Origin of the sequence: Buttiauxella agrestis (assembly GCF_900446255.1) — a bacterium.
GTDB classification, from domain to species: domain Bacteria; phylum Pseudomonadota; class Gammaproteobacteria; order Enterobacterales; family Enterobacteriaceae; genus Buttiauxella; species Buttiauxella agrestis.
Window position 1 is genome coordinate 918,124 of record NZ_UIGI01000001.1, and the last position, 57,671, is coordinate 975,794.

50 protein-coding genes, 3 tRNA genes and 1 pseudogene (2 of these 54 only partly in view) are annotated in these 57,671 nt (G+C 50.0%); 32 read left to right on the forward strand and 22 right to left on the reverse strand.

Features of this window, described 5'->3' with window-relative positions; genetic code table 11:
- The 3 genes and pseudogenes from DY231_RS04420 to DY231_RS04430 form a co-directional block, all read left to right on the forward strand.
- Nucleotides 1-887: the 3' portion of a glycoside hydrolase family 1 protein gene (locus DY231_RS04420; protein ID WP_115627423.1), read on the forward strand. It extends 541 nt beyond the left edge of the window; only the last 887 of its 1,428 coding nucleotides appear in the window; the start codon falls outside the window, past its left edge; its stop codon occupies nucleotides 885-887.
- Nucleotides 888-972: 85 nt separating this feature from the next.
- Nucleotides 973-1,746 carry a GntR family transcriptional regulator gene (locus DY231_RS04425; RefSeq protein WP_115627424.1) on the forward strand — a complete coding sequence of 258 codons (774 nt, stop codon included), beginning with the start codon at nucleotides 973-975 and terminating at the stop codon, nucleotides 1,744-1,746.
- A pseudogene (locus DY231_RS04430) lies at nucleotides 1,743-2,192 on the forward strand (GNAT family N-acetyltransferase). Before DY231_RS04425 ends, DY231_RS04430 begins: the two are co-directional and overlap by 4 nt.
- Nucleotides 2,193-2,210: 18 nt before the next feature.
- Here the strand turns inward: DY231_RS04430 and DY231_RS04435 are convergent.
- The 6 genes from DY231_RS04435 to DY231_RS04460 all read right to left on the reverse strand — a co-directional run bounded on the left by DY231_RS04435 (nucleotide 2,211) and on the right by DY231_RS04460 (nucleotide 6,360).
- Nucleotides 2,211-2,660 (reverse strand): DUF1240 domain-containing protein, encoded by a 450-nt coding sequence (locus DY231_RS04435; protein ID WP_115627425.1) that lies wholly within the window; start codon nucleotides 2,658-2,660, stop codon nucleotides 2,211-2,213.
- Complete coding sequence (locus tag DY231_RS04440; protein WP_115627426.1) at nucleotides 2,657-3,097, reverse strand: DUF1240 domain-containing protein; 441 nt, start codon at nucleotides 3,095-3,097, stop codon at nucleotides 2,657-2,659. The genes DY231_RS04435 and DY231_RS04440 overlap by 4 nt, the downstream gene beginning before the upstream one ends.
- Nucleotides 3,098-3,099: 2 nt before the next feature.
- On the reverse strand, nucleotides 3,100-3,972 hold the full coding sequence (locus tag DY231_RS04445) for a hypothetical protein (protein WP_256682638.1): 873 nt from the start codon (nucleotides 3,970-3,972) through the stop codon (nucleotides 3,100-3,102).
- A gap of 30 nt (nucleotides 3,973-4,002) precedes the next feature.
- The gene (locus DY231_RS04450; RefSeq protein ID WP_115627427.1) at nucleotides 4,003-4,482 is read right to left on the reverse strand and encodes an Hcp family type VI secretion system effector; all 480 of its coding nucleotides are present in this window, start codon (nucleotides 4,480-4,482) and stop codon (nucleotides 4,003-4,005) included.
- Between the two features lie 239 nt (nucleotides 4,483-4,721).
- A complete protein-coding gene (gene galR, locus DY231_RS04455; protein ID WP_034498080.1) occupies nucleotides 4,722-5,729 on the reverse strand; it encodes an HTH-type transcriptional regulator GalR in 1,008 nt (335 codons plus the stop codon).
- A 316-nt stretch (nucleotides 5,730-6,045) separates the two neighbouring features.
- Complete coding sequence (locus tag DY231_RS04460) at nucleotides 6,046-6,360, reverse strand: hypothetical protein (RefSeq protein ID WP_115627428.1); 315 nt, start codon at nucleotides 6,358-6,360, stop codon at nucleotides 6,046-6,048.
- 56 nt (nucleotides 6,361-6,416) lie between these two features.
- On the opposite strand from DY231_RS04460, the gene aas reads away from it, so the two are divergent.
- Nucleotides 6,417-8,576: a bifunctional acyl-ACP--phospholipid O-acyltransferase/long-chain-fatty-acid--ACP ligase gene (gene aas, locus DY231_RS04465; protein ID WP_115627429.1), complete on the forward strand. Its 2,160-nt coding sequence runs from the start codon at nucleotides 6,417-6,419 to the stop codon at nucleotides 8,574-8,576.
- Complete coding sequence (gene lplT / locus DY231_RS04470) at nucleotides 8,569-9,765, forward strand: lysophospholipid transporter LplT (protein WP_115627430.1); 1,197 nt, start codon at nucleotides 8,569-8,571, stop codon at nucleotides 9,763-9,765. Before aas ends, lplT begins: the two co-directional genes overlap by 8 nt.
- A 35-nt stretch (nucleotides 9,766-9,800) precedes the next feature.
- On the opposite strand, the gene DY231_RS04475 is transcribed toward lplT, so the two are convergent.
- The 4 genes from DY231_RS04475 to mutH form a co-directional block, all read right to left on the reverse strand.
- On the reverse strand, nucleotides 9,801-10,841 hold the full coding sequence (locus DY231_RS04475; protein ID WP_034498074.1) for an NADP(H)-dependent aldo-keto reductase: 1,041 nt from the start codon (nucleotides 10,839-10,841) through the stop codon (nucleotides 9,801-9,803).
- A 155-nt stretch (nucleotides 10,842-10,996) separates the two neighbouring features.
- The gene (locus DY231_RS04480; protein ID WP_034498072.1) at nucleotides 10,997-11,215 is read right to left on the reverse strand and encodes a YgdI/YgdR family lipoprotein; all 219 of its coding nucleotides are present in this window, start codon (nucleotides 11,213-11,215) and stop codon (nucleotides 10,997-10,999) included.
- A 126-nt stretch (nucleotides 11,216-11,341) separates the two neighbouring features.
- Nucleotides 11,342-12,055, reverse strand: a complete 714-nt coding sequence (locus DY231_RS04485; protein WP_115627431.1) for a TerC family protein — start codon at nucleotides 12,053-12,055, stop codon at nucleotides 11,342-11,344.
- 75 nt (nucleotides 12,056-12,130) lie between these two features.
- The gene (mutH, locus tag DY231_RS04490) at nucleotides 12,131-12,817 is read right to left on the reverse strand and encodes a DNA mismatch repair endonuclease MutH (protein ID WP_034498068.1); all 687 of its coding nucleotides are present in this window, start codon (nucleotides 12,815-12,817) and stop codon (nucleotides 12,131-12,133) included.
- Between the two features lie 686 nt (nucleotides 12,818-13,503).
- Here mutH and rppH point away from each other — a divergent pair.
- The 12 genes from rppH to recD all read left to right on the forward strand — a co-directional run bounded on the left by rppH (nucleotide 13,504) and on the right by recD (nucleotide 31,924).
- A complete protein-coding gene (gene rppH / locus DY231_RS04505; RefSeq protein ID WP_034498067.1) occupies nucleotides 13,504-14,034 on the forward strand; it encodes an RNA pyrophosphohydrolase in 531 nt (176 codons plus the stop codon).
- Nucleotides 14,035-14,046: 12 nt separating this feature from the next.
- Nucleotides 14,047-16,293, forward strand: coding sequence for a phosphoenolpyruvate--protein phosphotransferase (gene ptsP / locus DY231_RS04510; protein ID WP_115627433.1), 2,247 nt, complete (start codon nucleotides 14,047-14,049; stop codon nucleotides 16,291-16,293).
- A 161-nt stretch (nucleotides 16,294-16,454) separates the two neighbouring features.
- Nucleotides 16,455-17,330 carry a prolipoprotein diacylglyceryl transferase gene (lgt, locus tag DY231_RS04515; protein WP_034498063.1) on the forward strand — a complete coding sequence of 292 codons (876 nt, stop codon included), beginning with the start codon at nucleotides 16,455-16,457 and terminating at the stop codon, nucleotides 17,328-17,330.
- A gap of 6 nt (nucleotides 17,331-17,336) precedes the next feature.
- Nucleotides 17,337-18,131: a thymidylate synthase gene (gene thyA, locus DY231_RS04520; protein WP_115627434.1), complete on the forward strand. Its 795-nt coding sequence runs from the start codon at nucleotides 17,337-17,339 to the stop codon at nucleotides 18,129-18,131.
- A gap of 184 nt (nucleotides 18,132-18,315) precedes the next feature.
- Nucleotides 18,316-18,789: a prepilin peptidase-dependent protein gene (locus tag DY231_RS04525; protein WP_115627435.1), complete on the forward strand. Its 474-nt coding sequence runs from the start codon at nucleotides 18,316-18,318 to the stop codon at nucleotides 18,787-18,789.
- On the forward strand, nucleotides 18,780-19,340 hold the full coding sequence (locus DY231_RS04530; RefSeq protein ID WP_115627436.1) for a prepilin peptidase-dependent protein: 561 nt from the start codon (nucleotides 18,780-18,782) through the stop codon (nucleotides 19,338-19,340). Before DY231_RS04525 ends, DY231_RS04530 begins: the two co-directional genes overlap by 10 nt.
- 68 nt (nucleotides 19,341-19,408) lie before the next feature.
- Entirely contained in the window at nucleotides 19,409-19,768 is a 360-nt protein-coding gene (locus DY231_RS04535) for a DUF2509 family protein (RefSeq protein WP_147295627.1), read from the forward strand.
- Nucleotides 19,753-20,094 (forward strand): prepilin-type N-terminal cleavage/methylation domain-containing protein, encoded by a 342-nt coding sequence (locus DY231_RS04540; RefSeq protein WP_115627438.1) that lies wholly within the window; start codon nucleotides 19,753-19,755, stop codon nucleotides 20,092-20,094. Before DY231_RS04535 ends, DY231_RS04540 begins: the two co-directional genes overlap by 16 nt.
- A 7-nt stretch (nucleotides 20,095-20,101) precedes the next feature.
- Entirely contained in the window at nucleotides 20,102-23,476 is a 3,375-nt protein-coding gene (gene recC, locus DY231_RS04545) for an exodeoxyribonuclease V subunit gamma (RefSeq protein WP_115627439.1), read from the forward strand.
- Nucleotides 23,477-23,620: 144 nt separating this feature from the next.
- Nucleotides 23,621-26,506, forward strand: coding sequence for a pitrilysin (ptrA, locus tag DY231_RS04550; RefSeq protein ID WP_115627440.1), 2,886 nt, complete (start codon nucleotides 23,621-23,623; stop codon nucleotides 26,504-26,506).
- Between the two features lie 43 nt (nucleotides 26,507-26,549).
- The gene (gene recB / locus DY231_RS04555; protein WP_115627441.1) at nucleotides 26,550-30,092 is read left to right on the forward strand and encodes an exodeoxyribonuclease V subunit beta; all 3,543 of its coding nucleotides are present in this window, start codon (nucleotides 26,550-26,552) and stop codon (nucleotides 30,090-30,092) included.
- Nucleotides 30,089-31,924 carry an exodeoxyribonuclease V subunit alpha gene (gene recD / locus DY231_RS04560; protein ID WP_115627442.1) on the forward strand — a complete coding sequence of 612 codons (1,836 nt, stop codon included), beginning with the start codon at nucleotides 30,089-30,091 and terminating at the stop codon, nucleotides 31,922-31,924. The genes recB and recD overlap by 4 nt, the downstream gene beginning before the upstream one ends.
- Before the next feature lie 22 nt (nucleotides 31,925-31,946).
- On the opposite strand, the gene argA is transcribed toward recD, so the two are convergent.
- The gene (gene argA / locus DY231_RS04565) at nucleotides 31,947-33,278 is read right to left on the reverse strand and encodes an amino-acid N-acetyltransferase (protein WP_115627443.1); all 1,332 of its coding nucleotides are present in this window, start codon (nucleotides 33,276-33,278) and stop codon (nucleotides 31,947-31,949) included.
- Nucleotides 33,279-33,512: 234 nt separating this feature from the next.
- Here argA and amiC point away from each other — a divergent pair, with 234 nt between their 5' ends.
- Nucleotides 33,513-34,769 (forward strand): N-acetylmuramoyl-L-alanine amidase AmiC, encoded by a 1,257-nt coding sequence (gene amiC / locus DY231_RS04570; RefSeq protein WP_034498045.1) that lies wholly within the window; start codon nucleotides 33,513-33,515, stop codon nucleotides 34,767-34,769.
- 133 nt (nucleotides 34,770-34,902) lie between these two features.
- On the opposite strand, the gene DY231_RS04575 is transcribed toward amiC, so the two are convergent.
- The 3 genes from DY231_RS04575 to DY231_RS04585 all read right to left on the reverse strand — a co-directional run bounded on the left by DY231_RS04575 (nucleotide 34,903) and on the right by DY231_RS04585 (nucleotide 35,264).
- Nucleotides 34,903-34,979, reverse strand: a tRNA-Met gene (locus tag DY231_RS04575).
- Nucleotides 34,980-35,041: 62 nt separating this feature from the next.
- A tRNA-Met gene (locus DY231_RS04580) sits at nucleotides 35,042-35,118 on the reverse strand.
- A 69-nt stretch (nucleotides 35,119-35,187) separates the two neighbouring features.
- Nucleotides 35,188-35,264 (reverse strand) — tRNA-Met (locus DY231_RS04585).
- Between the two features lie 207 nt (nucleotides 35,265-35,471).
- Between DY231_RS04585 and mltA the strand changes: the two genes are divergently transcribed.
- Nucleotides 35,472-36,572 carry a murein transglycosylase A gene (gene mltA / locus DY231_RS04590; protein WP_115627444.1) on the forward strand — a complete coding sequence of 367 codons (1,101 nt, stop codon included), beginning with the start codon at nucleotides 35,472-35,474 and terminating at the stop codon, nucleotides 36,570-36,572.
- Nucleotides 36,573-36,653: 81 nt separating this feature from the next.
- Nucleotides 36,654-37,466, forward strand: coding sequence for a tRNA cyclic N6-threonylcarbamoyladenosine(37) synthase TcdA (gene tcdA / locus DY231_RS04595; RefSeq protein WP_115627445.1), 813 nt, complete (start codon nucleotides 36,654-36,656; stop codon nucleotides 37,464-37,466).
- Here tcdA and csdE read toward each other — a convergent pair.
- Complete coding sequence (csdE, locus tag DY231_RS04600) at nucleotides 37,454-37,897, reverse strand: cysteine desulfurase sulfur acceptor subunit CsdE (RefSeq protein ID WP_115627446.1); 444 nt, start codon at nucleotides 37,895-37,897, stop codon at nucleotides 37,454-37,456. The genes tcdA and csdE overlap by 13 nt on opposite strands.
- Nucleotides 37,898-39,103 carry a cysteine desulfurase CsdA gene (gene csdA, locus DY231_RS04605; RefSeq protein WP_115627447.1) on the reverse strand — a complete coding sequence of 402 codons (1,206 nt, stop codon included), beginning with the start codon at nucleotides 39,101-39,103 and terminating at the stop codon, nucleotides 37,898-37,900.
- Nucleotides 39,104-39,297: 194 nt separating this feature from the next.
- On the opposite strand from csdA, the gene DY231_RS04610 reads away from it, so the two are divergent.
- The 4 genes from DY231_RS04610 (at nucleotide 39,298) to rlmM (ending at nucleotide 42,324) form a co-directional block, all read left to right on the forward strand.
- Entirely contained in the window at nucleotides 39,298-39,525 is a 228-nt protein-coding gene (locus DY231_RS04610) for a YgdI/YgdR family lipoprotein (protein WP_115627448.1), read from the forward strand.
- Nucleotides 39,526-39,868: 343 nt separating this feature from the next.
- Complete coding sequence (gene gcvA, locus DY231_RS04615) at nucleotides 39,869-40,786, forward strand: glycine cleavage system transcriptional regulator GcvA (RefSeq protein ID WP_034498034.1); 918 nt, start codon at nucleotides 39,869-39,871, stop codon at nucleotides 40,784-40,786.
- Nucleotides 40,787-40,835: 49 nt separating this feature from the next.
- On the forward strand, nucleotides 40,836-41,231 hold the full coding sequence (locus tag DY231_RS04620; RefSeq protein WP_034498032.1) for a DUF423 domain-containing protein: 396 nt from the start codon (nucleotides 40,836-40,838) through the stop codon (nucleotides 41,229-41,231).
- The gene (gene rlmM / locus DY231_RS04625) at nucleotides 41,224-42,324 is read left to right on the forward strand and encodes a 23S rRNA (cytidine(2498)-2'-O)-methyltransferase RlmM (protein WP_034498030.1); all 1,101 of its coding nucleotides are present in this window, start codon (nucleotides 41,224-41,226) and stop codon (nucleotides 42,322-42,324) included. Before DY231_RS04620 ends, rlmM begins: the two co-directional genes overlap by 8 nt.
- Before the next feature lie 38 nt (nucleotides 42,325-42,362).
- Here rlmM and xni read toward each other — a convergent pair whose 3' ends face one another.
- Nucleotides 42,363-43,118 (reverse strand): flap endonuclease Xni, encoded by a 756-nt coding sequence (gene xni / locus DY231_RS04630; protein WP_115627449.1) that lies wholly within the window; start codon nucleotides 43,116-43,118, stop codon nucleotides 42,363-42,365.
- Nucleotides 43,119-43,293: 175 nt separating this feature from the next.
- Here xni and DY231_RS04635 point away from each other — a divergent pair, with 175 nt between their 5' ends.
- Nucleotides 43,294-44,478 (forward strand): aminotransferase-like domain-containing protein, encoded by a 1,185-nt coding sequence (locus tag DY231_RS04635; RefSeq protein ID WP_115627450.1) that lies wholly within the window; start codon nucleotides 43,294-43,296, stop codon nucleotides 44,476-44,478.
- Between the two features lie 51 nt (nucleotides 44,479-44,529).
- Here DY231_RS04635 and kdgT read toward each other — a convergent pair whose 3' ends face one another.
- Nucleotides 44,530-45,525, reverse strand: a complete 996-nt coding sequence (gene kdgT / locus DY231_RS04640) for a 2-keto-3-deoxygluconate transporter (RefSeq protein ID WP_115627451.1) — start codon at nucleotides 45,523-45,525, stop codon at nucleotides 44,530-44,532.
- A gap of 413 nt (nucleotides 45,526-45,938) precedes the next feature.
- Here kdgT and kduI point away from each other — a divergent pair, with 413 nt between their 5' ends.
- Nucleotides 45,939-46,775, forward strand: coding sequence for a 5-dehydro-4-deoxy-D-glucuronate isomerase (gene kduI / locus DY231_RS04645; protein ID WP_115627452.1), 837 nt, complete (start codon nucleotides 45,939-45,941; stop codon nucleotides 46,773-46,775).
- 43 nt (nucleotides 46,776-46,818) lie between these two features.
- Here kduI and DY231_RS04650 read toward each other — a convergent pair whose 3' ends face one another.
- The 4 genes from DY231_RS04650 to queF form a co-directional block, all read right to left on the reverse strand.
- Complete coding sequence (locus tag DY231_RS04650) at nucleotides 46,819-48,183, reverse strand: L-serine ammonia-lyase (RefSeq protein ID WP_115627453.1); 1,365 nt, start codon at nucleotides 48,181-48,183, stop codon at nucleotides 46,819-46,821.
- A 68-nt stretch (nucleotides 48,184-48,251) separates the two neighbouring features.
- Nucleotides 48,252-49,556: an HAAAP family serine/threonine permease gene (locus DY231_RS04655; protein WP_115627454.1), complete on the reverse strand. Its 1,305-nt coding sequence runs from the start codon at nucleotides 49,554-49,556 to the stop codon at nucleotides 48,252-48,254.
- 478 nt (nucleotides 49,557-50,034) lie between these two features.
- Nucleotides 50,035-51,399 carry a nucleotide 5'-monophosphate nucleosidase PpnN gene (ppnN, locus tag DY231_RS04660; protein ID WP_115627455.1) on the reverse strand — a complete coding sequence of 455 codons (1,365 nt, stop codon included), beginning with the start codon at nucleotides 51,397-51,399 and terminating at the stop codon, nucleotides 50,035-50,037.
- A 115-nt stretch (nucleotides 51,400-51,514) separates the two neighbouring features.
- Nucleotides 51,515-52,357, reverse strand: coding sequence for an NADPH-dependent 7-cyano-7-deazaguanine reductase QueF (gene queF, locus DY231_RS04665; RefSeq protein ID WP_115627456.1), 843 nt, complete (start codon nucleotides 52,355-52,357; stop codon nucleotides 51,515-51,517).
- Nucleotides 52,358-52,425: 68 nt separating this feature from the next.
- Between queF and syd the strand changes: the two genes are divergently transcribed.
- The 6 genes from syd to DY231_RS04695 form a co-directional block, all read left to right on the forward strand.
- Complete coding sequence (gene syd / locus DY231_RS04670; RefSeq protein ID WP_115631765.1) at nucleotides 52,426-52,974, forward strand: SecY-interacting protein; 549 nt, start codon at nucleotides 52,426-52,428, stop codon at nucleotides 52,972-52,974.
- 655 nt (nucleotides 52,975-53,629) lie between these two features.
- Nucleotides 53,630-53,959, forward strand: a complete 330-nt coding sequence (locus DY231_RS04675; RefSeq protein ID WP_115631766.1) for a YqcC family protein — start codon at nucleotides 53,630-53,632, stop codon at nucleotides 53,957-53,959.
- Nucleotides 53,959-54,729, forward strand: coding sequence for a tRNA pseudouridine(65) synthase TruC (truC, locus tag DY231_RS04680; RefSeq protein ID WP_034498013.1), 771 nt, complete (start codon nucleotides 53,959-53,961; stop codon nucleotides 54,727-54,729). Before DY231_RS04675 ends, truC begins: the two co-directional genes overlap by 1 nt.
- Nucleotides 54,730-54,756: 27 nt before the next feature.
- Nucleotides 54,757-55,206: a flavodoxin gene (locus DY231_RS04685; RefSeq protein WP_115627457.1), complete on the forward strand. Its 450-nt coding sequence runs from the start codon at nucleotides 54,757-54,759 to the stop codon at nucleotides 55,204-55,206.
- A 393-nt stretch (nucleotides 55,207-55,599) separates the two neighbouring features.
- Nucleotides 55,600-57,279 (forward strand): ShlB/FhaC/HecB family hemolysin secretion/activation protein, encoded by a 1,680-nt coding sequence (locus DY231_RS04690; protein WP_370511278.1) that lies wholly within the window; start codon nucleotides 55,600-55,602, stop codon nucleotides 57,277-57,279.
- Between the two features lie 9 nt (nucleotides 57,280-57,288).
- Nucleotides 57,289-57,671, forward strand: the 5' portion of a protein-coding gene (locus tag DY231_RS04695; protein WP_115627459.1) for a toxin-activating lysine-acyltransferase. The gene runs 163 nt beyond the window's last position; 383 of the gene's 546 nt are visible here — the first part of the coding sequence; its start codon is at nucleotides 57,289-57,291; its stop codon lies beyond the right edge, outside the window.

Sequence of the window (57,671 nt, forward strand, 5' to 3'; positions counted from 1 at the left end):
TTGACGCGTTGCGCTGGCCGTATGAGCAAAATACTCATAAGTGGATGCAGTGGAATCACCACAAAAACCTCGCCACGGCGAAAGTCGTGAAACTTTTCCGCGAAAAAGGCTACAGCGGAACCGTTGGCTGCATTCTTAATCCAGAAGTGACTTATGCGCGCTCCAGCGCTGCCCATGACCAGCAAGCGGCACAGATATACGATCTGTTTTACAACCGCGTGTTTTTAGACCCGCTGGTGCACGGTGAGTATCCGCAGCAGCTTATCGAACTACTGGAAAAACATGATATTAAATGGGATTACACCGAACAAGAGCTGGCGATTATCCGGGAAAATACCGTCGATGAACTGGGTATCAACTTATATTATCCACATCGCGTAAAAGCGCCGTCACGCGCCTGGAACCCGGAAACGCCATTCCATCCTGCATATTATTACGAGCCGTTTGAATTGCCAGGGCGGCGTATGAATAAGTCGCGTGGCTGGGAAATCTATCCACGTATCGTTTATGACATGGCGATGCGGATAAAAACGGAATATCGCAATATTGCGTGGTTTGTCGCAGAAAGCGGGATGGGAACAGAAAACGAAGCGCAATTCCGCAATGCTGACGGCGTGATTGAAGATAACTATCGTATCGCGTTTATCAGCGAGCATTTGTACCAGACGCTGCGCGCTCGCGAAGATGGCGCTAACTGCCAGGGTTATATGCTGTGGGCGTTTACCGACAATGTCTCGCCGATGAACGCCTTCAAAAATCGCTACGGTTTGATTGAAATTAACCTGCAAAACAATCGCCAGCGGCGGGCGAAAAAATCTGCGCATTGGTATCGGACGCTGGGTGAAACTCGCACGTTGCAGCTCAACGTTGATGATGAATGGAAATAATTGGGTACGGAATTTGATAAGCTAGCGGGCATAAATCAGCGCCAGAACATAATGGCGCTGAGAATCAACAAATGCGGGTGATATCGTGGACAAGGTAGTGCTTTCGCCAGAAAAAAAACAATACCAGGAAATTGGTGAGGATCTGCGCGCGCAAATAATGCAGGGACTGTATCCAGTCGGTTCACGTTTGCCGCCTGAACGTAATATTGCTGAAACCTATGGCGTCAGCCGCACGATTGTTCGTGAAGCGTTGCTGATGCTCGAACTGCAAGGCACAGTCGATATTCGCCAGGGGTCCGGTGTGTATGTGATGCGCGTTCCGGCAGAAAATGAAGCGGAAGAAGAAGCCTTTTTCAGTAGCGATATTGGGCCGTTTGAAATGCTTCAGGCGCGTCAGTTGCTGGAAAGTAATATTGCGGCATTCGCCGCAAAAATGGCGACCAAAGCGGATATCGACAACCTCAAGCGAATTCTCGAGCAAGAGCAGCGTGCTATCGCGATAAACGATCTGAGCCAGGATAACTGCAAGATGTTCCACCTGGTTCTGGCGGGCGCTTCGCAAAACCAGATGCTGCTGGCGACGGTGGAAAGTATCTGGCGCCATTTAGACAGCAGCCCAATGTGGCAGCAATTACGGGCGCATATTGATACACGCAGCTATCGCCTGAAGTGGCTTGGCGACCTGCAAACTATTCTGGCAGCGCTGCGCCGCCGCGATGTCATGGGGTCATGGCAGGCGATGTGGCAGCATTTAGAAAACGTCAAAAACAGCCTGCTCGAGCAATCAGATTCCGATGCGCCCGATTTCGACGGCTATCTTTTCGAGTCCGTTCCCATCTTCCAGGGGAAGCTGATGTGAAAATTCTTCCGCTTTTTCAGAAGCCGCAATATGCCGAGCAGGTTACAGACTGGATATGGCAGGCGTTTGGCACTCCTGACAGCCGGGACTTTTTCGCTTCAATTGTGGCAACCAGCCAGCGGGAAGGGGAGTTGCCTTTAACTTTTGTGGCGGTTGAGGGTAATAAGCTGGTCGGAACGGTTGGGTTATGGCGCTGCGATTTAATTAGCCGCCAGGATTTTTATCCGTGGTTAGCGGCGTTATATATCGATGAAAACCAGCGCGGACGTGGGCTTGGGGCAATGTTACAACAGCACGTTATTGAACACGCTCGCACGCTGGGCTATCCGCAGCTGTATCTCTATTCAGCGTGCAAAGATTATTACGAGCGCTTTGGCTGAGAATATATCGGCGACGGGCTGGATTACCCGGATAAAGTGGTTCATCTTTATAAATACGTGCTTTAAACATTTACCACACACTAATTAAGGTTTAGAAACAATAGTTTTGCAGATTTCTGGCTTACTGGCGTAATACAGTCCAGGAACGTCCCCTTCCTCGTCACATAACGTGTAACCTAACGCCATTAATCCCAGCGGGATTATCCATGATATGACCATGAAAAACACGAAGCATGCAAGACTAAATAATCCCCAGATATTACCAATGAGCGTTCCTTTTTTTAGGCGCTCAACGCCTTTTTGCAGAATTGTACGGAATGCGAAAAAAAACAGATAAATATAGGTTGGTGTCGCTCCAATAGCGATGATGATTTTTCCATCATAGATAATAACATTACCTAAAGTAACCAGAGAGTATAGTCGATATTTCTCAATAAAAAACGTGGAATAATATATCATAATCAAAGATACGGCCATCAAAAAAATACCAGAAAATTTAAAGCCTATCCATTGTAATTTGGTATATGGTCTCATTTATTTTCTATCATCATACAAAGTTGCGGATCAGTAACATAGTACACTCTGAGTTTATCCTCATGGCATGAAGTGTAATGTAATATCAATAACACAATAGGGATTAGATAGGATGCGACTAGCCCTAAGGCAAAAGAGAGTATGCTAAATACCCCCCAAATCTGTCCAATTACCGTTCCTTTTTTTAGAGGTGCAATTCCTTTATTTAAAACTGTACGGAGTGCAAAAAAGAACATGTAGATAACCATAGGTATGCCGCCAAGGCAGATAATAACTCTTCCATTGTATGTTATGATATCACCGAGTGTAATTAATGAATTGATGGCATAGAACTTATAGAAATAAGCCACTAGATAAATGAGGGCCATACTGGCCATCATAAGAAATACCCCCGAAAATTTAAATATCAACCAGCGTAAGGTAGTGTATTCTTTCATACTTAATACCCTCTACCTGGTAGTGGAGTTATATATGGAGATAAATGTTGGTAGTCCCAGGAACTCATTTTTTGTTGCTCATTTAATGCCTGTTGTATTTTATTTTTGAGTTCTGCAGAAAACCCCAACTCATTATCCAGAATGTTAAGCCCTATATTCAGTGCAATGCCTATAAATATTATAAGAATGGCCGTGCCAACTATTGGTGCACTAATCACTGTAAATATGCCACCCGCAATCCCAATCACAACACTTGAAACAATTATTTTTGCTACGTCCATTGTAATATCAACCAGGAAATCTTTTAGGTGATAATCAGATTTAAATATAAATTCAATCACGCGAAAGGCTAAAGAGGCATAAATACAAAACTTCATCCCTTTTACTATCGAGTTGGCGACTCCGCGCATCCCAATAGCCATTTCAAGTATTTGTGGGTTTCTTGCTCCGTAACGGGTACCAGTAAGTATGCGGCGCACGCCAGCATAACCAGTGATTTTTATATATGCCTTGCCATTAATTACGTATTCAATAGCTTTTATTTTTAGACAATTAAAGTTGAAGACTAATTTTCCCGCAGGGCTGTAGTAAGTGGTTAATTTGCTGAGGGTGCGAAATCCATCCAGGCCATCTTTAATATTCCCAGGGCCTAATCGATAGGAGAAGAAATAATCTAAATTACCAAGCAATTCATCTGATACCCCTTGCGCTTCCTCAATAGTTAGCAACATGATGTATCGACTCTCTGTAATAAAGCTTTCATTAATTGCAGCCATATCACGCAACACTGGATTCATACTTGGATAGGTTTGAAATTGATGCTCGTCGCGCAAGTAATCATGTGGCTTCTTCTTTGAATCTCTTAATTCAGACATGACAACCTCCTTATTTATCAAAACTGATATTTAAAAAACGCGATCATTCCACAGACTATACGCACTGGTACCTGCATCACAATGTTCCCAGGTTATCGTTTCATAGCTGAAGGTGATTTTTTCCTGGGGTTCGGCTCCATTATCCAGAAGATTGTGAGGTACAATGAATTCATTATGCGAAATTCGAGCTCCGGTAAGTTTGACTTTATAATAAAGGTTATTCATACCAACCCGGTTGGTACGGTATAAATCCAGATCGCAGACCAGCATTTCATTATCATTTATCGCTTTGGCTAATAAAGGTGAAGATTTATCAATCGGCTTAATGATCACCATTTCATGATGATTGACGTTTTGTGCACGGGACATAGAATGAGTGACGGCATAAACCATAATCTGGTCGATGTGAGCGATTTGTGCTTTGTTACCAATAGAATCTAATGATGAGCATCCGGCAGAGATCAGTCCCTGTGTTTGACCATTAACGGTTAAATAGGCTAAGTTTGACATATTATTCCCTTAATATTATTGATGTAATTTATATGATAAAGATTTGCAAGTTTATTCACCCGCAATCCTGGTATCAATATAAATAAAATGCAATCATAATATCTTGAAAGGTTTTGCTACTTTATTTTTATTTGTTATATGTTTTATTAATTAATAATTAATCTGGTATTTAAAATGCGAATGGATAAGGTTGCTTATTATTTCCAGCCAGATGTTTTATCTGGCTGGTTTTATTTTCTTTACTCGCCCGAATACGCAATCACCGAATGCCGACGCACAAGCGTTGGGCTAAACATATGCGTGATTTCGGGTAATTCACGTTTTTCAGCAAGTGCCAAAGCCAGTTCCGCGGCCTGTTCTGCCATGGTAATGATCGGGTAACGCACTGTTGTCAGACGTGGGCGAACGTAGCGTGAAATCAACACGTCATCAAAGCCAATCAGTGAAATTTCTTTCGGGACATCAATGCCGTTATCATTGAGAACGCCCATTGCACCTGCGGCCATGGAATCGTTGTAACAGGCGATCGCGCTGAAGTTCTTTCCGCGCCCCAGCAGTTCCGTCATTGCCTGCTCACCACCGCTTTCATCCGGTTCACCATAAGTCACTAAGCGATCATTAATCGGTAAACCATGCTCCGTTAGCGCGTCGTAATAACCTTGCAAACGATCCTCGGCATCGGAAATTTGATGGTTGGAACACAAGTAGCCAATTTTAGTATGGCCTTGTTGAATCAGATGGCGGGTTGCAAGCCATGCGCCGTAGCGGTCATCCAGCGCCACACAACGCTGCTCAAAACCCGGCAAAATTCGGTTGATCACCACCATGCCTGGCATTTGTTTCATTAAAGAAATGAGTTCTTCGTCAGGTATTTTTTTCGCATGAACGACCAGGGCTGCGCAGCGGTGGCGAATAAGTTGTTCAATCGCCTGGCGCTCTTTTTGTTCGTTGTGATAACCGTTACCGATCAGCAAAAAATTGCCGGTGCGATAGGCGACTTGTTCTACGGCTTTTACCATCGCGCCAAAAAATGGGTCGGAGACATCGCCCACAATCAGGCCAATGGTTTCAGTGGTTTGCTGCGCAAGTGCGCGCGCATTCGCATTGGGATGGTAATTCAGCTCTTCCATCGCGCTGCTTACCGCCAGGCGCGATGCATCACTGGCTTTGGGGGAATCATTTATGACACGAGATACCGTGGCGACAGAAACGCCTGCCAGTTTTGCTACATCCTTAATTGTCGCCATCGAAGATTTTCCTGAGTGGGTAAGCGTTTACACAGTTTTAAGTGTTACGGAAAAGGCGCGTTACTTCAAGGGCGCAACTGTCGTCAGCGTCGCAAACCTCTCTAAAAAGAAACCAAATTCAGTGTAATCGTTACACATCCAGTACCACAGAAATCAAGCGTAGCGGCAGAAGGCGGCATGTTATGGATTTTTAAAGATTTCAGAGTAAATCTTTGCTTACAGTTTGCATCGCGCTGTTGCTATTTCGCCATGGCGAAAAGTGACCAGGCACTGCTACATTTGAAGTCCCAGAGGTATTGATAGGTGATGTCAGCATCTAATGCTGATCACATGAATTACACCAACCTGCGCGGATGCGCAGGTTTTTTTTGTCTAAAAAATGGCAGCCTGTAACAAGACGCGATGTTTTAAACACCTGGTTGCACTTTCCGCTAATTCCCTTGCTTTTTCTCACTGGTAGCCCTGCGCTGACTGCGCCACAATTCAAGTCCCAGAGGTATTGATTGGTGAGAATTCTAGTTACATTGTTAAGTAAATTCTTTGCACCGACCTGCGCAGATGCGCAGGTTTTTTTTGCCTTTTTTTCAGACTTTGCATTCACCCAAACTATCGCTCCTTTCCATTTAGTCATGTAATCTCCCACTACACTTAAGTACCTGCGGCTTATTCATGACAAAGGGAGTTGCTATGCTATTTGGTTTTTTCCGTGCACTTTTTCGTATTCTGTTCAGAGTGCGGCTTTATGGCTCGCAGCAATCTCTTTCTCAGCCACGCGTCCTGATTGTTCCTAACCACGTTTCCTTTATTGACGGTATTTTGCTGGCGCTGTTTTTACCCGGCCGGCCAGTGTTTGCTGTCTATTCATCTATTAGTCAGCAGTGGTACATGCGCTGGCTAAAATCGTTGATAGATTTCGTGCCGCTTGACCCAACCAAACCGATGTCGATTAAACATCTGGTGCGGCTGGTGGAGCAGGGCCGTCCGGTGGTTATTTTCCCGGAAGGGCGAATTTCTGTGACTGGCTCATTGATGAAAATTTATGAAGGCGCCGGGTTTGTTGCCGCAAAATCAAACGCGACCGTTATTCCCATCCGTATTGATGGCGCGGAGCTGACATTTTTCAGCCGCCTGAAAGGCCTGGTAAAGCGGCGTTTGTTCCCGCGTATCAGCCTGCATATCCTGCCGCCGACATCCGTTCCGATGCCAGAGGCTCCACGCGCGCGTGAGCGCCGGAAAATGGCAGGGGAAATGCTGCATCAGATAATGATGGAAGCGCGAATGGCAGTACGCCCGCGTGAAACATTGTTTGAAGCGCTGCTTGCTGCGCAATATCGTTACGGTGAGCGAAAAAACTGTATCGAAGATATTAATTTCAAACCCGATACTTATCGCAGTCTGCTGACCAAGACCTTGTTTGTCGGGCGTATTCTGAATAAATACAGTGCGCCGGGCGAAACGATTGGCCTGATGCTGCCCAATGCGGCTATCAGCGCTGCGGTGATTTTTGGGGCGTCGTCCCGTGGGCGAATTCCGGCGATGATGAACTACACCGCGGGCGTGAAAGGGCTGACCAGTGCGATTACAGCCGCACAGCTCAAGACGATATTTACTTCGCGTCAGTTCCTCGACAAAGGCAAATTATGGCATCTTCCCGAGCAGCTCACGCAGGTGCGTTGGGTCTTTCTTGAGGACTTAAAAGCCGATGTCACGTTGGCAGATAAGCTGTGGATCTTCGCGCATTTACTGATGCCGCATCTGGCTCAGGTAAAACAACAGCCAGAAGACGCCGCAATGGTGCTGTTTACTTCCGGCTCGGAAGGCAATCCAAAAGGTGTGGTGCACAGCCATAAAAGTTTGCTGGCAAACGTGGAGCAAATTCGCACGATTGCTGATTTTACGGCGAACGATCGCTTTATGTCGGCGCTGCCGTTGTTCCACTCTTTCGGCCTGACTGTGGGGTTATTTACGCCGCTGCTGACCGGTGCCGAAGTGTTCCTCTACCCAAGTCCGTTGCACTACCGCATTGTGCCGGAGCTGGTTTACGACCGTAACTGCACCGTGTTGTTTGGCACCTCGACATTCCTGGGCAACTACGCGCGTTTTGCAAATCCTTACGACTTCTTCCGCCTGCGTTATGTGGTGGCGGGCGCGGAAAAACTCCAGGAAAGCACCAAACAACTTTGGCAGGATAAATTTGGCCTGCGCGTGCTGGAAGGCTACGGCGTGACGGAATGCGCGCCCGTGGTGTCTATCAACGTTCCAATGGCGGCAAAAGTCGGCACCGTCGGGCGCATTCTGCCAGCGATGGATGCCAGATTGTTGTCAGTACCGGGAATTGAAGAAGGTGGGCGGTTGCAACTGAAAGGGCCGAACATCATGAAGGGCTACTTGCGAGTGGAAAACCCGGGTGTTCTGGAAGCACCGAGCGCCGAAAATGAACAAGGCGAGGTGGAGCAGGGCTGGTACGACACGGGCGATATCGTCAGTTTCGATGAACACGGTTTTTGTGTGATTCAGGGGCGCGCAAAACGCTTTGCCAAAATTGCCGGTGAGATGGTTTCGCTGGAAATGGTAGAGCAACTGGCGCTCGGCGTTTCACCAGAGAAAATGCACGCTACGGTCATTAAAAGCGATGCGGCAAAAGGGGAGGCACTGGTGATGTTCACCACGGATAGTGAACTGAACCGTGAAAAACTGCTGCACTTTGCGCGCGCGAATGGGATCCCAGAATTGACGGTACCGCGTGATATTCGTTTCATGAAACAGTTGCCGGTTCTTGGGAGCGGCAAACCTGATTTTGTCAGTCTGAAAACACTGGTAGACCAGCCGGAGACAGAGCATGCGTGATAATGCCGTAAACGATACCTCCATTTGGTCCAGAGGTATGATGGCAGTAACCTGCGCGCAATTTTTATCAGCGTTTGGTGATAACGCGTTGCTGTTTGCCACGTTGGCAGTGCTGAAACAGCAGTTTTACCCCGACTGGAGCCAGCCTGTTTTGCAGATGGTTTTTGTTGGCGCTTATATTTTATTTGCCCCGTTTGTTGGCCAGGTCGCGGACAGTTTTTCCAAAGGGCGAGTGATGATGTTTGCCAACAGTCTCAAACTGGCTGGCGCAGCGGTAATCTGTTTCGGCTTTAATCCCTTCGTCGGTTACACGCTGGTGGGGATTGGCGCAGCATCCTATTCGCCCGCTAAATACGGGATTTTAGGTGAACTGACCACGGGCGACCGTCTGGTGAAAGCCAACGGGCTGATGGAAGCCTCGACCATTGCTGCGATTTTGCTTGGTTCAATGGCAGGTGGCGTGCTGGCCGACTGGCATATTGTGGCGGCGCTTGGCGTTTGTGTGTTGGTGTACGCCGGGGCGGTTGTCGCCAATATATTTATTCCAAAACTTGCTCCTGCTCGCCCTGGTCAGTCATGGCGCTTTACCCCGATGACGCGCAGTTTTTTCACGGCCTGCCGCACGCTTTGGCAAAACGGTGAAACTCGCTTTTCGTTAGTCGGCACCAGCTTGTTTTGGGGGGCGGGCGTCACGCTGCGCTTCTTGCTGGTGTTGTGGGTTCCGGTTGCGCTGGGCATTACTGACAACGCGACGCCAACGTATCTGAATGCCATGGTTGCCGTCGGGATTGTGGTGGGGGCGGGGGCCGCGGCGAAACTTGTGACGCTTAAAACCGTCGCACGTTGTATGCCTGCCGGGATCTTAATTGGTGTTGGCGTGTTGTTCTTCTCGCTGCAACACGCACTGCTGCCGTCTTATATATTGTTGGTGCTGATTGGTGTTCTGGGAGGGTTCTTTGTGGTGCCGCTCAATGCGCTGCTTCAGGAACGCGGCAAACATTCCGTCGGTGCAGGGAATGCGATTGCGGTGCAGAATCTCGGCGAAAATACCGCGATGTTGCTGATGCTTGGGCTTTACTCGCTGGCGGTAAAAACCGGCGCACCGATAGTCGGAATTGGCATTGGTTTTGGCGCAGTATTTGCGCTGGCGATTGGCTGGCTGTGGGTTTGGCAGATTCGGCAGAAATAGTTTTCTCCTCTCCCAAAGGAGAGGAGATTTCCACATCACGGTGCCGGATAAGTATAAATCCGGTTCACCGCTTCTAACTCTTCAAGAACATCTTCACTCAAGTCCAGATGCAGGCTCTCAAGGTTGGTTTTTAACTGCTCAAGCGTGGTCGCGCCTAAAAGTGTGCTGGCAACAAACGGCTGACGGCGTACAAACGCCAGCGCCATTTGCGCCGGGTCGAGATTATGCCGCTTAGCAACGTCGACATAAGCCGCAACTGCATGCTGAGTTTGCTCGCCGCTGTAGCGCGTGAAACGGCTAAACAGCGTGTTGCGTGCGCCAGCAGGTTTCGCCCCATTCAGATACTTCCCGGTCAGCGTACCGAACCCCAGGCATGAATAAGCCAGCAATTCGACACCTTCGCGCTGGGTAATTTCAGCCAATCCCACTTCAAAACTGCGATTCACCAGGCTGTACGGGTTCTGGATGGTAACGATGCGCGGTAAATCATGCTTTTCAGCCAGTTGCAGGTAGCGCATCACGCCCCACGGCGTTTCATTGGAAACACCGATATAGCGGATTTTCCCGGCACGCTGAAATTCGGTCAGTGCTTCGAGTGTTTCCAGCAGAGTGACCGGGACGGCGTTATCGGTCCAGGTGTAGCCCAGTTTGCCAAAGCAGTTGGTGGCGCGTTGCGGCCAGTGAACCTGATAAAGATCGATATAATCGGTTTGCAAACGCTTCAGGCTGGCATCCAGCGCATCACGGATATTGCGGCGATCCAGAATTTGGTTTGGGCGAATGCCGGCATCATTGTTGCGGCTGGGGCCGCTGACTTTGGTGGCGATAACCAGCTTTTCACGATTAGCGCGCTGCTTTAACCAGTTACCGACGTAGGTTTCTGTTAGCCCCTGGGTTTCCGGGCGAGGTGGCACCGGATACATTTCTGCCACATCAATGAGGTTTACGCCCTGATGGACGGCGTAATCAAGCTGTGCATGAGCGTCGGCTTCGCTATTTTGCTCACCAAACGTCATGGTTCCCAGCCCTAGCGTACTTATTTCAAGAGAGCTGTGGGGGATACGGTGATATTGCATAGCCGCTTTCCTTATTCTTCTGACTTATCAGCCAGGCACGCGCCCGACAAAAAATGGACTATAAACATGGCAGAGGGGAAGCAAAAGCGGAAGGGGGTAAACGAAGAAAAAGTGTTACAGGCCAGCGAGGCGCTGACCTTTATATGCTGGATTTATTAACGTTCGATAATTTGCGAAACATCATCGCGGTTAATCTGCATCTCGTTGCCTTGCTGATCGCGATAACTCACTAAACCCGTGTCATCATCGACCTGCGGTTTTCCGTCAGTCAGAATCATACGGCCATCTTTGGTTGCCATCACGTAATCGCTGCTACAACCTGAAACCGCAAATGCCAGACCGACAGCGGAAATTAGAACTGCCCATTTTTTCATCATTATTCGCCTCGTGTGGTATGGAATGACATATATAGTCTAGTAATAACTCGACAAAGCGCAGAAGGTAAGCAGTAAATTCTTAAAAGAAACAGAGGGGAAGCGAGAGCGCCTCCCCTAAGATGATTAAAGCGGGTTCTTTTTGTTGCGGATAAGATTCAGTGTTTCTACGGCAATGGAGAAGAACATCGCAAAATAGATGTAGCCTTTCGGCACATGAATATCGAAGCCTTCCAGAATCAGCGTAAAGCCAACCAGCAACAAGAATGACAGCGCCAGCATTTTCACCGAAGGGTGGCGTTCTACAAAATCACCAATCGATTTAGCAGCAAACATCATGACCATCACCGCAATCACAACCGCTGCCATCATAATAAACAGATGATCGGACAGGCCTACTGCGGTAATCACCGAGTCCAGGCTGAAAATAATATCCAGCAGCATGATTTGCACGATAGCGCCGAAGAAAGAGTGAACGTTTGTTTTTATGCTCTCTTCTTCACCTTCAATGGACTCGTGAATCTCTTTGCTCGCCTTCCAGATTAAGAACAACCCACCCAATGCCAAAATAAGATCGCGTGCCGAGAATTCATGGCCCATTACGGAAAACAGCGGGTGAATTAAGTGCGTCATCCAGGCGATAGACGCCAGCAAGACCAGACGCATTATCATCGCCGCGCCGAGCCCAAGACGGCGTGCTTTAGCCTGCTGCGCTTTAGGCAGCTTCGCCACCACAAGGGAGAGGAAGATGATATTGTCGATACCCAGTACGATTTCGAGAATCGTCAGAGTGCCCAGCGCCATCCACGCGTTAGGATCGGTAACCCATGCAAACAACATTAAAAAAATCCTGCCTGAAAATTTAAAACGCCAATTATAAACGCCAGCTTAGAACTGGGTGCAAGTTAAATGAATCTACAACGAGAAATGATTAGCCAGCAAAGCGGCGGTAAAGTTCTTTTTCAGGTAAAAACCGCGAGGTAACGTCAGAATTGGTGCGCCATCTGCCCCGATGGCATCGGTTAGCGCCTTGCTGTTGGCCGCTTTTGGGCGCAACTGTAGCACTTCACCATGACGGGCCGTGATGCGTTCAACTTGCCCGAGCACAATCAAATCCATCAACTCTTCCCAATCCATGCGTAACTGTTGCTCTTCTTCTTCGGACGGCGCCCACAGCAATGGTGTGCCGATATGCCGCTCAGCCAGCGGAATTTGCCGTTCACCTTCGACAGGGATCCACAATACGCGTTTCAATTTGTGGCGCACATGGCTGGTTTCCCAAACCACTCCGGTGTTACCGGTGAGAGGCGCAACACAGACAAACGTGGTTTCCAGCGGGCGACCAAACCTATCCACGGGGATAGTTTTAAGCTCAATCCCCAATGCGGCAAAATCTTGCTCAGGTTTGCTTCCGGCGCTGGCACCCAGCCACAGTTCAAGCAACACCCCGATCCAACCTTTGTCGCGCTTAAGATCGTTTGGGATCGACAAGTTGGCCAAAGCCGCTAACTCACCCAGCGTAAAGCCGGCCAGCTTCTGGGCCTGGGCCAGTAAAATCTGTTCATTTTCTGGAGGGTTAAGTAATGGACGTAGAGCTTGCATTGTGCCTGGCTGTTGATCGGTTAAAAAATAAGCGTGGTTTACCCACAGTGTGGAAATAGTTTAGCGTGTCGGGGATAAGAATGACAATCTACTGATTTTGAATCATTTTTATCGATTAAAATTGTCATATCTGAATCCTGCAAAAACCTTTTCCCATTCTGGTCACCGGGAATGAACAGGATCTTACACCGGGTTATCCACAGAAAAATGGGATAACTGGTAAAAAAGCTCACTACTGGTTCGATTTACAGCCTTGACTGGGGGGTAAAACCCATTTTTTCACCAGATTGTGACTAACTTGTTGGCACATTCTGTGGATAAAAACGTCATTGGTCGATCTTTCATCAATGGAAGATCTTCATATGTGATGATCATCACACTACTGGGCTGTGAGAGAATTAATGTTTGTTTATTTAATTGAAATTAATGAATATTTTATTTGTGCTTTGAAAGCGTATTTTAGAGTTATCCTAAGTTGTCCCGAGAGTATTAGGTAGTTCTTCACAGTTATATCCACAGAAAAAGTGAATAAACTGCCGGTTCCAAATCTACTAATGTTTATAACTCGGTCAAATTTTGTGAGTTATTCAAATGTTATTCCTTCAGGCAACCGTTACACAGTGGTTTACCGTCTAGCGCTTGTATGAAACAATCGCCCTAATCTAAGTTTGTTTTGAGGTAGTCCGGTGATCGATGATGATGGCTACCGCCCGAATGTTGGTATCGTAATCTGTAATCGGCAGGGTCAAGTGATGTGGGCCAGGCGTTTTGGTCAACATTCCTGGCAGTTTCCGCAAGGTGGCATCAATCCTGGCGAATCCCCGGAACAGGCAATGTACCGGGAACTTTTCGAGGAAGTGGGGTTACAGCGAAAAGATGTCCGAATACTCGCCTCGACCCGAAACTGGTTACGTTACAAGTTACCTAAACGTTTGGTGCGTTGGGACACAAAGCCGGTTTGTATCGGCCAGAAACAAAAATGGTTTCTCTTGCAGTTGATCAGCAGCGATAACGATATCAATATGCAAACCAGCAGTACCCCAGAGTTTGATGGCTGGCGCTGGGTCAGCTATTGGTATCCTGTTCGTCAGGTCGTCTCGTTTAAACGCGATGTGTATCGTCGGGTGATGAAAGAGTTTGCAAGCGTCGTAATGCCGCTACAGGAAGTTACGCCACCACGTAATAACGCGCCTGCATGGCGACGTAAAAGAGGTTAATTCACGCGAAAAATGCTCACCCGTTTGCGAGAAATAGTCGAGAAGGTTGCCAGCGCCCCGCGCCTCAATGAGGCGCTGGATATTCTGGTTACAGATATCTGCCTTGCGATGGACACCGAGGTATGCTCGGTTTATCTCGCAGATCATGACCGGCGTTGTTTTTACCTGATGGCGACGCGTGGCCTTAAAAAGCCGCGCGGTCGAACCATTACCCTCGCATTTGATGAAGGCATTGTCGGGCTGGTAGGGCGCCTCGCAGAGCCGATAAACCTTGCCGATGCGCAAAAACACCCAAGTTTTAAATATGTTCCCGCTGTAAAAGAGGAGCGTTTCCGCGCGTTTCTCGGGGTTCCTATTATTCAGCGACGCCAGTTATTAGGCGTGCTGGTGGTTCAACAGCGTGAGCATCGTCAATACGATGAAAGCGAGGAGTCCTTCCTCGTCACACTCGCCACTCAAATGGCAGCCATTCTTTCTCAATCACAGCTAGCCGCGTTGTTTGGCCAATATCGCCAGACGCGAATTCGAGCATTGCCTGCATCGCCAGGTGTGGCGATTGCCGAAGGCTGGATGGACTCAACGCTTCCGTTAATGGAGCAGGTATCTGAAGCGTCAACGCTTGATACCATACTCGAGCGTGAGCGCCTGACCGCTGCCCTTGAAGAGGCTTCCAATGAGTTTCGTCGCTACAGCAAACGCTTTGCGGCGGGAGCGCAGAAAGAAACGGCAGCAATTTTTGACCTCTATTCACACCTGTTAACCGATGCCCGCCTTCGCCGTGAATTATTCGACGAAGTCGATAAAGGCTCGGTTGCAGAATGGGCGGTTAAAAAAGTCATCGAAAAGTTTGCGGAACAGTTCGCAAGTTTAAGTGACAGCTACCTGAAAGAACGAGCGGGCGATTTGCGCACGCTCGGTCAGCGTTTGTTATTCCATCTCGATGACACCATTCAAAGTCCCAATACCTGGCCTGAACGTTTTGTATTGGTGGCGGACGAGTTATCCGCAACGACACTTGCCGAACTTCCGCAAAATCGCCTTGTTGGGGTGGTGGTGCGCGATGGTGCGGCAAACTCCCATGCTGCAATTATGGTGCGGGCGCTCGGCATTCCAACCGTTATGGGCGCTGATATTCAACCTTCAGTGCTGCATCGTCGCACATTGGTTGTCGATGGTTATCGGGGTGAACTGCTCGTTGACCCGGAAACGGTGTTGTTGCAGGAATACCAGCGTCTCATCACCGAAGAGAACGAACTGACTCGTCTGGTTGAAGACGACGTTGATAGCCCTGCCGCACTGAAAAGCGGCGAGCGCGTCCAGGTCATGCTGAATGCGGGTCTTAGCCCGGAGCATGAGCAGCAACTTGGCGGCCGTATCGATGGAATTGGTCTGTATCGCACCGAAATTCCATTTATGCTGCAAAGTGGTTTTCCGTCAGAAGAAGAACAGGTCGCCCAGTATCAGGGCATGTTGCAGATGTTTAACGAAAAACCGGTCACGCTGCGAACGCTTGATGTCGGTGCCGATAAACAATTGCCGTACATGCCTATCAGTGAAGAAAACCCGTGTCTGGGCTGGCGAGGCATTCGCATCACGCTGGACCAACCGGAGATTTTCCTGGTGCAAGTGCGCGCCATGCTGCGTGCCAACGCGGCGACCGGCAACCTGAGCATTCTTCTGCCGATGATCACCAGCATTGACGAAATTGATGAAGCGCGTCGCTTGATTGACCGTGCGGGGCGTGAAGTGGAAGAGGTGCTCGGTTACGAACTGCCTAAACCGCGTATTGGTGTGATGGTTGAAGTCCCTTCCATGGTCTTTATGCTGGGGCATCTTGCCAGCCGCGTTGATTTCATCTCGGTTGGCACCAATGACCTTACGCAATATTTGCTGGCAGTTGATCGTAATAACACTCGGGTGGCGAGCCTGTACGATAGTCTGCATCCGGCAATGCTTCGAGCGTTGAACCATATTGCCAAAGAAGCGGAACGTAACGGGATCGATCTTTGTTTATGTGGCGAAATGGCAGGTGACCCAATGTGTGTGGCACTGCTGGTTGGCATGGGCTATCGCCATTTATCGATGAACGGCCGTTCGGTGGCTCGCGTCAAATATCTGTTGCGCCACATTAGCCTCGAAGAAGCACAACTTCTCGCCCAGCGCAGCCTTGAGGCGCAGCTTGCGACAGAAGTGCGCCATCAGGTCGCGTCCTTCATGGAACGTCGAGGCATGGGTGGTTTGATTCGCGGCGGGCGCTAGGCGCCTGGCCCATTAGGCATTACACATCTTTTACAAGATCCTCGACTTAACCCTAAAGCCCTTTGTGCTATGATCCGCTCCCTTCGGAGCGCATCTGCATAGATGCGTACTTGCAACTCATCGTCTATTTTCGATGGGGTAACAATGGTTTGTGGTGACAGATGAATAGTGGCTATCTGCATTTCCCTGAATTTGACCCGGTGATTTTCTCCATCGGGCCAGTCTCTTTGCACTGGTATGGTGTGATGTACCTGGTCGGCTTCGTATTCGCCATGTGGCTTGCGGGTCGTCGTGCTAATAAGCCTGGCAGCGGCTGGACGAAAAACGAAGTCGAAAACCTACTATATGCGGGCTTCCTTGGGGTATTCCTCGGTGGGCGTCTTGGTTATGTCTTCTTCTACAATCTGCCATCTTTCCTGGCCGATCCACTCTACCTGTTTAAAGTGTGGGACGGCGGCATGTCCTTCCACGGCGGCCTGGTCGGTGTCATTTGCGTAATGATATGGTTTGCGCGCCGCACCCATCGTTCCTTCTTCCAGGTTTCTGATTTCATCGCGCCACTGATTCCATTTGGCCTGGGCGCGGGTCGCCTTGGTAACTTTATCAATGGCGAGCTATGGGGTCGTGTTGACCCGAACTTCCAGTGGGCGATGCTGTTCCCAGGTTCCCGCAGCGAAGATATCGGTCTGCTGGCGACTCACCCTGAATGGCAGTCGCTCTTTAACACCTACGGTGTTTTGCCGCGCCACCCATCTCAGTTGTATGAAATGGTTCTGGAAGGCATCGTGCTGTTCATCATCCTGAATCTGTTTATCCGTAAACCACGTCCGATGGGGTCTGTATCTGGCCTGTTCCTGATTGGGTATGGTGCATTCCGTATCATCGTCGAATTCTTCCGCCAGCCAGATGCGCAGTTTACCGGTGAGTGGGTGCAGTACATCAGCATGGGGCAAATCCTTTCGATTCCGATGATTGTCGCTGGTGTGGCAATGATGGTTTGGGCATATCGCCGTCGCCCACAGCAACAGCTTTCGTGAGGAAATATGAAACAGTATCTTGATTTGATGAAACATGTGCTGGAAAACGGCACGCCAAAAGATGACCGTACCGGTACCGGCACATTGTCGATTTTCGGTCATCAGATGCGCTTCAATCTGCAAGATGGCTTCCCACTGGTTACCACCAAACGTTGCCATTTACGTTCCATCATTCATGAACTGCTGTGGTTCCTGAAAGGTGAGACTAACGTTGCTTATCTGCATGAAAATAATGTCTCCATATGGGACGAATGGGCGGATGAAAACGGCGATTTAGGGCCAGTGTACGGCAAACAGTGGCGCTCATGGGCAACACCTGATGGCCGCTATATTGACCAGCTGACCACCGTAATTAACCAACTGAAAAACGATCCCGACTCGCGTCGTATAATTGTTTCGGCGTGGAACGTGGGTGAGCTGGATAAAATGGCATTGGCTCCTTGCCATGCGTTTTTCCAGTTCTACGTGGCGGATGGCAAGCTTTCCTGCCAGCTTTACCAGCGTTCATGCGATATCTTCCTCGGCCTGCCATTTAACATCGCCAGCTACGCTTTACTGGTGCATATGATGGCGCAGCAATGCGAGCTGGAAGTGGGTGATTTTGTCTGGACAGGTGGTGATACCCACTTGTACAGCAACCACCTTGAGCAGACTCGTTTGCAATTAACGCGTGAGCCGCGCGCATTGCCGAAGCTAGTAATCAAGCGCAAACCAGCATCACTGTTTGATTACAATTTCGAAGATTTTGAAATTGAGGGTTACGATCCTCATCCTGCAATCAAAGCTCCAGTCGCTATCTAACGGTTAATAACCTGCCATAACCGGTGCCCTATGTGCGCCGGTTTTTTTTGCCTCTCTTCCGGCTTTGCGAGCCTGTTTCCAGCACTTCTGCAATTTTACGCAACAGTAAAACTTCCCTTCGAGAAGCCTCGAGAAACGAGATATTGCTTCTGGCGCGGAATTTCGCAGCTGGCACACTCCCGCCATGAAAACAAAACAGTCTGGCTTCAGCCTGATAGAAATGATGGTCGTCATGGTGATTGTCGCAATGCTCAGTGCTGGCGGTGTCTACGGCTGGCAACAATGGCAGCAACAGCAGCGCTTGCGGATAACGACTCAGCAGATTCGTCATTTACTTGAGCAGTTACGCGCCGATGCAAACTGGAATAATCGCGACCATTTGCTTGCGGTGAAGCGCTCAGGAAACTCGTGGTGTCTGGCAAGCAAACTGATTGCAGAGGGCGGCTGTAACGCCAGTCATCGCTGGTCATTGCTTCAACCATTTGCTGATGTCGATATTACAGATTCCACGTCTGGAATGGGGTTTTACGGGCTTAGGGACACAGCGTGGCCGGGTCATATCACGCTACAAAGCTCTGCCGGAAAGTGGCGCGTTATTCTTTCAACTCAGGGAAGAATTCGCGTCTGCGAAGTTAAAGGGAGCAACAAATGCAGCTAAACCAACAGGGCTTCACAATACTTGAAACGCTTATTGCCATGGCCTTGAGCAGTCTTGTTCTGCTGGGGGCCGGGAGGCTATTTCCAGTGCTCCAGCAGGCGGTATTGCTACAGTATCAGAAAGAGACACTGCAAGAATCGCTCTGGCAACTGGCATTTAGTGTAGGCAAACAGCTACAACGCGCGGGCTATTGCCATGGAAGTTGCCAGGGTGAGGGGCTGGTTGTACGTAAAGAGGGCGAGTGTGTCTTGTTGCAATGGGACAATAACAGCAACGGACGCTGGGAACCGTCTGGCCATAATGAAACTGAATTAACCGGTTTTAGACTTAATGGCAACAACCTGGAAGCTTTGCGCGGCGCTTCCAGTTGTGAAGGCAATGGTTGGGAGAAAATCTCCGATCCTGCCTCAATGATGATAGAAAAATTCTCTGTTACCCGTCTGGCTCGCCACTCACTGCCACCGTTGCTAGTTATCGAGTTGGTTGCCGCTTTTAAAAAAGAGCAAAGCCCTGTGTCTTTGCGCCATATCGTCGTCGGTTATAACCTGTGAATGGGCAACCAGAGAGAGGTAACGCGACCCTGGGGTTTGTGCTGCTGTTGTTTGCTTTGGGAATATTGATGCTGAGCGGGTTGCAGCAGCAGCTAAATCAACAGTGCTACCTGGTCGCCAGCGAAATTGGGTTTCTAAAACAATATGCTGCCGCTGTGTCAGCACAGGCCTGGGGTAGTCAGCTATCCTGGACGTCGACACCAACCTGGCAGTGCCAGCAGCAGTCAGAGCAGGGCTGGAATGCTTGCATACTAACTGTGGGGAAAAATGAATTTCTGATGGCGGCTTACGGGAATTTTCCGGGGCAACAATCACCAGTAACTCTTTGGCTGTGGGGCCAGCTTGATAACTCACGTTGGATATCAACTCCCCATGGCTGGCTCGACTTTTGCCCGTTAACGGATGCTTCCCGATGCCAGTTACCTTAATAAAAACTAGAGAGCGCGGCTTTAGTCTGATTGAGGTGCTGTGTGCTATGGCGCTGTTTTCGGTCGTTATGCTGGCATTAATGGGCTACCACCGGGTTCTCCAGCAGGGTTTTCAGTCGCAATGGCAATTCCGTCAGCTCTGGCGCTTAGCTGTAGAAATGGGGGAACCTGGATCGCCTCTGCCCACAAATGAATGGAGAGTCAGCCAGCAGCAGACATCGACGGCAGGATGTGTCAGCATCAATGTTATTATTACCAGCCCTGTCGGGCGTACCGGGCAGTTGTCGCGGTTGCATTGTTCGCAGAAAGAGAAAAGTCAGGAGTAGCGTTTCTATGTTGCGTGTATACCATTCCAATCGACTGGATGTGCTGGAAGCAATTATGGAGTTTATTGTGGAAAGGCAACCGCTGCCTGACCCTTTTGAGCCCGAGGTTGTACTGGTGCAAAGTACCGGTATGGCGCAATGGCTGCAAATGACGCTGGCCCAAAAATTTGGTATCGCGGCTAACATCAGTTTCCCACTTCCGGCGAGCTTTATCTGGGACATGTTTGTGCGCGTACTGCCAAATATTCCTGAGCAAAGTGCTTTCAACAAGCAAAGCATGAGCTGGAAGTTAATGACGCTCATCCCGACGATGCTGGATCAGCCTGAATTCGCTTTGTTAAACCAGTACCTGGCAGAAGATGAAAATGGCCGAAAACTCTCTCAGTTAGCCTCAAGAATTGCAGACCTTTATGACCAATACCTGGTTTACCGCCCAGGTTGGTTAAGCCAGTGGGAGAAAGGCGAACTGGTTGATAACGTGGGCGAGGCCCAGTTATGGCAGGCTCCGCTGTGGGCCGCTTTGGTTCGCCACACGCAAGAGCTTGGGCAACCTGAATGGCACCGTGCAAACCTGTACCAACGTTTTATTAACGCTCTGGAATCAAGTAACGAATGCCCGCAAGGTTTGCCTGCCCGAGTGTTTATTTGTGGTATTTCAGCCTTGCCTCCGGTTTATCTTCAGGCGTTACAAGCACTGGGTAAGCATATTGACGTGCATTTGCTGTTTACCAACCCGTGCCGCTACTACTGGGGTGATATTAAAGACCCCGCTTATCTTGCGCGCTTGATCAGCCGCCGCCGTCGCAGCCATGGGCGTGAAGGTATTACTCTTCCGTTGTTTAAAGATAGCGACACCGCGCCTTCATTATTTAATGAAGACGGTGAGCAAGATATTGGCAACCCGTTGCTGGCTTCGTGGGGGAAATTAGGACGCGATTACACGTTCATGCTTGCTGAGATGCAACGCTTTGAAGAAATTGATGTTTTCGTTGATATCGAACCAGACTGTTTATTGCACAATTTGCAATACGATTTACTCGAGCTGCAAAACAATGCGGTGACAGGTTTGACGAAGGAAGAGTTCGAGCATAGCCACAGAAAAAGAATCCTTTCACTGGATGATAATTCTGTCGCTTTCCATCAATGCCATAGTCCTCAACGTGAAGTCGAAGTATTGCACGACCAGTTGCTGGCTATGCTGGATGCTGACCCAACCCTTACCCCGCGCGATATCATCGTGATGGTGGCGGATATTGACAGCTACAGTCCGTTTATCCAGGCGGTATTTGGCAATGCAGTAGCGGAGCGTCGATTACCCTTTGCGATTTCCGATCGCCGGGCAAGACAAGCGCACCCGGCCCTACAGGCATTTATCTCCCTGCTTTCACTTCCTGATAGCCGTTTTGCTGCGCAAGATGTTTTGGCGTTGCTTGAAGTTCCCGCACTGGCTGCTCGCTTCTCAATCAATGAGGAAGGGCTACGCTATTTGCGCCAGTGGGTGAATGAATCCGGAATTCGTTGGGGTATTGATGACGACAACGTCCGTGAATGGGATCTCCCGGCAACCGGGCAACATACCTGGCGCTTCGGTTTAACGCGCATGCTGTTAGGTTATGCAATGGATAGCCAGGCAGGTGAATGGCAGTCGGTTCTTCCATACGATGAATCAAACGGTTTAATTGCCGAGCTGGTTGGGCAACTGGCAGATCTTTTAATGCAGCTTAATAAATGGCGGCATGAGCTTACCGTTGCGCGTCCGCTGGCTGAGTGGACTTCCGTTTGCCGTGACATGCTAGCCAGCTTCTTCCTGCCTGATACCGAAACTGAAGGCGCACTGGCGCTGATTGAGCAGCAGTGGCAAGAAATCATTAAATACGGTCTGGAGTCGTGTTATCAGGAAAATGTTTCCCTGATGCTGTTACGTGATGAACTGGCGCAGCGCCTCGACCAGGAGCGCATCAGTCAGCGCTTCCTGGCGGGGCCGATAAACTTCTGCACCTTAATGCCCATGCGTTCTATCCCGTTCAAAGTGGTTTGTTTGCTGGGGATGAATGATGGCGTTTACCCACGCACGCTGGCTCCGCTCGGGTTTGATCTTATGAGCCAGAAGCCGCAGCGCGGCGACCGTAGCCGCCGTGACGATGACCGTTACTTGTTCCTCGAAGCGCTCAACTCCGCGCAAGCGCGTTTCTATATCAGCTATATCGGGCGTTCCATTCAGGACAACAGCCAGCGTTACCCTTCAGTGTTGGTGGATGAATTATTAGATTACATCGCCCAAAGCCATTGCCTGGAACAGGACACAGAACAAACCTGTGACGAAAGCAGCGAGCGGGTAAAAAGGCATCTGGTGCAACGGCATCACCGCACTCCATTTGAAGCCGGAAATTTTGTCTCTGGCGCATCTGCGCAAAGCTATGCCTACGAGTGGCTACCTGCCGCAAGTGAGCAAGGGCAAGCACAAGCCCCGTTTATTCAGCCACTTGAAGACAAAACGCATGACGTAATTACGTTGGATCAATTGCAACGTTTCTGGCGGCATCCTGTCCGCGCTTTTTACCAGATGCGTCTGGGCATTAACTTCCGTCTTGAAGAAACCGAATTGCCGGATGCGGAACCTTTTACCTTAGATAGCCTTGAACGTTTCCAGATGAACCAGGAATTGCTCAATACGCTAGTTCAGGAAGGCGACACGCAGCTGCTATTCAGCCGCTATCGAGCTGCGGGGATATTACCGTTTGGCGCATTCGGTGAAATTTTATGGGAAACCCAGTTAACGGAAATGGAAGAGCTGGCGCAAAAAGTGAGAGCCGAACGACAGAATGGCACCAGCCAGGAAGTCGCACTCCAGATTGGCGGAACAACTCTGGAAGGTTGGTTGTCGGATGTGCAGGCCGATGGTTTGCTGCGCTGGCGACCGTCTATCCTCAATTCGGCGCATGGATTACAACTGTGGATTGAGCATGTTGTCTGGTGCGCGATGGGAGGAGAGGGGGAAAGTCGTCTTTATGGGCGCGATTCTACTGAGTGGAAATTCCCCTCGATGGGGGTTGAACAGGCAAAAAGCTATCTCCAGCAACTTATTGATGGTTATCGGAAAGGATTAGTACAGCCATTGCTATTGCTACCAATAAGTGGAGGGGCATGGATAAAAGCTTGTTACGAACCCGCGAATGATGCCATTTTATGGGATGAGCAAACGCAACAGAAAGCCAAAAGTAAGCTGTTGGCGGCCTGGGAAGGGAATCAGCGAGTCGACGGAGAAGGCGCCGACATGTGGCTGCAACGGCTGTATCGAACGCTTGAGCCTGACTACTACGACGCGATAATCAGTGAAGCTGAGCGCTATTTACTGCCCCTGTTTCGCTTCAATAAAGCTTAAAAAAATTGTATAAAAATTGCACAATCCGGCAGGTTCATCTATTATGCGCAGCTTGCTCAGGATTGGCGAAAAAAGAAACAACGACAATGACAGATTGTTTTAAAAGTTGTTAATGATGAGTAAGTTAGTGAATGAGGTTCGTTAATGCCTAAATGCAGCACTTGGTTAAAACCGCTTTTCTTGTTAGTCGCTCTTTGGGCACCATTAAGTCAGGCAGATACGGGTTGGCAGCCTATCCAGGAAACAATCCGTAAAAGTGAAAAAGACAATCGCCAGTACCAGGCCGTACGCCTTGATAATGGTATGACGGTTCTGCTGGTTTCTGACCCGCAAGCTGTTAAGTCATTGTCTGCACTGGTTGTTCCTGTAGGATCGTTAGAGGATCCGAACGACCATCTCGGCCTTGCTCACTATCTTGAACATATGACGCTAATGGGTTCTAAGAAGTATCCAGAGCCCGACAGCCTGTCAGAGTTTCTCAAAAAGCATGGTGGCAGCCATAATGCCAGCACTGCAACCTACCGCACTGCGTTTTACCTCGAAGTGGAAAATGATGCGCTGGAAGGGGCTGTCGATCGCTTGTCGGATGCTATCGCTGAGCCGAACCTTGCGCCTGAGTACGCTGAACGTGAACGTAATGCGGTCAACGCAGAGCTGACGCTGGCGCGTGCCCGTGACGGTATGCGCATGGCGCAAGTCAGCGCCGAAACCATAAACCCAGCTCACCCTGGTTCACGTTTTTCTGGTGGCAACCTGGAAACACTGCGTGACAAACCGGGCAGCAAACTGCTGGATGCGCTGGTGGCTTTCCGCGATAAATACTATTCCGCAAACTTAATGAAAGCAGTTATCTACAGCAATAAGCCCCTGCCTGAACTGGCAAAAATTGCGGTAGAAACCTACGGCCGGGTGCTCAATAAAAACATCGAACGTCCGGTAATTGATGTACCGGTAGTGACCGATGCGCAAAAAGGCATTGTGATTCACTACGTGCCAGCATTGCCGCGCAAAGTGGTGCGTGTTGAGTTCCGCATCGACAACAATAGCGATAAATTCCGCAGTAAAACGGATGAGTTAATTGGCTATTTGATTGGTAATCGCAGCAATAATACTCTTTCAGATTGGCTGCAAAAACAAGGGCTTGCTGATAGCATTCGCGCTGATTCCGATCCGTTAGTCAACGGTAATAGCGGCGTCTTTGCTATTTCGGTGTCGTTAACAGACAAAGGCCTTGCGCAGCGTGATGAAGTGGTTGCGGCAATCTTCAGTTACTTGAATAAGCTGCGCGAAAACGGCGTTGATAAAAGCTATTTCGATGAGCTTGCCCATGTTCTGGATCTCGATTTCCGTTACCCATCAATTACGCGCGATATGGATTATGTCGAATGGCTGGCAGACACCATGTTACGTGTACCGGTCGAACATACGCTGGATGCGGTTAATATCGCGGATCAATACGATCCCGCAGCGATTAAATCTCGCCTTGATATGATGACGCCGCAGAACGCGCGTGTCTGGTATATCAGCCCGAAAGAACCGCACAACAAGACGGCATATTTTGTTGAAGCCCCTTATCAGGTCGACAAAATCACACCACAAGTCTTTGATGTCTGGAAGCAAAAAGCAGCGGCCATCAAGCTGGAATTGCCACAATTAAACCCGTACATTCCTGACAATTTTACGTTGGTTAAACCTGATAAAACTTACGCGCATCCTGAACTGTTGGTGAAAGAACCTGGGTTACGCGTGTTGTATATGCCAAGCCATTACTTCGCGAGCGAACCTAAAGCCGACGTGACCATGGTGCTGCGTAATCCGCAAGCGATGGATAGTGCTAAGAACCAGGTGCTGTTTGCTCTCAATGATTATCTGGCAGGAATTGCGTTAGATGAATTAAGTAATCAGGCCTCAATCGGTGGGATTGGTTTCTCGACCAATGCTAATAGCGGTTTGATGGTCAACGCCAACGGTTATACGCAACGTTTGCCACAGCTTTTTGAAGCGTTATTAAAGGGCTACTTCTCTTACACGCCAACGCAAGAGCAGTTGGATCAAGCGAAGTCCTGGTATGCCCAAATGATGGACTCGGCAGATAAAGGTAAAGCTTACGATCAGGCGATTATGCCGGTGCAAATGATCTCACAGGTGCCGTACTTCCAGCGTGAAACTCGTCGTGCTCTGTTGCCGGCGTTAACGTTGAAAGACGTGCTCGATTACCGCGATGGTTTAAAAACCAATGCTAAACCTGAGTTTTTAGTCCTCGGTAATATCACCCCACAGCAGGCTACAGACCTGGCGCATGGGGTGCAAAGCCTGCTCGGGACTAAAGGTAATGAATGGTGCCGAAATAAAGATGTGCTGGTGGATAAACAACATTTATCCATGTTTGAAAAAACCGGCAGCAGCACCGATTCCGCCTTAGCAGCTGTATACGTACCTAAAGGTTTCGATGAGACCACGAGTACGGCTTACAGTTCGATGTTGGGGCAAATTATTCAACCGTGGTTCTACAACCAGTTGCGGACACAGGAACAGTTAGGTTATGCGGTGTTCGCATTCCCAATGTCCGTGGGACGCCAGTGGGGCATTGGATTCTTGTTGCAAAGTAATGACAAGCAACCGGCCTATTTGTATGAACGATTCAAAGCGTTTTACCCAACAGCCGAGAAAAAGCTGCGTAGCATGAGCGCTGAAGATTTCGCGCAAATGCAGCAGGGAATGATCAGTGAAATTATGCAGGCTCCGCAGACCTTGTCCCAGGAGGCTTCACAGCTGAGCAAAGATTTTGATCGTGGAAACATGGACTTTGATTCGCGTGATAAAGTAGTCGCCGAAATTAAAAAGCTGACTCCACAAAAACTGGCTGATTTCTTCCATCAGGCTGTTATCGAACAGCAGGGAATGGCGGTGCTGTCGCAAGTTTCTGGTAGCCACAATGGTAAAGCAGACTATGCCGCTCCGGATGGTTGGAAAACCTGGAAGGAGGTCAGCGCTCTGCAACAATCACTGCCGCTCGTAGATTCAAAGTGATAGCAGCTAAAATACCTGCAACTTGAAAGACAAAGGGGAAAAAATGACCGGAACCACGCAGCCTCTTGATCCCCTTAGCTTGCCTCTTACGGGGGAGCGGCTGATAGAAGCCTCTGCGGGGACCGGAAAGACTTTTACCATTGCGGCACTGTATTTGCGTCTGCTGTTAGGCCTGGGAGGTAAAAATGCTCATCCCAGGCCGCTTTCTGTCGAAGAGTTGCTGGTCGTAACCTTTACGCAGGCGGCGACGGAAGAGCTTCGTGGCCGCATTCGAGCCAATATCCATGAGCTACGCATCGCATGCGTACGCAATCGTACCGACAATCCTCTGTTCCAGAGTCTGCTGACTGAAATTCCTGACCTGCATCAGGCAGCACAGGTTCTTCGTCTGGCCGAACAGCAAATGGATGAAGCGGCGATATTCACCATTCACGGCTTCTGCCAAAGAATGCTGAGTCTGAATGCCTTTGAATCAGGCATGTTGTTTGAACAACAACTCATCGAAGATGAATCACTGTTACGTCGCCATGCTTGTGCTGATTTCTGGCGCCGCCATTGTTACCCGTTGCCTAAACCTGTCGCCCAAGTGATGGCAGAAGAGTGGGCTGGGCCGGAAGAACTGCTCAGAGATATCAACAGCTGGCTGCAAGGTGAACAACCCATTCTGAAACAGCCTCCGGCCGATGATGAAACGCTGCTTGCTCGTCATCAAAAAATCATTAATGCCATTGAAGATGTAAAAGCGCAATGGCGAGACTGCGCGGATGACATCGCGCAGATTCTGAGTGTGGCGAAGATTGACCGCCGCAGCTATAGCAGTAAAAACTTACCGAACTGGCTGAATATTGTTGGTGTGTGGGCGCATACAGAAACCACGACCTATAAATTACCCGATCAGCTGGAGCGTTTTTCTCAGTCGATGCTTGATGAGAAAACCAAAGAAGGCCAACCGCCGCAGCATCCTGTTTTCCGGGCGATTAACGATCTGCTGGGCGAACCGCTGACCCTGCGTGATTTAGTCATTGCCCGCGCGATGGCTGAAATCCGCTACACCGTGCAGCAGGAAAAACGCCGCCGTGGCGAACTCGGGTTTGACGATATGTTAACCCGCCTTGATGAAGCGTTGCATAAACCCGGCGGGGATGCGCTGGCAGCCGCTATCCGCAGCCGTTTCCCTGCGGCAATGATTGATGAATTTCAGGACACCGACCCGCAGCAATATCGTATTTTCAGACGTTTGTATATCAATCAGCCTGATACCGCATTGTTGCTTATCGGTGACCCAAAACAGGCGATTTACGCCTTCCGTGGCGCTGATATTTTTACCTACATGAAAGCCCGCCATGAGGTAAGCGCCCACTACACACTGGACACCAACTGGCGCTCATCACCGGCGATGATAAACAGCGTAAATACCCTGTTCCAGCAGTTGGATAACCCCTTCTTATTCGCGCAAATTCCATTCTTAGCGGTGAAAGCCGCCCAGAAGAACAATGGCTTACGTTTTACCCTGAAAGGGAAAAACCAGGCGGCAATGTCGTTCTGGGCGCAATCGGGTGATGGCTGTGGTGTGAGTGATTACCAACAAACTATGGCCATGCAGTGCGCACAACAAATTCGGGAATGGTTGAGTGCCGGGCAGCGTGGCGAAGCATTGCTGTGGAAAGGCGAAGAGTCACGCCCGGTACAGTCGTCTGACATCACCATTCTGGTTCGTAGTCGCGGTGAAGCATCGATTGTGCGTGAAGCGTTGAGCGCCCTGAATATCCCTTCGGTTTATCTTTCAAACCGCGACTCAGTATTCGCAACGCCGGAATCTCGAGAGATTCTGTGGATTTTGCAGGCGGTACTGGCCCCAGAAATAGAAACGGCGCTGCGCAGCGCCGTCGCCACGAGCATGTTGGGGCTGGATGCCCGAATGATAGAAGCGCTAAACAATGACGAAAATGCCTGGGATAGCCTGGTTGAAGAGTTTTCTGAGTATCGGCAAATTTGGCTGCGTCGTGGCGTGATGCCGATGTTACGCGCACTTATCGCACGACGTCAGGTTGCCGAAAACTTACTGGCAACACCGGGTGGCGAGCGGCGTCTGACCGATATATTGCATATCAGCGAGCTGTTGCAAGAAGAAGCCGCGCAAACTGACAGTGAACATGCGCTGGTGCGTTGGCTGGCTCAGCAGGTTGCGGAACCTGACAGTAACGCCTATAGCCAGCAACTGCGTCTCGAAAGCGACCGACACCTGGTTCAGGTGGTCACTATCCATAAATCAAAAGGGCTGGAGTACCCGCTGGTTTGGTTGCCGTTCATCGCCAACTATCGGGCGCAAAACAGCGGCCTGTACCATGATCGCTCGACCTTCTCGCCTTTGCTGGATTTAAGTGATGACGCGGAAAGCCTGAGTCTGGCCGAAGAAGAGCGCCTGGCGGAAGACTTACGCCTGTTGTACGTCGCGTTGACGCGCTCCATCTGGCATTGCAGTCTCGGCGTCGCACCGTTGTTTAAAGGTAATCGCGCTAAAAAAGGGAACAGCGATCTGCACCTCGGGGCGTTGGGTTATCTTTTACAAAAAGGCGAAGCGAAAGATGCTGCGGGATTACAAATTTCCTTGCAGGAACTGGCGAGCGAGTCGATTAGCGTCGAAGAGCCTAAGTCAGATGATTACACTCCGTGGCAGCCAGTGAGTGAAGCGTTGCCCGAACTTAGCGCACGCACGATGACAAGGCAGGTGGCTGATAACTGGCGAGTCACCAGTTATTCAGGTTTACAGCAGCATGGTAGCAGCCAGGCTCTGGATTTATTGCCGCGCCTGGATGTCGATGCCGCAGGCGCTGCGCCGACACAAAGTGAGCCATTACTTACTCCGCACACCTTTCCACGTGGGGCGGGGCCGGGCACATTTTTGCATAGCTTGTTCGAAGGCATTGATTTTACGCAGCCAATAGATGAAGCGTGGATTGCAAAGCAGTTAAGCGAGCAAGGGTTTGGTGAGCAGTGGCAGCCAATTGTCACCGAGTGGTTGCACACTATTTTGCAGGCACCATTGAATGACACGGGCGTGTCGCTTAGCCAGTTAACTCCGCGAGACAGGCAGGTCGAAATGGAATTCTATTTGCCGATAGAGAGTGATTTGCAGGCAGCACATTTAGATGCCCTCGTACGGGAATATGACCCGTTATCAAAAGGTTGTCCGCCGTTAAACTTCAAGCAAGTGCGCGGCATGCTGAAAGGGTTTATTGACCTGGTGTTCCGCTGGAAGGGGCGCTACTACCTGCTGGATTACAAATCGAACTGGCTGGGCGAAGACAGCAGCGCTTACACCGGGGAAGCGATGGCGGCGGCGATGCAATCTCATCGGTATGATCTGCAATATCAACTGTATACGCTGGCATTGCACCGTTATTTACGGCACAGAATTCCTGATTATGACTACCAGACTCACTTCGGCGGCGTTATCTACCTCTTCTTACGTGGCATCGAAAGTAACGGCTCCTCACAAGGTATATTTTCAACGTGCCCGGATGAGCAACTGATTGCGAAGATGGATGCACTATTCGCGGCGCAAAAGGACGAGGTGATGCCATGAAAATGTCTGAGCTTTTACAGCAGGCGGTTGAGCAAAAGTTATTGCGTGCCCTGGATGCACAGTTTGCCATGATGATTGCCAGTGATGATCAGCCCGCGGTGATGCTGGCGGCGGCATTGGTCAGCCACGATGCGGGTGAAGGGCATGTCTGCATTCCGCTTTCACGTTTAGTTCCGGAGTTCTGTTTTTCCGGGCGTCAGCCAGATTTAGCAGCACAACTTTTTGCGCTTGCCGACCTGAAAAGCGGCTGGCGTGAGACATTGCTGGCTTCCAATGCGGTGAGTGAATACGAAGGGGCGACCCCGCTAAAGTTGATTAGCGAGCGTTTATATCTCAACCGAATGTGGCAAAACGAACAGTCCATTGCACAGTTTTTTGTGCAGGAAAATCGACCCATTGCGCTTAATGAATCGCAGGTCATTAACGTACTCAATCAGCTTTTTGATCCGCTACCCGAGACTGACTGGCAAAAAGTGGCCGCAGCCGTGGCATTAACCCGTCGTATATCGGTGATTTCAGGTGGGCCGGGGACCGGTAAAACCACCACGGTGGCGAAATTGCTCGCCGCGCTAGTCCAGCTTTCGGATGCCCCGTCTTTGCGGATTCAACTCGCCGCGCCGACGGGGAAAGCCGCAGCCCGCTTAACGGAATCATTGGGTTCGGCGTTGCGCCGCTTGCCGTTAGATGAAGCGCAAAAAGCCTCATTACCCAACGATGCCTGCACATTGCACCGTTTGTTAGGTGCGCAACCGAACAGCCAACGCTTGCGCTACCATGCTGGAAACCCTTTGCACCTTGATGTGCTGGTGGTGGATGAAGCCTCGATGGTGGATTTGCCGATGATGGCAAAACTGATCAATGCGATGCCTCCTCATGCGCGAGTGATTTTCTTAGGCGACCGCGACCAGTTGGCGTCGGTTGAAGCAGGGGCCGTGCTCGGGGATATTTGCCACTATGTCACGCATGGGTATTCACCTGAGCGTGCGGCGGAGCTGAGTCTGCTCACTGGCTATACGCTTTCAGCGGGAGAAGGTAGCGGCGCGAGCGCGTTGCGTGATGGCTTGTGTTTACTGCAAAAAAGCTACCGCTTTGACAGTAAATCCGGCATCGGGCAACTGGCATTTGCGGTCAATGCCAGCGATATTAAGCGCGTCAAAACCGTATTTAGCGAAGGTTTTAGCGATATTACTAAACAACCACTGCGTGAAACGGCGGACTACGCCACGATGATTGACGATGCGGTGGAAGGGTATCGACCATACCTGGACTTGATTCGCAATCAGGCAGAGCCAGCTTCTATTCTTGAAGCTTTCGGGCGTTATCAAATGCTATGTGCATTGCGTGAAGGTCCGTTTGGCGTCAGCGGTTTGAATAGCCGCATCGAGCTGGCATTGATTCAAAAACGGTTAATTGAGCGGCCAAATCAGGCGACATCGCGCTGGTATAACGGCAGGCCGATTATGGTTTCTCGTAACGATAGTTCGTTGGGGCTGTTTAACGGGGATATTGGTATTGCGCTGGATAGAGGCGAGGGGTTAAGGGTCTGGTTCCCGATGCCGGATGGCACCATTAAATCCGTACAGCCAAGTCGTTTACCGGGACACGATACGGCATACGCCATGACGGTGCATAAATCGCAGGGTTCTGAGTTTGACCACGCCGCGCTGGTGCTGCCAAACCAGTACACCGCTGTGGTGACGCGTGAACTGGTGTACACGGCGATTACTCGCGCTCGAAATAAGCTGTCGCTGTATGCCGATGATCGGGTGTTAGAAAAGGCAATTGTGACCAGAACTGAACGGCGTAGCGGGTTGATGGAAAGTTTTAGCTAGCCCAGAAGGGCTAGCTTTTTAACTATGCTAAATCTGCCATCAACACTTTTGAACGGCGCTGATAGTTGTACATCTCTTTTTTGCTTTCCGGCAGCAGTTCGACATCCACTGGCATAAACCCGCGTTCCTGGAACCAGTGAATACTGCGGGTTGTTAGCACGAACAACTTGCTTAACCCCATTTGCCGCGCTTGCGTGGCAATGCGTTGCAGCAATACTTCACCGCGTGATGAACTGCGGTAATCCGGATGAACCGCAACACACGCCATTTCACCAATCCCTTCTTCCTGGAATGGATACAGCGCCGCACAAGCGATAGTCAGGTTATCGCGTTGGATGATGGTGAACTTGTCGATCTCCATTTCCAGTTGTTCACGCGAGCGGCGCACCAGAATGCCTTGCTGCTCCAGCGGGCGAATCAACTCCAGAATGCCGCCGATATCATTAATAGTGGCGCGACGAATTTGTTCCGCACTCTCCATCACGATTTGTGTCCCGATACCATCGCGTGAGAAGAGTTCTTGCAACAGCGCCCCGTCTTCCTGATAGCTAATTAAGTGGCTACGGCGCACGCCGCTGCGGCAGGCTTTCACCGCGCCACGCAGAAAACGCACGGTGCCAGAGTGGTAATCACCCGCTTCTTCCAGCTCTTCAATGCGTTTTTGTGCATCATTGGGGAACAGTTCTGAAACGATATTGCCGTTGTCGTCGATAACGCCCTGAGAAGAACAGAAGCCGATCATCTTCTCGGCCTTTAGTTTGACCGCCAGTTGCGTGGCAATCTCTTCAGACGTGAGGTTGAAGCTTTCGCCAGTGACGGAAACCGCCACCGGGCCCATCAATACAATTGCACCGTTATCAAGCTGACGATGAATGGCTTCTTCGTCGATGCGACGCACGCGCCCGCTGTGGCAATAATCCACGCCGTCGTCCACGCCAAGAGGCTGAGCGATAATAAAATTACCGCTAACGACATTGATGTGTGCACCTTGCAACGGCGTGTTGCCGAGGCTCATGGACAAACGCGCTGTGATATCTAACTGCAACAAACCGGCGGCCTGTTTGACCAGTTCCAGCGTTTTGGCATCGGTGACGCGCGTATGTTTGTGATAGATAGGCTCATGATTATGCGAAGCCAGATTGGCATCAATCTGTGGACGCGCGCCGTAGACCACCACCAGACGAATTCCCAGGCTGTGCAACAGCCCAATATCGCTAACGATACTGGAAAAGTTCTCGTGTTCAATGGCTTCGCCGCCAAGCATAATGACAAACGTTTTTCCCCGATGGGCATTTATATAGGGGACAGAATGGCGGAATCCCTGTACCAGTTCGGTTCTACGTTCCTTCACCACGGCAAGCCCTCACTGCATGATTATTCGTAATTTCTGTATTTTTATTCTTTTATTGCCTCAGGCGCAAGCAGCAATTGCCACAAAGCAGAAATTTCTGCATCCACGTAGCCAGGTGCTTGATTGCGAATGTTTACCCTTTAAAGGGTGACAGCCCGAGTGTGTTTCGCTAAAGTTTTCGGCTCAAAAAATAAAATTGGTTATTTGTTTCACGGAAACACACCGCTCAGGAGAGCTATGTCAGATTCCCGTTCATTAATTAGTCGTCGCCGCTTATTGCAGGGCGCAGGCGCTATGTGGCTACTGAGTGTCAGCCAGGTTGGCTTTGCTGCCTCAAGCCTGGTGGTTGCGGTGCGCGTCTGGCCCGCTTCGTCATACACTCGTGTCACGCTGGAATCGAACAAGCAGCTAAAGTATAAGCAGTTTGCATTGAGCAACCCCGATCGCGTGGTTGTCGACATAGAAGGTGTGAATTTAAATTCAGTTTTGAAAGGAATTGGCGGCCAGATTCGTGGCGACGATCCTTTCATCAAGTCAGCACGTGTTGGGCAGTTTGATCCACAAACGGTGCGCATGGTTTTTGAACTCAAGCAGAATGTGACTCCGCATCTTTTTGCGCTGGCACCGGTTGCTGAATTTAAAGAACGCCTGGTCATGGATTTGTATCCGGCCAATATGAACAGCGAGCAGGATCCTCTTTTGGCGCTGCTCGAAGATTACAATAACGGCAAGCTGGATAAGGATACGCCTCCGTCTCCGGAGCAAGGGCCGCAGCCCGGCAAGGCAGGGCGTGACAGGCCAATTGTTATCATGCTCGATCCCGGCCACGGCGGGGAAGATCCCGGAGCCATTGGGCCAAATAAAACGCGTGAAAAAGACATCGTGCTCAAAATTGCACGCCGCCTGAAAGCGTTGATTGATAAAGAAGCGAATATGAAAGCCTACATGACGCGCAATGAGGATGTGTTTATCCCGTTAAAAGTCAGGGTGGCAAAAGCGCAGAAGCAGCGTGCGGATCTTTTTGTTTCTATTCATGCGGATGCGTTTACGTCCGGAGCCGCTCGCGGATCGTCAGTATTTGCACTCTCAACCAAAGGTGCCACCAGTACGGCAGCAAAATTCCTCGCCCAAACGCAGAACGCCGCCGACTTAATTGGTGGAGTGAGTAAGAGTGGCGACAGATATCTCGACCATACGATGTTCGATATGGTGCAGTCGCTGACGATTAACGACAGTCTTAAATTTGGTAAAGAAGTGCTGGCCAGATTAGGCAAAGTGAACAAGCTGCATAAAAATAGCGTCGATCAGGCTGGATTCGCGGTACTGAAAGCCCCGGATATTCCCTCTATTCTGGTCGAGACCGCGTTTCTGAGTAATGTTGAGGAAGAGCGCAAGCTACGTACTGCGACGTTCCAGCAGGAAGTGGCGGAGTCTATTCTGGCAGGCATCAAGGCGTATTTTGCGGATAGCTCGCGGCTGGCGCGGCGCGGATAATACTTTGTCGGATGGCGCTTACGCTTATCCGACCTACAACGGCATTTCGTAGAGTGGATAAGCGTAAGCGTCATCCACCAAATAACCCAAATTTCAGATACAAAAAAAGCACTCCTGAGAGTGCTTTAAATGTTGGTTGCGGGGGCCAGATTTGAACTGACGACCTTCGGGTTATGAGCCCGACGAGCTACCAGGCTGCTCCACCCCGCGTCCGTAAACTTCTTTGTTACCCAAATGACTTTCATCATTGCGCGAATACTCAGCGACTTAGTTGGTTGCGGGGGCCAGATTTGAACTGACGACCTTCGGGTTATGAGCCCGACGAGCTACCAGGCTGCTCCACCCCGCGTCCGTATAACTATTTACTACTCACTGCTAGTGATTTTCATCACCGCGCTAAACTCAGCGACTTTTTAATTGGTTGCGGGGGCCAGATTTGAACTGACGACCTTCGGGTTATGAGCCCGACGAGCTACCAGGCTGCTCCACCCCGCGTCCGTGGAAGCGCACTATACTCTGCTCGGCTTTTGATGCAACCCTTTTTTTAAAAAATACCCGATTTGTCTCATCTAACTGATAATAATTTAATTTAAGTACAAATAACGAACACATCTGGGCTGCGCAAGGCGCAACACGTTTAAATCTTGCAGCGTGTTTGCTATCTTCGCGTGGGATAAAGCGGCGTAACCGGGCGAGGAAGTAATGATAGGACGTTGGACGAAGTACATTGTAACTGGGGTAGTGGTTGCCATTCTGGCGGGCTGCTCCTCAAAACCGACAGATAAAGGTCAGCAATATAAAGACGGGAAGTTTACCCAGCCTTTCTCCCTCGTAAACCAACCGGATGCGGTGGGAGCACCCATTAACGGTGGTGACTTTGCTGAGCAAGTTAACCAGATTCGTTCTGCTTCTCCTCGCCTCTATAATAGTAAGAGCGATGTTTACGGTGCCGTTCAACAGTGGCTGCATGCCGGTGGCGATACCAGCAAGCTAAGTCAGTACGGTCTTGATGCCTGGCAAATGGAAGGTGCTGACAACTACGGCAACGTGCAATTCACCGGCTACTACACGCCAGTTGTACAGGCGCGTTATACCCGCCAGGGCGAGTTCCAGTATCCAATCTACCGTATGCCACCAAAACGCGGCCGTCTGCCGTCTCGTGCGGAGATTTACCGGGGTGGGTTGAGCGACAGCTACATTATTGCTTACAGCAACTCCTTAATGGATAACTTCATTATGGATGTGCAGGGCAGCGGCTATATCGATTTCGGCGACGGGCAGCCACTAACCTTCTTCGGATATTCGGGCAAAAATGGCCACGCTTACCGCAGTATCGGCAAAGTGCTTATCGATCGTGGCGAAGTAAAGAAAGAAGATATGTCGATGCAGGCGATTCGCCATTGGGGGGAAACGCACAGCCAGGCTGAAGTGCAGGAGCTGCTCGAACAGAATCCATCGTTCGTCTTCTTTAAACCTGCAAGCTTCGCGCCGGTGAAAGGAGCGAGTGCGGTGCCGTTGGTTGGTCGTGCGTCGGTTGCGTCTGATCGTTCAATTATTCCGGCGGGCACCACTATTCTTGCGGAAGTGCCGTTACTTGATAACAACGGTAAATTCAGTGGGCAATATGAATTACGCGTGATGGTGGCGCTGGATGTTGGCGGTGCGATTAAAGGTCAGCACTTTGATATTTACCAGGGCATCGGGGCTGACGCCGGGCATCGCGCAGGTTGGTACAATCACTATGGTCGCGTTTGGGTGCTGAAAAATGCGCCGGGCACGACCAACAGCGTATTCACGGGTTAATCTTCCCGCAGACGGGCTGTATAATCAGCCCGTCATCTATATCTGCAATAACACCCGCAAAGATTTTCCGAGGATAACGTAATGTCTGTAGTTTTGACCGATGCCTGGCTGCAACGCTTTGGCGGCACGGCCCGTTTGTATGGCCGTGATGCTCTGCAACTGTTTGCTGATGCGCATGTTTGCGTAATTGGCATTGGGGGCGTTGGCTCATGGGCCGCAGAGGCGCTGGCTCGTACCGGTATCGGCGCGATTACGCTTATCGACATGGATGATGTGTGTGTCACTAACACTAACCGCCAGATTCATGCCTTGCGGGACACTGTCGGCCAGGCCAAAACCGAAGTGATGGCGGCGCGCATTCGTGAAATTAACCCGGAATGCCGCGTCACGGTGGTGGATGATTTTATCACTGCTGAAAACACCGCCCAGTTGCTTAATCAGGGTTTTAGTTATGTGATTGACGCCATCGACAGCGTGCGCCCTAAAGCCGCACTGATCGCGTATTGCCGTCGTTATAAGATCCCATTAGTGACAACCGGCGGGGCGGGCGGGCAGATCGATCCTACGCAAATTCAGGTTTCCGATCTGGCGAAAACGATTCAGGATCCGCTGGCGGCAAAACTGCGTGAAAGATTAAAAAGCGATTTTGGCGTGGTGAAGAACAGTAAAGGCAAGCTGGGGATCGATTGTGTGTTTTCCACCGAAGCACTGGTTTACCCGCAGGCTGATGGTTCGGTCTGCGCAATGAAAAGTACGGCTGATGGCCCGAAACGTATGGATTGCGCCTCTGGATTTGGTGCGGCAACCATGGTCACCGCCAGCTTTGGTTTTGTGGCGGTATCCCATGTTTTAAAGAAAATGATGGCGAAAGCGGCGCGAATTCAGACTGCCTGAGCCGCAACGTGCACGGCTTGCGCTAATGCTGCCAGTCCGCTGCTGCGAGACGCGCTTAATTGGTTACGCAGCCCTAAATCGTCAAACAGTGCGAGTGGGTCTTCATTCAGCAACTGTTCAGCTGTTTTCCCTTCAATGGCGGTGAGCAACACCGCCAGCAAACCCCGAACGATTCGCCCTTCGCTGTCACCATAAAAATGCAGCGTGCCATTCGCCTGAAGAGAATGCCCTAACCAGACGCGGTTTTCACACCCGGCAATTTCGATATTTTCCTGCTTTAAATCAGCAGGCAGCGCCGGAAGCTGCTTCCCTAAAAGAATCAGCTGGCGGTATTTATCTTCCCATTGCTGCAATGGCGCAAACGTAGAACGCAGGTTATCGGCGGTAATTGAAGTGCCAAAAGGGTGACCGGCTAAAAATCCACTTGTCATTTAATCCCCCAGAATTTCCAGTGCATTGTCGATGGCTTTAATCAGGGCATCGACGTCGCTTTGTGTATTGTATGGCGCAAATGAAGCACGCAAAGTGCCGCTGACACCTAACGCGGCGAGCAACGGTTGCGCACAGTGCTGCCCGGCGCGCAGCGATATTCCGGCTTCGGCCAGCAACGTCACCATATCGTTATGGTGAATATCGGCGAAATCGAATGCTAACAGGCTTGAGTCCTGGCAGCGGAAACTGCGAAAACCAGGGCGTTTCGCCAGCTCGGCTTCTGCAAGTGTTGCAAGCCCACGGCTATAAGCCTCAGCTTCTTGTAAATCAACAGAGTCCAGCCACTCAAGAGCGGCACTCAGGCCAATCACACCCGCGACGTTTGGCGTACCGGCTTCAAAACGATACGGCACTGGCTGAGTTTTGAATCCTTCAAACGAGACATGAGTGATCATCTTGCCGCCGCCAAGCCACGGCGACATCTCTTCGAGCAACTCAGTTTTACCGTACAGCGCACCGATGCCGGTCGGGCCGTAAAGTTTGTGTGCCGAGAAGGCGTAAAAATCGATATCCAGTGCTTGTATATCCGGTGGGCAATGGACCACACCTTGTGCACCATCAACCATAACCACCGCGCCCGCTGCATGAGCAAGCGTAATCGCTTTTTCCAGATTCGGGCAGCCGCCTGTGACGTTAGACATTTGGCCTAACGCCAGAATTTTTGTGCGCGCGTTAAGAAGCTCAGGGAGTTTGCTTAAATCTGCGAGGTAATCTTTGCCCAGCGGCAATTTTACAATCTTCGCGCCAGTCTGCTCTGCGACCATTAACCACGGCACAAAGTTTGCGTGATGTTCTGCTTCGCTAACGATAATTTCGTCGCCGGGTTGTAGACGCGGACGGGCATAACATTGCGCCACGAGGTTAATGGCTTCAGTGGTGCCACGCGTCCAGACAATATCTTTAGCGCATGGCGCGTTAAGCAAACCAGCCACGCTATCGCGAGCGGCTTCATATCGTTCTGTCAGGCGTTGGGCTTCGGCAAATTGACTGCGATGAACATTCCCGGCGCTCAGGCTATAAAACTGCCTGGTGGCTTCAATCACCGCGAGGGGTTTAAGTGTGGTTGCTGCGCTGTCGAGATAGACACCGGCATCAGCCAGAGCCGGAAACTGGCTGCGAAATTCGGCTGGATTAAATGATTTCATGATTTTCCTCGTATCCAATGCCGCCGATCGTCGCGCATTTGTCTTAATCGCACAAGGAATACGTAACCTTCGGAATAGTCTGCTTAATCTGGCAAAGTCCGAAAAGACGGTTATGCTAATTAATGTTAGGTGAATCTTTCACCGTGTTTATTTTGAAGTACAAATCAGCATTAAACGCTACTAAGGAGAAGAATATGAACAAGGCAGCCGCAGCAGTATTAGCAGGTGTTATGGTTTTTGGTCTTTCAGCATGTTCAGGCCCTAATTACGTGATGCACACTAACGATGGTCGGACTATCGTAGCCGATGGCAAACCGCAAACCGATGAAGATACAGGGATGATTCAGTACAAAGACGCTAATGGGAATAAACAGCAGATTAACCGTACTGACGTGAAAGAGATGGTTGAGTTAGATAAGTAAATTTAGAGCAAAAAAAAGCACCGCAATTTGCGGTGCTACATTAATCACTATGGACAGACAGGGTAAATGTACAGGAAGTGAAAAAGGGGTAGCTAAGCTACCGGGGTCTGGAATGCCAGACCAATTGCAAACACAACAACACAACATCACAACCGTAAGCCAAAAGCCCTCCGAAACACGCATTTCAGATAACTTTTCGTTCCGGCTCAGGAAGTGACGCCACTATAGGTATTTGCTGGTGCATCCTCAACGGACAATTTATAATGGCTCAGATAAAAAAAACTAATAGGTTAACTAAGTTCACCTGTTTGTTAATAGACTTTAACATTTAAGCCAATCAACTATGTCCAAGCGTTTGCCACCTTTAAATGCCTTACGGGTATTTGACGCCGCTGCTCGTCACCTGAGTTTTACTAAAGCGGCCGATGAACTGTTCGTGACTCAGGCCGCCGTCAGCCACCAGATTAAGTCGCTGGAAGATTTCCTCGGCCTTAAATTGTTCCGCCGTCGGAACCGCTCTTTGCTGTTGACTGAAGAGGGGCAGAGTTACTATCTGGACATCAAAGAGATTTTTTCGCAGCTCACCGAAGCCACGCGTAAGCTACAGGCGCGTAGTGCAAAAGGCGCCTTAACTGTTAGTCTGTTGCCGAGTTTTGCCATTCATTGGCTCGTCCCTCGTCTTACTAGCTTTAATACAGCTTATCCGGGAATCGATGTCCGAATTCAGGCGGTTGACCGTCAGGAAGATAAACTTTCGGATGATGTCGACGTTGCGATTTTTTACGGGCGAGGAAACTGGCCTGGCTTGCGTGTGGAAAAATTATACGCAGAATACTTGCTACCGGTCTGCTCACCAATGCTGTTGACCGGCGAGAAACCGATTAAAACACCTGAAGATTTAGCGCATCATACTTTATTGCATGATGCGTCTCGTCGTGACTGGCAAACCTACACGCGCCAGTTGGGGGTGAGCCATATTAATGTGCAGCAAGGTCCAATCTTTAGCCACAGCGCGATGGTGCTCCAGGCTGCTATTCACGGGCAAGGTATTGCGCTGGCAAACAATGTGATGGCGCAATCGGAAATTGAAGCGGGACGTTTAGTTTGCCCGTTTAATGACGTGCTGGTGAGTAAAAATGCCTTTTATCTTGTTTGTCATGACAGTCAGGCAGAACTGGGTAAAATAGCGGCCTTCAGGCAGTGGATTCTGGCGAAAACAGCGAGCGAACAAGAAAAATTCCGTTTTCGTTACGATCAATAAGCAACCTTCGCGCAGGCACTGTGCTGCGCCTTCACTTTAGGGTTACACCATGACCAGCCGTTTCATGCTGATTTTTACCGCAATCAGCGGTTTCATCTTTGTTGCTCTCGGGGCCTTTGGGGCGCATGTATTGAGCAAAACGCTTGGTGTTGTGGAAATGGGCTGGATTCAAACCGGCCTCGAGTATCAAGCGTTTCACACGTTAGCCATATTTGGTCTGGCCGTTGCCATGCAACGCCGGGTCAGCATTTGGTTTTACTGGAGCAGCGTTTTTATGGCGCTCGGTACTGTTTTATTCAGCGGCAGTCTTTATTGTCTGGCGCTGTCACACTTACGCCTGTGGGCGTTTGTTACTCCGGTCGGCGGGTTTAGTTTTCTCGCTGGTTGGATCTTGATGTTGATTGGTGCAATGCGCCTGAAACGTAGGGGCGTAAGCCATGAATAAAGTTATTTTGTACTGCCGACAAGGCTTTGAGAAAGAGTGCGCGGCAGAGATTACCGATAAAGCGGGCCAGCGCGGCGTGTTTGGTTTTGCACGCGTGAAAGAAAACAGCGGTTACGTGATTTACGAATGCTATCAGCAAGATGACGCTGACAAACTGGCGCGTGAATTGCCGTTTCGTGATCTGATCTTTGCTCGCCAGATGATCGTTGCGGGTGAACTGCTAAAAGATCTTCCACCGGAAGATCGTATTACACCCATTACCGGAATGTTGACGGGCGTGGTTGAGAAGGGCGGCGATCTGCGTGTTGAAGTTGCTGACACCAATGAAAGCAAAGAGCTGATGAAGTTTTGCCGTAAGCTGACGGTACCGCTGCGTGCCAGCCTGCGCGAAGCCGGGATCCTCACCAATTACGAAACGCCAAAACGCCCGGTGGTGCATGTGTTCTTTATCGCACCTGGCTGCTGCTACACCGGTTATTCCTACACCACGAATAACTCGCCTTTCTATATGGGCATCCAGCGACTGAAATTGCCTGCTGAAGCGCCAAGCCGTTCAACCCTGAAACTGGAAGAAGCATTCCATACTTTCATTCCGGCGGATGAGTGGGATGAGCGTCTGGCGAACGGAATGCATGCCGTTGACCTTGGAGCCTGCCCAGGCGGTTGGACTTACCAGTTAACGCAACGCAACATGTGGGTTTGCTCCGTTGATAACGGCCCAATGGCACAGAGCCTGATGGACACCGGGCAAGTGACCTGGTTGCAGGAAGATGGTTTTAAATATAAGCCAACCCGCAACAACATCTCCTGGATGGTCTGCGACATGGTTGAGAAACCAGCGAAAGTGGCGAGTCTGATGGCTACGTGGTTAGTGAACGGCTGGTGCCGCGAAACCATTTTCAACCTCAAGTTGCCAATGAAGAAGCGCTATGAAGAAGTGTCACAAAACCTGGCATTGATTCATGAAAAACTGGCAGAGCATGGTATCAGCGCGGAAATTCAGGCGCGCCAGTTGTACCACGACCGTGAAGAAGTGACTGTGCACGTGCGCCGTATGTGGGCCGCAGTGGGCGGTCGTCGCGACGAGCGATAATCACCTTCATTCAACCCTCTCCCTAAAGGAGAGGGTGTTCAGCCCGGCAATCTCAACTGCTGTAAATTCCCATCAAGCTGTAAATCTGTCTGCAACTGCGCCACCTGGCGGCTGATAAACGCACTTTCACGATGTTGTTCTAACTTCTTACGCCATTTCTCGGGCACTTCCTCTAATCGTTCATACAGCGTTTCGAGCGTTGAAAACTGATTGATCAATTGTGTGGCGCTCTTCGGCCCGATACCCGGAACACCAGAAATTTTACTGCTGCTGATTCCCGCAAGCCCCCAGAAGTCGCCCAGTTGCGCAGGCAACACACCGTATTCCTGCGCAATAAATGGTGCATCCAGCCAGCGTTTCTGAAAGTAGTCGCGGATTTGAATGTTCGGTGCGAGCAACTGGCAGAAACCTTTGTCGGTGGAAACAATAGTCGCGCGGTGCCCGCTTGCCGCAATTTTTACCGCAAGTGTGGCGGCAAGATCATCAGCCTCGTTCCCCGCAGAATGCCAGCAGGCAACGCCTCTTTTAGCGAACGCATCTCGCAATACTGGCATTTCCTGATGCAAGGTATCTGGCATTGGTGTGCGCCCCGCTTTATAGTCAGGCAACACCTGATGCCGCCAGCCTTCACGGCGGTCATCGTCGTCAAACACGGCGACAGCATGCGTGGGCTGACTATGGGTAATCAGCGCATCAAGAGCGTGCAGGCAGGTATCAACGCAGGGTGAGCCTTGAACCGCATGAATACGGCGTATTAAGTTCAGGGCATCAACGATAAGTAAATGAATCATCATGGGTATTTCGCATTCAACATTCTCTTGATGCACAGTAACATTTCTGCGAGACGACCGCGAACGCGGGAATTAAATTCAGGAAAGCGGCTCGCAATATTATTGTTCTGAAAAGCATTGCTAAGTACTTAGGTTGCTATATATATTTTAAACGAATAGAAAAATCAGAGACAACAACATGAGTAATAGTTCACACCTCGCACATCGCATCCAGGCCTTACAACCGTCAGCCATCAGAGAATTATTGAAGCACAGCAAAATGCCAGGCGTGATTTCTCTTGCCGGCGGCATTCCTTCCAGCGAATTGTTTGATAAAGAAGGGCTGGGAATTGCGACGCAAAAAGTGGTCGCCGAGAATTTTAATGACGCGTTCCAGTATGGCCTGACCGAAGGCAATGTTGAACTGCGTCAGCAATTGGTTGAACTGTGCCAGCAACGTGGGATTACCACCACTTCAGAACAGTTGCTGATCACCTCTGGCTCTCAACAGGCGCTGGATTTGCTGATGCGTGCGTTGGTGAACCCTGGTGATGTGTTTGTGGTTGAGCGCCCAACTTATCTGGCGACGCTGCAAATTCTGAGCCTGAACGAAGCCGATGTGAAATCCGTGGGTAGCGATGAGCACGGAATGATTGTCGAAGAACTGGAAGAGTTGCTGAAAACGACGCGTATTAAAGGCGTTTATATTGTTCCGACTTTTGGCAACCCAAGCGGCACAACATTGAGCGCCAGCCGCCGTGAGCAACTGGTCAAACTGGCTGAAGAACATCACTTCGTGATTGTTGAAGATGATCCGTACGGCGCGATTAGCTTCACTGACACTCACGAGAAAACGCTTCTGCAAGTGGCAACAGAGCGCGGCAGTCAGGAAAACGTAGTTTATACCTCGACGTTTTCTAAAATTCTGGCACCGGGTTTGCGCGTAGGCTGGATTGTTCTGCCGGAATGGATGAAGCAAAAAGTCGCCATCATTAAGCAGGCCACAGATTTACACGCCAACTCTTTTACGCAATCACTGGTATCTGCCTATCTCACACTCGACAGGCTTGACCCGCAGATTGAGCTGATTCGCGAAGCGTATAAGAAGAAATGCCTGAGCTTGTCGAAGTATTTGCATCAGGAATTAAACGAGCACATCAGCTTTAATCAGCCGCAGGGTGGGATGTTCTTGTGGGCCTCTTTCCGCTACGAATTTGATACCACCCGTTGGTTGCAACAGACGCTGGAAAAAGGTGTGGTGTATGTGCCTGGTGAATTCTTCTTTAGTGATAATGCCGACAAGAAAACGTTACGTTTCTCTTATGCAACGGCAACAGAAGAGCAGCTCTATGATGCGGTACAACGCTTAAAAGCGGCGCTGTAAGACGAAAAAATGGAGCCGCAAGGCTCCATTTTTGTATTAACTGTTTAACGATTAATGTGAAATCTCCACCACATCATCAGTTTCATTCTTTTGAGCGACTTTCCCACCCATACGTCTTGAATACAGTGCGGTAATGATTGGCACCAAAATCGCGGTCACAATCACGCTTGCTGCAACCAGCGCGGTCGCTGAAGCGGCGACTGGCTCAAATGCCGGGTTGATTTGCGCAATGATAACCGGGTTAGCCACCGCAGCGCCTGCTGCGGAAGAGGCTGCAATACCCGCCGTACCGTTGCCGCCACCAATATATTTATCAGCCAGAATCAACGGAATACCGGTGATGATGATAACGCCCACGCCCAGCATGATACCCAGCAAGCCGGTGTGCATAATCACATTCAGGTTGATGGTGTTACCCAGGGCAAAGCCAAAGAACGGAATCAACACAGGCGTTGCTTTGCTAAAGAATGCACGTAAATCGTGGTCCAGGTTACCTAATGCAAAACCAATCAGGAAGGGCAGCACGGCACCGATAAAGTGGTGTGGTTCAAAGGAAGCCAGACCCGCAGAACCCAGGATCACCATGGTCATGAGTGGGCCAGATTCCAGAGACATCAGAACGAATGCACCTGATTCTTCTTTAGTGCCGTACTGGTTCATCAGACTCGCGTACAGGCCGCCGTTGGTCATGTCCATCGCAGAGACGAGGGCCAGAACGGATAAACCAGCGAACATGCCGGTCTGAATCCCACCTTCAGGGATAAAGGACGCGGCAATCATAGCCACGACCCAGGCCACAGCAATTTTGGTCAGCACCAGGGTGCCGGACTTGCGCAAAACGGTACCCGTTGCACGCAGATCAATTGAGGCACCAATACAGAAGAACCAAACCGCCAGAATAGGAACGGTGCCGCTTATCATCCCTTTAGTAAACGAACCAAAATAAGCACCGGTGTCAGGAGCGAAGGTATTTAGTATGGCTCCAAGAATCAATGGAACCAGCATCATCCCGCCGGGAATACGTTCAATAGTAGCTTTGATCTTCATGGTAAATCCTCTTCATCCTTTCATCCAGGACTGCGTGTGAATGAAAGAATTACGTAACAGTAAGCGGTTGAAAAACTTTGTTTTCCCAGGTTTTGTTATGCTTTGGTCGACTTGCTTTTTTGCTCTTTGCGGCAAATAGCATTGACCTGGAGACAGGATTGACGCGGGTTGTGGCCCACATGCTTCTTTCTCTGAATGAACTATCCACTTACTGGAACTGCAATTCAATCAAATTGAAACGATATTTCAATTTGGATCACATTATTTATATAATCAGGTGATAAACTGTCTATGTGGTGCGGTTAAATGTAGATGACTTGTGATTAACTCTATTTTAATTGCTAAATTATTATTAATAGTAACGGGCGTGATTGTGTTTCCGCCTGGTATTTTCAGCCTTGAAAGGAAAAGTAATGGATATTCGTCAAAGCATTCATAGCGATCACGCAAAAACCCTGGATACTGCCGGTTTACGTAAAGAGTTTCTGATTGAAACCATCTTTACTGCTGACGAGTACACCATGACCTACAGCCACATCGACCGCATTATTGTCGGTGGCGTCATGCCTGTTACGCGCACGGTGAGTGTTGGCGGTGAAGTCGGTAAGCAGTTGGGGGTGAGCTATTTCCTCGAGCGCCGCGAGTTGGGTGTCATCAATATCGGCGGTCAGGGCACAATTACGGTTGACGGTACTTGCTACGAAATCGGCACTCGCGACGGTTTGTACGTCGGTAAGGGCGCTAAAGAAGTGGTGTTCGCCAGCATCGACCCTGCAAACCCGGCACGCTTCTACTACAACTGTGCTCCGGCACACACCACTTACCCAACCAAGCGCGTGACACCTGCGGACGTTTCTCCAGTCACACTGGGCGATAGCGTTACCAGCAACCGTCGTACTATCAACAAGTACTTCGTTCCAGATGTGCTGGAAACGTGCCAGTTGAGTATGGGTCTGACTGAACTGGCGCCAGGTAACCTGTGGAACACCATGCCTTGCCATACACACGAACGTCGTATGGAGGTCTATTTCTACTTCGGTCTGGAGCAGGATAGCTGCGTATTCCACATGATGGGCCAGCCGCAAGAAACCCGTCACATCGTGATGCAAAACGAGCAAGCGGTGATTTCCCCGAGCTGGTCAATTCACTCAGGCGTGGGTACGCGCGCGTATACGTTTATCTGGGGAATGGTGGGTGAGAATCAGGTGTTTGACGATATGGATCATGTGAAGGTTGGCGATCTAAGATAAGAAGCCGCTATAAAAAAACCCGCTTCGCAGCGGGTTTTTGTTTTTAATCGCAGGACACTTTCATCGCCAGGCCACCGCGTGATGTTTCGCGGTATTTGGCGTTCATGTCTTTGCCGGTCTCGTACATGGTGTCGATAACCTTATCGAGGCAAACGCGTGGTTCGCTGGTACGACGCAAAGCCATACGTGCCGCATTCACCGCTTTTACCGCTGCAATCGCATTACGCTCAATGCACGGAACCTGAACTTGTCCGGCAACCGGGTCGCACGTCAGACCGAGGTTATGTTCCATCCCAATCTCAGCCGCGATGCAAACCTGGCTTGGGCTGCCGCCCAGTAATTCCGCAAGACCCGCAGCTGCCATGGAACAGGCAACACCGACTTCGCCCTGGCAACCCACTTCAGCGCCTGAAATCGATGCGTTCATCTTATACAGAGAACCAATTGCGCCCGCCGCGAGGAAGTAACGCGCACAGGAGTTTGTATTAACTTCACGAATGAATTTGTCGTAATAAGCCAGTACCGCCGGAACAATACCGCATGCACCGTTAGTTGGGGCGGTGACAACGCGACCACCTGCCGCATTTTCTTCGTTTACCGCCAGCGCGAACATGTTAATCCAGTCGACAACGGCCATTGGGTCCGAGTTGTTCTTATCACTGCTGACCAACATTCTGCGTAATGCCGCAGCACGACGTGGCACTCGCATTTTGCCTGGCAGCACGCCTTCGGTGGTGATGCCACGTTCAATACCGCTGCGCATGACATTCCAGACGTCAGCAAAGTGCGCGTCAATTTCAGCCTGCGAACGTATAGCTCGCTCATTGAGCATCATCAAACCAGACAGCGAAAGCCCGCTTTCTTTGCAATGACGCTGCAAATCAGCGGCACTTTTATAAGGATAGGGCACTACAACCTGCTGGGACTCTTCCACGCCAAAATGGGCTTCATCAACGATAAAACCGCCGCCGATGGAGTAATACGTTTGGCTGTAAACCACTTCACTTCCTGCCAGCGCCGAAATACGCATGCCGTTTTCGTGCAGGGAAAGATTATCTTCGTGGAAGTTCATGCAGCTATCGACCGGGAATTCCACTTCATGCTGGCCGTTTGCCAGCAACAGGCGACCGTGAGTATTCACGTCCTGAATAAAATGTGGGATGGCGTCGATATCAACAGTGTCCGGCATATTACCCGCCAGACCCATAATAATGGCGATATCGGTATGGTGACCTTTACCGGTGAGAGAGAGTGAACCGTATACATCAACGACGACTCGCGTGACGTTGCGCAAAATCCCTTGCGCGATCAAATCGCCTGCGAATTGCTTACCGGCTTTCATCGGGCCGACGGTATGGGAACTGGATGGGCCAATACCGATTTTGAAAATATCGAATACGCTAATCATGTTGCGTCCGTTGCCTGAGTAACTTTAAGAGAAAAAACCGCCTGCAGGAGGCAGGCGGTTTATAACTTTTAGATGAACAGCGAGTATAGAGAGTAAGAGATGGCGGAAATAGCGACCAGACCCATAATTACCACAAATACATTGCTGATATGGCCGCTGTATTTGCGCATTGCCGGGACTTTCTGAATCGCGTACATCGGCATCAGGAACAGAATCATCGCGATGATTGGGCCGCCCAGAGTTTCAATCATCCCCAGAATGCTTGGGTTTAGGGTGGCAACAATCCATGTTGTCACCAGCATGAAGATAGCGGTGATGCGGTTCAGTTTGCTGATTTCAATAGTTTTGCCTTTACCGCGCAGGGATTTGATAACCATCCCGTTGAAGCCTTCACGAGCGCCCAGATAGTGGCCGAGGAAGGATTTGGTAATGGCAACAATCGCGATAATCGGTGCCATCCAGGCAATGACTGGCGCGTTAAAGTGGTTAGCCAGGTAAGACAGAATAGAGATGTTCTGTGCTTTCGCTTCGGCCAGGTTTTCCGGGGAAAGGCTCAGTACGCAGCTGAATACGAAGAACATCACGGTAATGACCATCATGATGTGCGCAAAAGACAGGATGCGGGAACATTTCTTCTCAGCTTCGTCGCCGTACTCGTTACGTTTTGCAACCGCAAACGCAGAGATGATAGGCGAGTGGTTAAAGGAGAACACCATTACTGGGATTGCCAGCCACAGCGTCATCCACAAGCCGCTGCCGGTTGCAGGAGATGCAGCTGCACTAAATGACAGGGAATCAAACGCCGCGCTGCTCCACTCAGGGATCAGGTATAACGCCAGAGCCATCAAAGCCGCAACAAACGGGAACACCAGGATGCTCATCGCTTTAACGATCATCTGCTCACCGAAACGAACGATGGTCATCAGACCCACAATCAGGATCAGAGACAAAAGCGCACGCGGCGGAGAAACCATACCCAACTGATGCGTAATAAAGCTATCAACGGTGTTAGTGATAGCGACGCTGTACACCAGCAAAATTGGGTAGATAGCAAAGAAGTAGAGCAGGGTAATGACTTTACCTGCGCCCACACCGAAGTGCTCTTCTACAACTTCAGTAATGTCTTCACCAGGGTTTTTACCTGACAGCACAAAGCGAGTCAGACCACGGTGAGCGAAGAAAGTCATTGGGAACGCAAGAATTGCCATGATGAACAGCGGGATCAGGCCGCCAACACCGGCGTTAATCGGCAGGAATAAAACGCCAGCCCCAATTGCGGTGCCGTACAAGCCCAGCATCCACATGGTATCGGACTTGCGCCATGAACTTTTGCTTTCAACCGAGGCAATACTGCCGGTTTGTGTGGTTTCCATCTACTACTTCTCCAAAGGAACATATTGATTCGAAAACTGAGTCAATCGCGATGCCTTGCCAATGACTGTTGAAATTTAATGCTGGTAGCGGGCGATTTTATAGTAATTTTGGCCAGTGATAATCAGCGGGCGGAAAGATACATTCATGTTGTCAATTCATCAGTGATCAAGATCTCAAATGTAAGAATCCACTGCTTGTGTGGTTTTTGGCAGATTTTCACTCTGCATCTGATATTTTGTTTGATATTTACACCCTGTAATTACGGGTATTATAGATAATAAACCGTTGTTTCAGTCTGTGTGTACAGGGTAATTGTCTGTATGTGCAGGGTTTTTTAGCATGGAATTGAACTGAGACATTAGTTTACGTGAAGATGTTTATGCTGATACGGGTAACATGGAAGTGGGCGATTTTAACGGGGAAAATGAGAAATAAATATGGAAATAAAAAAGGGCGGAGTCGCTCCGCCCTGATGATTCAGGTGCAAATCTCGTAGCAAGGAATGTAAGCGCTGCCTGGTAATTTCATGCGGTGCTGGGCAACAAAGCCCTGAAGCAGGTCATCCATGCGTCGCATCATTTGTGCGTCGCCGTGAATTTTGTACGGGCCAAATTGTTCAATGGCACGTATCCCGCCCTCTTTTACGTTACCCGCAACAATACCGGAAAACGCCCGGCGCAAAGAGGCCGCCAGTTGCTCTGCGGGTTGATCCGGATAGAGCTTGAGATTGGCCATATTTTCATGGGTTGGCTCAAACGGCATTTGTAGATCAGGGGCAATACGAATCGACCAGTTGAAGCTATAAGCATCGCCCGTTTCGCGGCGATTCTCTTTCACTTTTGGCATGGCCTTTTTCATCTGACGTGCGACTTCAGCCGGGTCGTCGATAATGATTTGGTAATGACGACGCGCCTGTTCACCCACCGTGTTGACGATAAACTCGTCCAGCACGCGGAAGTAATCAGCGCTCTCTTTCGGCCCGGTCAAAATCAGCGGTAATATCTGATCGTGGTTATGCGGGTTCATCAAAATGCCGAGCAGATAAAGCAGTTCTTCTGCTGTACCCACGCCACCAGGGAAAATGATGATGCCATGCGCGATTCGCACAAACGCTTCGAGGCGCTTTTCGATATCCGGCATGATTATCAGTTCATTTACCAACGGGTTTGGTGGTTCTGCGGCAATGATTGACGGTTCCGTCATACCAATAAAGCGGCTTTCTCTATAACGTTGCTGGGCATGGCCCACCGCTGCACCTTTCATCGGTGCTTCCATGGCTCCAGGGCCACAGCCGGTACAAATATTGAGTTCACGCAGACCGAGTTGAGTACCGACACGACGTGCGTAGAGGTATTCGTTTTCGTTGATCGAGTGCCCGCCCCAGCAAACCACCAGGTTTGGCGCTTCGCCAACATGCAATGCACGAGCATTACGTAGAATAGAAAACACCATATTGGTGATATTTTCGGGGTCTGCCAGGTCGAGGTTTTGGAAGCGCCCAGCGGTGGAAATCTGGCCGTTCACGAACAAAATGTCGCGTAGCACGGCAAACAGGTTGGCTTGCAAAGCCCGGATGATGCGACCATCAACAAACGCATCATCAGGTGGATTAATCAGTTCAAGTTTGACGCCACGTTCGCGGCGCAGCACGTTGATATCGAAGTTTTTGTAACGCGATAACAGCTCTTTACTGCTATCGGTCTGGCTTCCTGAGTTAAGTACGGCAAGTGAACAGTTGCGAAACAGTTGATAGAGGTCGCTGCTGGCCGTGCGTTTAAGCATATCGACTTCCAGCTGCGACAACATATCCATTGAGCCTAACGGGCTAATATGTGTAATCAAGTTAACTCCTTACGAAGCGTAAAGTGCCGCTCCCAATGATTACAATAGCCCTGGCATGTTCAATTTAACAACCTGAAAACAATAATCCTTCCGCAGGCTGCGAGGCGTTTCGCACTTATTGACGAACCAGGCGGCCAAATGCCGGATGGAAATCGGTATTGGTACGCCACGGGTTAATGTCCAGACCGCCGCGACGAGTATAGCGTGCATAGACGCTGAGACTCTCCGGGCGGCAGAATTGCTGAATATCATTAAAGATGCGCTCAACGCACTGCTCATGGAATTCGTTGTGCTGGCGGAATGACACCAGATAACGCAGCAATTTTTCCCGGTCGATGCGCGGGCCACGATAACGAATTTGAACGGAACCCCAATCCGGCTGGTGGGTTATCAGGCAGTTGGATTTCAGCAGATGGCTCACCAGGGTTTCATCTACGATTTCGTCGCCCGCCGCACCGCTCAGGTAATTGGCGTTGAATTCGTAGTTATCGATAGTGATATTTTGCTCATCTATACAAACCCCAGTGAATGCCGCGATTTCCTGCCCTTCGAGCTCATGCAGACGGAACAACACTACGCTGACATCCCCTTGTGCGCAGGCGCTTAAATCACGCTTTAGCGTCTCCTGCACCGTTTCCCAGTCTGCAAATTGGGTCTGATTAAAGCTGTTCAAATAGAGTTTGAAGCTTTTGGACTCAACCAGATTCACACTGTTCGCATTGAGTTGGACATGGCCTACGGCGACCTGCGGCAAACCGTTACTGTTCAGCCACGACAGTTCGTACAGCGTCCAGATATCACCGCCGCTGAATGGCAGGTTATCTGCATGTAAGCCTAATGGGTCGCGGTTCAGGCTGCGGGGGACGGCCTGGAGTAAAGACGGTTGGTATTGATCCTGGTAAGCGGTTGGCTTACCCAGCGTCAGGCCACTCAGTGCCTGGTGGTTTTCATAAGACATGTGTCACCGATAGAATGCAGGTACAATTGGTTCCTATTGTACCGCAGCCTTGAGGGAGTGAGAAATTGGTGGATAACGAAGTACGTCAGGCGCTGGAAGATTTCACTGAGCGCTTTTGCCAGGCCTGGCGTGAACAAGCTGATGGCTGGCCTGCAAGTGAAGAATTATATGGTGTGCCATCGCCGTGTATCGTGACGACAACCGGTAACGATGTGCGCTGGCAGCCACAGCCTTTTACTCCTGCAAACGATCTCAGCGCGGTAGAGCGGGCGATGGATATTGCCTTGCAGCCAGGCGCGCATCAGTTTTACACCACCCAATTTGCCGGCGACATGCCTGCGACTTCGGGCAACCAGGCGTTAACGCTGTTGCAGGCGTGGAGTGAAGACGATTTCCAACGCGTACAAGAAAACTTGATTGGTCATCTGGTCACTCAAAAACGCCTGAAGCTTTCGCCGACGCTGTTTCTGGCCACCACACCAGATGAAATGGAAGTGGTGTCTCTGTGTAATCTTACCGGTGAAGTCGTACTGGAAAAAATTGGCACCAAACAGCGTATAACCCTCGCCCCTTCACTGAATGTGTTCCTGCAAGGCTTACAACCGCAGGTCATTTAAGCGTTAATTGCTATCAGTCTTGTGAGAGATCTCTTACACGAGTTGTAAGAGATCTCTAACTTTTCATGCAGAGCTTTGATGTCGATAAATTGAATAATTCTTTTATATCAATTGGTTGTGTTGTTTATCGTCTGCTTTTGAATGAAAGTTATCGTAAGCTTTGGTTGTGAGTGGGTTGTCAGAGTGAACGAAATAGAGGATTCTATGTCCGTCGACAGGACGTCGGGAAGTGAAGGAGACATTAGGATGATGTCACTTCATTGAAGAAGTGGAACACACCAGGATGGTGTTGCAAGGAAGGCTTCTGGACGAAGCAAGGATCACTCAGGAAGAGTAAGGGACACCTCCAGGACGGAGAATGAGAGCCGAATCAGGAACATTCGGTGGGTCTGGAAGACCAAAGGATTATGCATCAGGACGATGCCGGAACACCTCAGGATGATGGTAGCAGGACGCGAGTACGACGGATTGTAGGTCAGGAGACCGCTGGACATAGTTGTCACGGACGAGCAGGGAGCACCAAAAGTAGCCGGATTAGCTGCGAAACGAACCGGGAGCACTGTTTATACAGTGCTCCCTTTTTTTATGCATTTTTTCGCTCAGCCCAAGAAGTGATATGCTTGCCGGCTTCTTTTGACTGATGCTTGAGGTTTTCATGGAACGCCACGCGCTGGTTCGCCAGCATCTACACATCATTGAACAGGTTTTGCGTGACCACCAACTTTGGCAGGGTTGTGCGCCAGGCTCTGAAGCCTTTGAAAGCACCCAACCGTTTTGCTTAGACACCATGCAACCGCATGAATGGCTGCAATGGGTACTGATTCCCCGCATGCACGCGCTGATTGACGCAAAACAACCATTGCCTGCTGATTTTGCCCTCGCTCCTTATTATGAAATGGCGCTCGATGCGGCGCATAGTGGACGTGATCCGCTGTTAAAAGCCCTGCAAGAACTTGATGCGCTGTTTGCGAGCGACAAATCCTGATGCTGGAAATTATTTATCAGGATGAATGGCTGGTTGCGGTCAACAAACCCTCGGGTTGGTTAGTTCACCGAAGCTGGCTGGACCGCCATGAAACGGTCTTTGTGATGCAAACCGTGCGTGACCAAATTGGCAAGCATGTGTTTACCGTGCATCGCCTCGACAGGCCAACATCTGGCGTATTGCTGATGGCCCTTTCCAGCGAAGTCGCACATTTGTTATCTCAGCAGTTTGAAAATCACCAAATTCAAAAGCGCTACCACGCGGTGACTCGCGGCTGGCTTGAAGATGAAGCGGTGCTGGATTACCCGTTGGTGGAAGAGCTGGATAAAATCGCCGATAAAAAAGCGACTCAGGATAAAGAAGCGCAGCCAGCCGTAACGCATTATCGTGGGTTGGCGACCGTAGAAATGCCGGTCCCGGTTGGTCGCTATCCAACCGCACGCTACAGCCTGGTTGAGCTGGAGCCTAAAACTGGGCGCAAGCACCAGTTACGCCGCCATATGTCGCACTTACGCCACCCCATGATTGGCGATTCAAAACACGGCGACCTGCGCCAGAACCGCGCTGCGGCCGAACATTTTGGCTGCCAGCGGTTAATGCTGCACGCAAGCCAGCTTTCGTTAAACCACCCGGTAACAGGCGAACCGCTGTGCCTTCGCGCCAACCTTGATGACACCTGGATGCAGATGATGTCACAGTTTGGCTGGAGCGGCTTATTGAGTGACATCGAAAAGGTTGAGTTTGTGGCAAGCAACGGCCAGGATGAATAATACCGCCGTAACGCAAGGAGTTAACTGATGGCCGAAGTAGGGATTTTTGTAGGAACAATGTATGGAAACTCGCTGCTGGTTGCAGAAGAAGCCGAAGCGATTTTAAAAAAGAATGGTCATAAAGCCACCGTTTTTGAAGATCCTGAGCTTGCTGACTGGCAAAAATTTAGCGACCAGTATGTATTAATTGTGACTTCAACAACCGGCCAGGGCGATTTGCCAGACAGCATCGTTCCTCTGTTTCAGGCGATAAAAGACAAAATCGGATACCAGCCTGAATTGCGTTACGGTTTGATTGCGTTAGGTGACAGCAACTACGAACATTTTTGCGGGGGCGGAAAGCAATTTGACGCCTTGCTGCAAGAGCAGGGTGCGAAACGCATCGGTAATGTTTTAGCCATTGATGCCAACGATCATCCAGAACCTGAAGCGGTTTCTAATCCCTGGGTTGAGCAGTGGGTGACGTTGTTAAAGTAACGGACTGAAAAACAAGGCGGGTAGAAGTCACCCGCCAAAATCTATGTGCTTTGCTCCTGCCTGAGCGACGGGCTTTATATCTTCGTATTACTCATTCCGCAACAAAATAGATAAAACCCTTACCTTAAAGATATAAACAATCACAATGTTTACCCTTAATAATTCATTAACAATGTTAATGTTTGAAGTGATTATTCTGAGTGGTATTTGTTTGTTGTATTTAATATCGCTTATTTATTCGCGGGATTTATGTTTTTGTCGCTATTTTATCTAAAAAGTCGGGATGAATTCTGAATGTTAGGATTTTTCTCTAAAATAAATCTTCTTTTATATTCGTATTCTCTAAGATGCCGTCACAACCTATTTAGCTTAGATATATAACAGGATGTTATTGTGCGCGCTTTTTTTGCTCCGTCTGTTGCGGTGTTCATTTTTTTGTTCTTGCCAGCAGCCGCTCTGTCTGCGGTATTACCTAAAGATCAGGAGCTAATTCTTCAGCAAGAAAGGCAGCGCGCACGTGAGGCAGCATTAGCGACTCCAACACCAGAGGTTCGACTTTCAGCCCCCTCGGTTTCATTTAGCCGTATTCAGTTCCCTGAAGAAACGCCTTGTTTTCCCATCAATAGCGTGGAATTGCAAAACCGTGATGAATTTCCCCATTGGCTGCCCTTGCAGAAAATAGCCAATCAGGCGATCGGGCACTGTATTGGTTCCACGGGAATTAATCTTATTATGACCGCAGTGCAAAACCGTCTGATTGATAGCGGATATATCACTGCGCGAGTTGTTGCGCCGCAACAGGATTTAAAAAGTGGGAATCTACAATTAGCCATTATTGCGGGGAAATTACGCCATGTATTGCTGACTGCACAAAGTGGGCAATACGTCACGCTTTATAGCGCATTCCCGGCTCACGAAGGTAACCTCCTGGATTTGCGCGATATCGAACAAGGGCTTGAAAATTTACAGCGAGTCCCGACCGTGCAGGCCAGCATGGAAATTTTGCCAGGGGAAAACCCAGGCGAAAGCGATATTGCCCTGAGCTGGCAGCAAAGCAAAATGTGGCGTGTTGGGTTGTCGCTTGATGACTCAGGTTCGCGCAGTACCGGGCGATATCAAGGTGGGGCAACGGTTTACGGTGACAATCTGCTTAGCCTGAGCGACACACTTTATCTTTCCGCAGGGACTTCCCTGTTTGCACCAGATGGCAAAGGCACTCACAACTATACCGGCCAATATTCTCTGCCTTTTGGTTACTGGGCAACCAGCTTTACTGCCAGTAACAACAGCTACCATCAGACCGTTGCAGGCTTGAATGGTGATTATCGTTACAGCGGCGAAAGCAATAATCTCGACTGGCAACTTAGCCGCGTGTTGCACCGCAATGCCAGCCAGAAAACCTCGTTCACTTACGACGTCATTGCCCGCGATTCAAAAAACTATGTTGATGGCACTGAAGTTGATGTTCAACGCCGCCAGACGGCCGCCTGGAAAATCGGTCTCCAGCATCGCCATTACATCGCCGCTGCTACGCTCGATGCGGGTATCAGCTACCAGCGTGGAACGCGTTGGTTTGGCGCAATTCCTGCCTCGGAAGAGTATTTCGATGAAGCCACCGCGTTGAGCAAAATTCTGCAAATCAACGCCCAGCTTGATGCGCCATTCACTCTTGCCACACAGAACTTCCGCTACAACGTGCAGTACCTGCGCCAGATAAGCGACACCCGCCTGACGCCGCAGGATCAATTCTCCATCGGTGGGCGCTGGACGGTACGTGGGTTTGACGGCGAGCGCACGTTGAGCGCCGATCGCGGCTGGACCGTGCGCAACGATCTCTCCTGGCAAACACCGATTCCAAACCATCAACTCTATCTCGGCGTGGATTACGGCGAAATCGGTGGTCACGGTAGCGACTACAACCTGGGTAAACATCTGGCGGGTGGTGCGCTGGGCATGCGCGGCGGTTTACTCGGGGCGAGCTACGACATGTTCGCAGGTATTCCCCTTTCTAAACCAAGCGGCTTTACCACCGACCCGGTGACAGTGGGCTTCAACCTGAACTGGCAGTACTGAGGAAGATCGATGCGAATAAATAGTTTCGATGTCATTGCGCCTGGCGTGCTGGGTGGCGAGGCCAGTTCGGCGGAAATTCTGGGTGCGGCGGTATGGCTGTGGATGCACTCCGAGTTTCATCGCGATCTCGCGCTGGAAACCCTGCCTACTGTTTTGCTGCCCATCATCGAAAAGCAGCAGTACATGCTGGTGAGTGAAAAGGGTAAGCCGGTGTTTTTCCTCAGTTGGATGTGGATGGACGAAGAAGGCGAGCGTCGTTATCTGGAAGCGCCTGGCATCATGACGCAAGAACGCGACTGGTTTAGCGGCCCGCGACTGTGGCTGCGCGACTGGGTGGCACCCTTTGGTCACACCCAGGCGATGAAAAACCTGGTGACTGAGTATTTGTTCCC

What these genes read in the sequence shown, in the direction of transcription:
- DY231_RS04480 (WP_034498072.1), bottom strand. Translation starts at nt 11,215, where the DNA reads ATGAAAAAATGGGCAGTTCTAATTTCCGCTGTCGGTCTGGCATTTGCG.
- DY231_RS04655 (WP_115627454.1), bottom strand. Translation starts at nt 49,556, where the DNA reads ATGGAAACCACACAAACCGGCAGTATTGCCTCGGTTGAAAGCAAAAGT.
- mutH (WP_034498068.1), bottom strand. Translation starts at nt 12,817, where the DNA reads ATGCAAGCTCTACGTCCATTACTTAACCCTCCAGAAAATGAACAGATT.
- DY231_RS04435 (WP_115627425.1), bottom strand. Translation starts at nt 2,660, where the DNA reads ATGAGACCATATACCAAATTACAATGGATAGGCTTTAAATTTTCTGGT.
- ptrA (WP_115627440.1), top strand. Translation starts at nt 23,621, where the DNA reads ATGCCTAAATGCAGCACTTGGTTAAAACCGCTTTTCTTGTTAGTCGCT.
- tcdA (WP_115627445.1), top strand. Translation starts at nt 36,654, where the DNA reads ATGTCTGTAGTTTTGACCGATGCCTGGCTGCAACGCTTTGGCGGCACG.
- lplT (WP_115627430.1), top strand. Translation starts at nt 8,569, where the DNA reads ATGCGTGATAATGCCGTAAACGATACCTCCATTTGGTCCAGAGGTATG.
- DY231_RS04445 (WP_256682638.1), bottom strand. Translation starts at nt 3,972, where the DNA reads ATGTCTGAATTAAGAGATTCAAAGAAGAAGCCACATGATTACTTGCGC.
- csdA (WP_115627447.1), bottom strand. Translation starts at nt 39,103, where the DNA reads ATGAAATCATTTAATCCAGCCGAATTTCGCAGCCAGTTTCCGGCTCTG.
- DY231_RS04635 (WP_115627450.1), top strand. Translation starts at nt 43,294, where the DNA reads ATGAGTAATAGTTCACACCTCGCACATCGCATCCAGGCCTTACAACCG.
- kdgT (WP_115627451.1), bottom strand. Translation starts at nt 45,525, where the DNA reads ATGAAGATCAAAGCTACTATTGAACGTATTCCCGGCGGGATGATGCTG.
- DY231_RS04610 (WP_115627448.1), top strand. Translation starts at nt 39,298, where the DNA reads ATGAACAAGGCAGCCGCAGCAGTATTAGCAGGTGTTATGGTTTTTGGT.
- DY231_RS04650 (WP_115627453.1), bottom strand. Translation starts at nt 48,183, where the DNA reads ATGATTAGCGTATTCGATATTTTCAAAATCGGTATTGGCCCATCCAGT.
- DY231_RS04450 (WP_115627427.1), bottom strand. Translation starts at nt 4,482, where the DNA reads ATGTCAAACTTAGCCTATTTAACCGTTAATGGTCAAACACAGGGACTG.
- DY231_RS04535 (WP_147295627.1), top strand. Translation starts at nt 19,409, where the DNA reads ATGCTGAGCGGGTTGCAGCAGCAGCTAAATCAACAGTGCTACCTGGTC.
- queF (WP_115627456.1), bottom strand. Translation starts at nt 52,357, where the DNA reads ATGTCTTATGAAAACCACCAGGCACTGAGTGGCCTGACGCTGGGTAAG.
- recC (WP_115627439.1), top strand. Translation starts at nt 20,102, where the DNA reads ATGTTGCGTGTATACCATTCCAATCGACTGGATGTGCTGGAAGCAATT.
- DY231_RS04675 (WP_115631766.1), top strand. Translation starts at nt 53,630, where the DNA reads ATGGAACGCCACGCGCTGGTTCGCCAGCATCTACACATCATTGAACAG.
- DY231_RS04440 (WP_115627426.1), bottom strand. Translation starts at nt 3,097, where the DNA reads ATGAAAGAATACACTACCTTACGCTGGTTGATATTTAAATTTTCGGGG.
- recD (WP_115627442.1), top strand. Translation starts at nt 30,089, where the DNA reads ATGAAAATGTCTGAGCTTTTACAGCAGGCGGTTGAGCAAAAGTTATTG.
- DY231_RS04475 (WP_034498074.1), bottom strand. Translation starts at nt 10,841, where the DNA reads ATGCAATATCACCGTATCCCCCACAGCTCTCTTGAAATAAGTACGCTA.
- ptsP (WP_115627433.1), top strand. Translation starts at nt 14,047, where the DNA reads ATGCTCACCCGTTTGCGAGAAATAGTCGAGAAGGTTGCCAGCGCCCCG.
- thyA (WP_115627434.1), top strand. Translation starts at nt 17,337, where the DNA reads ATGAAACAGTATCTTGATTTGATGAAACATGTGCTGGAAAACGGCACG.
- galR (WP_034498080.1), bottom strand. Translation starts at nt 5,729, where the DNA reads ATGGCGACAATTAAGGATGTAGCAAAACTGGCAGGCGTTTCTGTCGCC.
- recB (WP_115627441.1), top strand. Translation starts at nt 26,550, where the DNA reads ATGACCGGAACCACGCAGCCTCTTGATCCCCTTAGCTTGCCTCTTACG.
- DY231_RS04530 (WP_115627436.1), top strand. Translation starts at nt 18,780, where the DNA reads ATGCAGCTAAACCAACAGGGCTTCACAATACTTGAAACGCTTATTGCC.
- DY231_RS04540 (WP_115627438.1), top strand. Translation starts at nt 19,753, where the DNA reads ATGCCAGTTACCTTAATAAAAACTAGAGAGCGCGGCTTTAGTCTGATT.
- DY231_RS04620 (WP_034498032.1), top strand. Translation starts at nt 40,836, where the DNA reads ATGACCAGCCGTTTCATGCTGATTTTTACCGCAATCAGCGGTTTCATC.
- xni (WP_115627449.1), bottom strand. Translation starts at nt 43,118, where the DNA reads ATGATGATTCATTTACTTATCGTTGATGCCCTGAACTTAATACGCCGT.
- amiC (WP_034498045.1), top strand. Translation starts at nt 33,513, where the DNA reads ATGTCAGATTCCCGTTCATTAATTAGTCGTCGCCGCTTATTGCAGGGC.
- mltA (WP_115627444.1), top strand. Translation starts at nt 35,472, where the DNA reads ATGATAGGACGTTGGACGAAGTACATTGTAACTGGGGTAGTGGTTGCC.
- csdE (WP_115627446.1), bottom strand. Translation starts at nt 37,897, where the DNA reads ATGACAAGTGGATTTTTAGCCGGTCACCCTTTTGGCACTTCAATTACC.
- DY231_RS04685 (WP_115627457.1), top strand. Translation starts at nt 54,757, where the DNA reads ATGGCCGAAGTAGGGATTTTTGTAGGAACAATGTATGGAAACTCGCTG.
- rlmM (WP_034498030.1), top strand. Translation starts at nt 41,224, where the DNA reads ATGAATAAAGTTATTTTGTACTGCCGACAAGGCTTTGAGAAAGAGTGC.
- aas (WP_115627429.1), top strand. Translation starts at nt 6,417, where the DNA reads ATGCTATTTGGTTTTTTCCGTGCACTTTTTCGTATTCTGTTCAGAGTG.
- lgt (WP_034498063.1), top strand. Translation starts at nt 16,455, where the DNA reads ATGAATAGTGGCTATCTGCATTTCCCTGAATTTGACCCGGTGATTTTC.
- DY231_RS04485 (WP_115627431.1), bottom strand. Translation starts at nt 12,055, where the DNA reads ATGTTGTTTGCATGGGTTACCGATCCTAACGCGTGGATGGCGCTGGGC.
- DY231_RS04525 (WP_115627435.1), top strand. Translation starts at nt 18,316, where the DNA reads ATGAAAACAAAACAGTCTGGCTTCAGCCTGATAGAAATGATGGTCGTC.
- kduI (WP_115627452.1), top strand. Translation starts at nt 45,939, where the DNA reads ATGGATATTCGTCAAAGCATTCATAGCGATCACGCAAAAACCCTGGAT.
- truC (WP_034498013.1), top strand. Translation starts at nt 53,959, where the DNA reads ATGCTGGAAATTATTTATCAGGATGAATGGCTGGTTGCGGTCAACAAA.
- DY231_RS04460 (WP_115627428.1), bottom strand. Translation starts at nt 6,360, where the DNA reads ATGACTAAATGGAAAGGAGCGATAGTTTGGGTGAATGCAAAGTCTGAA.
- gcvA (WP_034498034.1), top strand. Translation starts at nt 39,869, where the DNA reads ATGTCCAAGCGTTTGCCACCTTTAAATGCCTTACGGGTATTTGACGCC.